48 protein-coding genes (1 of these 48 running past the window's edge) are annotated in these 57671 nt (G+C 72.2%); 28 read left to right on the plus strand and 20 right to left on the minus strand.

What is annotated here, in order from left to right:
- Positions 1-55 precede the first annotated feature (55 nt).
- From AC07AZ_RS12300 to AC07AZ_RS12310, 3 genes are all read right to left on the minus strand, one after another.
- The gene (locus AC07AZ_RS12300; protein WP_359274138.1) at positions 56-220 is read right to left on the minus strand and encodes a hypothetical protein; all 165 of its coding nucleotides are present in this window, start codon (positions 218-220) and stop codon (positions 56-58) included.
- A complete protein-coding gene (locus tag AC07AZ_RS12305) occupies positions 217-1341 on the minus strand; it encodes a radical SAM protein (RefSeq protein ID WP_478846600.1) in 1125 nt (374 codons plus the stop codon). The genes AC07AZ_RS12300 and AC07AZ_RS12305 overlap by 4 nt, the downstream gene beginning before the upstream one ends.
- A 238-nt stretch (positions 1342-1579) precedes the next feature.
- A complete protein-coding gene (locus tag AC07AZ_RS12310) occupies positions 1580-1909 on the minus strand; it encodes a hypothetical protein (RefSeq protein ID WP_478846602.1) in 330 nt (109 codons plus the stop codon).
- A gap of 407 nt (positions 1910-2316) precedes the next feature.
- Here AC07AZ_RS12310 and AC07AZ_RS12315 point away from each other — a divergent pair, with 407 nt between their 5' ends.
- Positions 2317-3570 carry a helix-turn-helix transcriptional regulator gene (locus tag AC07AZ_RS12315; RefSeq protein ID WP_478846604.1) on the plus strand — a complete coding sequence of 418 codons (1254 nt, stop codon included), beginning with the start codon at positions 2317-2319 and terminating at the stop codon, positions 3568-3570.
- 14 nt (positions 3571-3584) lie between these two features.
- A complete protein-coding gene (locus tag AC07AZ_RS12320) occupies positions 3585-3950 on the plus strand; it encodes a hypothetical protein (RefSeq protein WP_478846606.1) in 366 nt (121 codons plus the stop codon).
- 519 nt (positions 3951-4469) lie between these two features.
- Here the strand turns inward: AC07AZ_RS12320 and AC07AZ_RS12325 are convergent.
- The gene (locus tag AC07AZ_RS12325) at positions 4470-7184 is read right to left on the minus strand and encodes a helicase-associated domain-containing protein (RefSeq protein ID WP_478846608.1); all 2715 of its coding nucleotides are present in this window, start codon (positions 7182-7184) and stop codon (positions 4470-4472) included.
- Positions 7185-7363: 179 nt separating this feature from the next.
- On the opposite strand from AC07AZ_RS12325, the gene AC07AZ_RS12330 reads away from it, so the two are divergent.
- The gene (locus AC07AZ_RS12330) at positions 7364-8404 is read left to right on the plus strand and encodes a hypothetical protein (protein WP_478846610.1); all 1041 of its coding nucleotides are present in this window, start codon (positions 7364-7366) and stop codon (positions 8402-8404) included.
- 70 nt (positions 8405-8474) lie between these two features.
- Entirely contained in the window at positions 8475-9122 is a 648-nt protein-coding gene (locus tag AC07AZ_RS12335) for an HAD family hydrolase (RefSeq protein WP_478846612.1), read from the plus strand.
- On the opposite strand, the gene AC07AZ_RS12340 is transcribed toward AC07AZ_RS12335, so the two are convergent.
- Positions 9101-9349 (minus strand): hypothetical protein, encoded by a 249-nt coding sequence (locus tag AC07AZ_RS12340; RefSeq protein ID WP_478846614.1) that lies wholly within the window; start codon positions 9347-9349, stop codon positions 9101-9103. The genes AC07AZ_RS12335 and AC07AZ_RS12340 overlap by 22 nt on opposite strands.
- Before the next feature lie 163 nt (positions 9350-9512).
- On the opposite strand from AC07AZ_RS12340, the gene AC07AZ_RS12345 reads away from it, so the two are divergent.
- Positions 9513-9896 carry a cold-shock protein gene (locus tag AC07AZ_RS12345; protein WP_356032328.1) on the plus strand — a complete coding sequence of 128 codons (384 nt, stop codon included), beginning with the start codon at positions 9513-9515 and terminating at the stop codon, positions 9894-9896.
- Between the two features lie 23 nt (positions 9897-9919).
- On the opposite strand, the gene AC07AZ_RS12350 is transcribed toward AC07AZ_RS12345, so the two are convergent.
- The 4 genes from AC07AZ_RS12350 to AC07AZ_RS12365 form a co-directional block, all read right to left on the minus strand.
- On the minus strand, positions 9920-10795 hold the full coding sequence (locus tag AC07AZ_RS12350; protein ID WP_478846616.1) for a 1,4-dihydroxy-6-naphthoate synthase: 876 nt from the start codon (positions 10793-10795) through the stop codon (positions 9920-9922).
- Positions 10767-11495 carry a futalosine hydrolase gene (locus AC07AZ_RS12355; RefSeq protein WP_478846618.1) on the minus strand — a complete coding sequence of 243 codons (729 nt, stop codon included), beginning with the start codon at positions 11493-11495 and terminating at the stop codon, positions 10767-10769. The genes AC07AZ_RS12350 and AC07AZ_RS12355 overlap by 29 nt, the downstream gene beginning before the upstream one ends.
- Before the next feature lie 14 nt (positions 11496-11509).
- Positions 11510-12022 (minus strand): hypothetical protein, encoded by a 513-nt coding sequence (locus AC07AZ_RS12360; protein WP_478846620.1) that lies wholly within the window; start codon positions 12020-12022, stop codon positions 11510-11512.
- A 62-nt stretch (positions 12023-12084) separates the two neighbouring features.
- Positions 12085-13506 (minus strand): MFS transporter, encoded by a 1422-nt coding sequence (locus AC07AZ_RS12365; protein ID WP_478846622.1) that lies wholly within the window; start codon positions 13504-13506, stop codon positions 12085-12087.
- Positions 13507-13819: 313 nt separating this feature from the next.
- Between AC07AZ_RS12365 and AC07AZ_RS12370 the strand changes: the two genes are divergently transcribed.
- Together AC07AZ_RS12370 and AC07AZ_RS12375 are read left to right on the plus strand one after the other, a co-directional pair.
- Positions 13820-14743 carry a DUF3027 domain-containing protein gene (locus tag AC07AZ_RS12370; RefSeq protein ID WP_478846624.1) on the plus strand — a complete coding sequence of 308 codons (924 nt, stop codon included), beginning with the start codon at positions 13820-13822 and terminating at the stop codon, positions 14741-14743.
- 254 nt (positions 14744-14997) lie between these two features.
- Entirely contained in the window at positions 14998-18174 is a 3177-nt protein-coding gene (locus AC07AZ_RS12375; protein ID WP_478846626.1) for a sacsin N-terminal ATP-binding-like domain-containing protein, read from the plus strand.
- Positions 18175-18244: 70 nt separating this feature from the next.
- Here the strand turns inward: AC07AZ_RS12375 and AC07AZ_RS12380 are convergent, their stop codons facing one another.
- Both AC07AZ_RS12380 and AC07AZ_RS12385 read right to left on the minus strand, forming a co-directional pair.
- Positions 18245-18634: a hypothetical protein gene (locus tag AC07AZ_RS12380; protein WP_478846628.1), complete on the minus strand. Its 390-nt coding sequence runs from the start codon at positions 18632-18634 to the stop codon at positions 18245-18247.
- A 7-nt stretch (positions 18635-18641) separates the two neighbouring features.
- Entirely contained in the window at positions 18642-22190 is a 3549-nt protein-coding gene (locus AC07AZ_RS12385; RefSeq protein ID WP_478846630.1) for an ALF repeat-containing protein, read from the minus strand.
- Positions 22191-22738: 548 nt separating this feature from the next.
- Between AC07AZ_RS12385 and AC07AZ_RS12390 the strand changes: the two genes are divergently transcribed.
- From AC07AZ_RS12390 to AC07AZ_RS12400, 3 genes are all read left to right on the plus strand, one after another.
- The gene (locus tag AC07AZ_RS12390) at positions 22739-23245 is read left to right on the plus strand and encodes a hypothetical protein (protein ID WP_478846632.1); all 507 of its coding nucleotides are present in this window, start codon (positions 22739-22741) and stop codon (positions 23243-23245) included.
- 121 nt (positions 23246-23366) lie between these two features.
- On the plus strand, positions 23367-24932 hold the full coding sequence (locus AC07AZ_RS12395) for an FG-GAP-like repeat-containing protein (RefSeq protein ID WP_478846634.1): 1566 nt from the start codon (positions 23367-23369) through the stop codon (positions 24930-24932).
- A 208-nt stretch (positions 24933-25140) separates the two neighbouring features.
- Positions 25141-26001 (plus strand): hypothetical protein, encoded by an 861-nt coding sequence (locus AC07AZ_RS12400; protein ID WP_478846636.1) that lies wholly within the window; start codon positions 25141-25143, stop codon positions 25999-26001.
- A 10-nt stretch (positions 26002-26011) separates the two neighbouring features.
- On the opposite strand, the gene AC07AZ_RS12405 is transcribed toward AC07AZ_RS12400, so the two are convergent.
- Both AC07AZ_RS12405 and AC07AZ_RS12410 read right to left on the minus strand, forming a co-directional pair.
- The gene (locus tag AC07AZ_RS12405) at positions 26012-28417 is read right to left on the minus strand and encodes a cation-translocating P-type ATPase (protein ID WP_478846638.1); all 2406 of its coding nucleotides are present in this window, start codon (positions 28415-28417) and stop codon (positions 26012-26014) included.
- A 113-nt stretch (positions 28418-28530) separates the two neighbouring features.
- Positions 28531-28839, minus strand: a complete 309-nt coding sequence (locus AC07AZ_RS12410; RefSeq protein ID WP_478846640.1) for a DUF2530 domain-containing protein — start codon at positions 28837-28839, stop codon at positions 28531-28533.
- 149 nt (positions 28840-28988) lie between these two features.
- Here AC07AZ_RS12410 and AC07AZ_RS12415 point away from each other — a divergent pair, with 149 nt between their 5' ends.
- The gene (locus tag AC07AZ_RS12415) at positions 28989-30440 is read left to right on the plus strand and encodes an NCS2 family permease (RefSeq protein ID WP_478846642.1); all 1452 of its coding nucleotides are present in this window, start codon (positions 28989-28991) and stop codon (positions 30438-30440) included.
- A gap of 67 nt (positions 30441-30507) precedes the next feature.
- Here AC07AZ_RS12415 and AC07AZ_RS12420 read toward each other — a convergent pair whose 3' ends face one another.
- Positions 30508-30690: a ribbon-helix-helix protein, CopG family gene (locus tag AC07AZ_RS12420; RefSeq protein ID WP_478846644.1), complete on the minus strand. Its 183-nt coding sequence runs from the start codon at positions 30688-30690 to the stop codon at positions 30508-30510.
- Between the two features lie 152 nt (positions 30691-30842).
- On the opposite strand from AC07AZ_RS12420, the gene AC07AZ_RS12425 reads away from it, so the two are divergent.
- Positions 30843-31280: a MarR family winged helix-turn-helix transcriptional regulator gene (locus AC07AZ_RS12425; protein WP_371670676.1), complete on the plus strand. Its 438-nt coding sequence runs from the start codon at positions 30843-30845 to the stop codon at positions 31278-31280.
- 45 nt (positions 31281-31325) lie between these two features.
- Complete coding sequence (locus AC07AZ_RS12430; RefSeq protein ID WP_478846646.1) at positions 31326-32684, plus strand: MFS transporter; 1359 nt, start codon at positions 31326-31328, stop codon at positions 32682-32684.
- Between the two features lie 12 nt (positions 32685-32696).
- Here AC07AZ_RS12430 and AC07AZ_RS12435 read toward each other — a convergent pair whose 3' ends face one another.
- Positions 32697-33287, minus strand: a complete 591-nt coding sequence (locus tag AC07AZ_RS12435) for a Uma2 family endonuclease (RefSeq protein WP_478846648.1) — start codon at positions 33285-33287, stop codon at positions 32697-32699.
- Positions 33288-33399: 112 nt separating this feature from the next.
- Between AC07AZ_RS12435 and thpR the strand changes: the two genes are divergently transcribed.
- Positions 33400-33972 carry an RNA 2',3'-cyclic phosphodiesterase gene (gene thpR / locus AC07AZ_RS12440; protein WP_478846650.1) on the plus strand — a complete coding sequence of 191 codons (573 nt, stop codon included), beginning with the start codon at positions 33400-33402 and terminating at the stop codon, positions 33970-33972.
- Positions 33973-34336: 364 nt separating this feature from the next.
- Here the strand turns inward: thpR and AC07AZ_RS12445 are convergent, their stop codons facing one another.
- Positions 34337-35329: an aldo/keto reductase gene (locus tag AC07AZ_RS12445; protein ID WP_478846652.1), complete on the minus strand. Its 993-nt coding sequence runs from the start codon at positions 35327-35329 to the stop codon at positions 34337-34339.
- A gap of 44 nt (positions 35330-35373) precedes the next feature.
- On the minus strand, positions 35374-36060 hold the full coding sequence (locus AC07AZ_RS12450; protein WP_478846654.1) for an SGNH/GDSL hydrolase family protein: 687 nt from the start codon (positions 36058-36060) through the stop codon (positions 35374-35376).
- Positions 36061-36148: 88 nt separating this feature from the next.
- On the opposite strand from AC07AZ_RS12450, the gene AC07AZ_RS12455 reads away from it, so the two are divergent.
- Positions 36149-37120, plus strand: coding sequence for a WD40 repeat domain-containing protein (locus tag AC07AZ_RS12455; RefSeq protein ID WP_478846656.1), 972 nt, complete (start codon positions 36149-36151; stop codon positions 37118-37120).
- A gap of 209 nt (positions 37121-37329) precedes the next feature.
- Complete coding sequence (locus AC07AZ_RS12460) at positions 37330-38850, plus strand: cellulase family glycosylhydrolase (protein WP_478846658.1); 1521 nt, start codon at positions 37330-37332, stop codon at positions 38848-38850.
- 48 nt (positions 38851-38898) lie between these two features.
- Here AC07AZ_RS12460 and AC07AZ_RS12465 read toward each other — a convergent pair whose 3' ends face one another.
- From AC07AZ_RS12465 to serC, 3 genes are all read right to left on the minus strand, one after another.
- The gene (locus AC07AZ_RS12465) at positions 38899-39258 is read right to left on the minus strand and encodes a hypothetical protein (RefSeq protein WP_478846660.1); all 360 of its coding nucleotides are present in this window, start codon (positions 39256-39258) and stop codon (positions 38899-38901) included.
- The gene (locus AC07AZ_RS12470; protein WP_478846662.1) at positions 39255-39740 is read right to left on the minus strand and encodes a hypothetical protein; all 486 of its coding nucleotides are present in this window, start codon (positions 39738-39740) and stop codon (positions 39255-39257) included. The genes AC07AZ_RS12465 and AC07AZ_RS12470 overlap by 4 nt, the downstream gene beginning before the upstream one ends.
- Positions 39741-39910: 170 nt before the next feature.
- Positions 39911-41029, minus strand: a complete 1119-nt coding sequence (serC, locus tag AC07AZ_RS12475) for a phosphoserine transaminase (protein WP_478846664.1) — start codon at positions 41027-41029, stop codon at positions 39911-39913.
- A gap of 134 nt (positions 41030-41163) precedes the next feature.
- Between serC and AC07AZ_RS12480 the strand changes: the two genes are divergently transcribed.
- The 12 genes from AC07AZ_RS12480 to AC07AZ_RS12535 form a co-directional block, all read left to right on the plus strand.
- Positions 41164-44076, plus strand: coding sequence for an FAD-binding and (Fe-S)-binding domain-containing protein (locus AC07AZ_RS12480; protein WP_478846666.1), 2913 nt, complete (start codon positions 41164-41166; stop codon positions 44074-44076).
- A gap of 171 nt (positions 44077-44247) precedes the next feature.
- Positions 44248-44379 (plus strand): hypothetical protein, encoded by a 132-nt coding sequence (locus tag AC07AZ_RS12485; RefSeq protein WP_356032271.1) that lies wholly within the window; start codon positions 44248-44250, stop codon positions 44377-44379.
- A gap of 140 nt (positions 44380-44519) precedes the next feature.
- Entirely contained in the window at positions 44520-46625 is a 2106-nt protein-coding gene (locus tag AC07AZ_RS12490; protein ID WP_478846668.1) for an ABC transporter ATP-binding protein, read from the plus strand.
- 248 nt (positions 46626-46873) lie between these two features.
- A complete protein-coding gene (locus AC07AZ_RS12495) occupies positions 46874-47824 on the plus strand; it encodes an EamA family transporter (protein WP_478846670.1) in 951 nt (316 codons plus the stop codon).
- A 263-nt stretch (positions 47825-48087) separates the two neighbouring features.
- On the plus strand, positions 48088-48882 hold the full coding sequence (locus AC07AZ_RS12500; protein ID WP_478846672.1) for a TIGR03084 family metal-binding protein: 795 nt from the start codon (positions 48088-48090) through the stop codon (positions 48880-48882).
- Between the two features lie 50 nt (positions 48883-48932).
- Positions 48933-50564, plus strand: a complete 1632-nt coding sequence (locus AC07AZ_RS12505; protein WP_478846899.1) for an acyclic terpene utilization AtuA family protein — start codon at positions 48933-48935, stop codon at positions 50562-50564.
- The gene (locus AC07AZ_RS12510; protein WP_478846674.1) at positions 50561-52159 is read left to right on the plus strand and encodes an acyl-CoA carboxylase subunit beta; all 1599 of its coding nucleotides are present in this window, start codon (positions 50561-50563) and stop codon (positions 52157-52159) included. The genes AC07AZ_RS12505 and AC07AZ_RS12510 overlap by 4 nt, the downstream gene beginning before the upstream one ends.
- A gap of 10 nt (positions 52160-52169) precedes the next feature.
- Positions 52170-54014 (plus strand): acetyl/propionyl/methylcrotonyl-CoA carboxylase subunit alpha, encoded by a 1845-nt coding sequence (locus AC07AZ_RS12515; protein WP_478846676.1) that lies wholly within the window; start codon positions 52170-52172, stop codon positions 54012-54014.
- Positions 54015-54129: 115 nt separating this feature from the next.
- The gene (locus AC07AZ_RS12520) at positions 54130-55296 is read left to right on the plus strand and encodes an acyl-CoA dehydrogenase family protein (protein WP_478846678.1); all 1167 of its coding nucleotides are present in this window, start codon (positions 54130-54132) and stop codon (positions 55294-55296) included.
- A gap of 37 nt (positions 55297-55333) precedes the next feature.
- Positions 55334-56908 (plus strand): 4-coumarate--CoA ligase family protein, encoded by a 1575-nt coding sequence (locus AC07AZ_RS12525; RefSeq protein WP_478846680.1) that lies wholly within the window; start codon positions 55334-55336, stop codon positions 56906-56908.
- The gene (locus AC07AZ_RS12530) at positions 56905-57639 is read left to right on the plus strand and encodes an enoyl-CoA hydratase family protein (protein WP_478846682.1); all 735 of its coding nucleotides are present in this window, start codon (positions 56905-56907) and stop codon (positions 57637-57639) included. Before AC07AZ_RS12525 ends, AC07AZ_RS12530 begins: the two co-directional genes overlap by 4 nt.
- Positions 57627-57671, plus strand: partial view of a TetR/AcrR family transcriptional regulator gene (locus tag AC07AZ_RS12535; protein ID WP_478846684.1) — the 5' end (the start) only. Its footprint extends 564 nt past the window's final position; only the first 45 of its 609 coding nucleotides appear in the window; it begins with the start codon at positions 57627-57629; the stop codon falls past the right edge of the window. The genes AC07AZ_RS12530 and AC07AZ_RS12535 overlap by 13 nt, the downstream gene beginning before the upstream one ends.

The raw sequence follows: 57671 nt of genomic DNA on the forward strand, positions 1-57671 counted from the left end.
CAGGCCCCGACGCGAACGCGCCAGGGCCTGGACGGAACCGACTGGATCGTGTCGGTCAGTGGGGATTGTCGTCGCCTGCGTCGCAGGAGCACTCCGCGCTCTCCACGACGTCGTCCAGGTCCGGGACGGCGGTCACTGAGAGGGCGGCGACGGGCGGCGCCGCACGGCGCGCCGAGGCCGGCGGGCCGGGCAGAAGGGTCACCAGTACGGGCGGGGTCATGATCCGTTCTCCTTGTCTCCGTGTTGGCAGTAGCTGTGCAGCGGCGCCTTCGCCTCCTGGTAGTGCTTGGCCAGGGGGCGGCAGACCCGGCAGGTGCCGGACAGGGCGCAGCCCTCGCACCCTCCGGTGCGAAGCATGAGGCGGTCGGCGATGGCGCCGAGCCGGGTGAGGCCGTCGATGCCTTCGGCCATGAGGTCGATCTGGTCGTCCCGGCCGACCTTGCAGATCGACACCTTGGCGTGCGGGTCGGCGTGGAAGAAGGTGTGTCCCGCGTTGCAGCCGGCGAACGGCTTGCGCTGCCGCAGGTGGGCAGCGGACTGGGCTAGCAGCGGCTCACCGCCGCCGTAGATCGTGGGCGTCATGTTCGTGTAGGCGTGGTTCTCGACGTTCCATTTGTCGGCGAGGGCGGCCATCTCGTCGGCTTCAGAGGCGTTGTCCTCGGTCACCACGACGTTGATACGCAGCTGCAGGTCCGCCTCGCGTGCGGCGTCCATGCCGCGCCGGAACGCCTTCCACGCGCCACGGCGCCGGGTGAGCGTGTCAAAGGATTCCTCGCTCGCTCCGTACATGCTGACGACCAACCGGTAGGGCGGGCAGTCGCGGAAGAGCTTGAGGAGGTCCGGTCGCCAGAGCAGCGAGCCGTTGGTGGAGATGGTGAGCATCATCCCGGCTTGCCAGGCGTACCGGTAGGCGCCCTGAAAGTGGGGGTCCATGGTGGGCTCACCACCAGTGATCTGGAGCCAGAGGACACCGGCCTCGCGCATGATGTCCAGCAGTCGCACCTTGTCCTCCCAGCCGAGCCCGGAGAAGGGACGCTCGCCGAGGTAGCAGTGCTTGCAACCGAAGTTGCAGCCGAGGTTGATCTCCCAGGAGGCGCGGCAGTAGCCGTACGGGGACGGATGGCGCACCAGCACCGTGCCCTGCGCGGGTCGGCCGTTCAGGTCGATGCCCCAGACATCGGCTGCGGTCTGCACCGCCCAGGCCGGCAGCGCCTCACCATCGGCGACCGCTTGCCGGATGCCCTCGTAGTGGTCGTCGGGGATGCGGGCGCCTGCCCTCGCTCCGGGCTTGAGGAGCAGGTGCCCATCGAGGAACGGGGATGCGATCAGAGCGTGGGCCATCAGTGGCCTTCCTTCCGGATCATGGAACCTGACGGCTCACGTGCGCCTTGACGGCCGGCGCGACAATAGATCTCGCCGAGCCCGTTGCAGGTGCCGCATGACGTGCCGGACGAGTCGGCACCACTGCCGCCGCAGTCCTCGCAGCTCTGGTTGCGAGGAGGGCGAAGGCGCCGGGTCTGCATTCCGCCAAGGGAGTCGGGGCGGGCGACGAGATTCGCCCCGTTGCGCGGGCTTGCGCTCAGCTGGTGCACGAGACCGCCTCCAGGGTGTCTTCCCAGGTGTGCTGGCCGGTGTGGTCGGCGAACAGACAGCAGCCCTCACGGGCGAGACCCGGGGCGACCACCGGGCAGTCCAGCAGTACGACCAGCTCCACTTCGGCCCTCCCGAGCCAGCGGAGCCACAGGGCGGTCCCGTACTCGCCGACGTCGTCGAGGAGGCCGTAGTGCTCACCGTCGTCGTGCGCGGACAACTGGCACTGCACGGCCCTGTCGACGCACTCCGCGGCCGACCTGCCCCGTGCTTCCTGCACCAGGTCCAGGAGCACCTGGTGCCAGTGCGTGCACCGCATCACGACTCCACCTCAGGGGAGGCTTCGGAGCGCGGGGACTGGTCCGTGCAGCGCGGGCACGTGCATGGCGGAAAGCCAACGGGGTTGTCGAGAATCACCGGATTCTCGACCTGCCATACCTCCGTCACCTGGCCCCAAGTCCGGCCGGAGTCACGCGAGACCCTGAGCGTCATGAGGACTCGATGCTCAGCACCCGGGCCCTGCATCCGCGTATTCCTCTCTGGCTCGCGCGCCGCAGCCTCGCCTCTCGTGGTCATGACCGAACTCCTCTGTGAATCCCGCTGCTCGTCCGGGCAACATCCAGGAAAGCGCCAGGAGTCGGAGGTCTCCACGGCATCGATGCGGCAGTCTTGACGCAGGTCCGTGCACGGGCACCGAAGGGGCCGAAGCCGCGGGAAAGGGGCGCCATGGAACTGGCGGAACGGCGCAGGGCTCTGGGCTACAGTCAGGAGAAGTTGGCCCAGTTACTCGGCGTGGACCGCACAACGGTCGGACGCTGGGAAAGCGGCAAAGTCGCTCCTCAGCCGCCCCAGCGACGGGGCTTGGCCGCCGCCCTCGAAGTCAGCCTCCGAGAGCTGGACATCCTCCTGAAGCCGCCAAGAGCCGCAGGCCAGGAGGCTGCCGGGTACCAGTTCAGCGACGCCCCGAGCGCGGGAGACCCCGACGAAATGATCCGCCGTGAGTTCCTCCGCATACTGACTGTCAGCGGGGCTTTGACCGTCCTGCCGGTCGAGGAGGCCGAGGCCCTGTCCGAGGGCGTCCGTCGCGGAGTGCCTGCCGACTTCGCGCGTATGAACAGACACCTCTGGCAGGTCTACCAACTGGCTCGCTCCAAGGGCTCTGTCTATCCCGTCGTCCGGGACCAGTTGGCGACCCTGAACGAGGCGCTGGCGAGCAACCGTGGAAGTGCACGGGCCCTGCTGAGCGCGGCGGCCGACCTCTTTCAGCTGGCCGGGGAGGTGGCGTTCGACGGCAATCGGTACTCCGACGCAGTTGCTTCGTACTCGCTCGCTGCGTCGGTCAGTAAGGACGCCGAGGCGTACGACTTGTGGGCATGCGCGCTCGTCCGTCACGCCTACGTGGACATGTCCGAGCAGCGGTACCGGCAGGCTGCGCAGATGCTTGGCGCGGCCGAGCGACTGGCCGACCGAGGGGACACCAACCTCTCGACTCGGCAATGGGTCGCTTCCGTCCAGGCCGAGGCATGTGCCGGCCTTGGAGACCTGGACGCGTGCGAGCGCGCGATGGACCGGGCAGAGGCCGTTCGCGACCTCACCGCGGACAGCACCAACGGTGGATGGCTCCGATTCGACGGAGCGCGTCTGGCAGAGGAACGGGGGTCGCGTTACGTACAACTGGGCCGTCTCGACCTGGCGGAGAACGCTTTGAGGGATGCCCTGGAGCAGACAGCTTTGGCGTCCGGGCAGTCGTACCGGCGACGGGGAGCGGTGCTCACCGACTTGGCCGCCATCGGTGCGAAGCGGCGGGACGTCGAACAGGTTGTGGCGTATGGCAGGGAAGCCATCGGACTGGCCCGATCCTCCGGGTCCGGGTACGTCGTCCGTAGACTCGGGGCCCTGTGCGACGAGTTCGGTCCCTTGAGCCGCGACCACCGCGTGGCGGAGCTGAGAGCGGAGATCGTCGCTCTGAGCATGCCGTGACGAGAGGGGTAAGCATGTCGCAGACCGAGGGTGCACGAGTGTTCCGGGAAGCCTGGATCGCGGGAGTCCGCCAGCACTTCCCGGGTGAACCGAAGGCCGGCTATGTCACGCCGTGGGACGACACCCCGCAGTGGGAGCGCGAGGCCGCGGGTTCCGTCTACGAGCAGGTCCGTCACTTCATCGAGATCAGCGGCGGCACTACGGCACGGCTGTCCCGCGAGCAGAAGAGCCGCTTCGTCGCGACGTGCTGGACGGCCCAGATGTTCAAGCACTTCGAGGACCCGAAGCCGGGTTATGTGGCCGACTGGCCCGACCTCCCGTCGTGGCAGCAGGAGACAGACGCGGACATCTTCGAAGCAATCGAGAAGAATGCGAGCTGAGGGCAGCGCTCACCTGAGAATGCCGCGCCGCCGGCTGGCCCAGGACGCGCTCAAGCCCTGGCATCACCGCTCCTGGATCTTCATCACCGACCCCGACCCCGACCCCGACTCCCGGCCCAAGGCCCAGCGTGTGCTGGACCTGTACGCCCGCACCCGGCAGGGCGTCCCGCTCGCCGAGGACGAGTACGTCAGCAGCGCGGACGAGAAGACCTCCATCCGGGCCCGCTGCCACCCCACCCCCGCCCCCGGCCAGGCCCGCGCCATGCGCGTGAACCACACCTACGGCCGCGGCGGGGCCCCGGCCTACCTGGCCGCCTACGACGTCCACCGCGCGAAGGTATCCGGCCGCACCGAACCGCCCACCGGCATCGACCCGTTCATGAACCTGGTCACCCAGATCATGACCCAGGAACCGTACGCCAGCGCCAAGCGCGTGTTCTGGATCGTCGACAACGGCTCCTCCCACCGTGGCCAAGCCGCCGCCGACCGCCTCACCAGGTGTGCCCTACCGGCCGACGATCACAGCTGGTCGTCGGCCAGCTCGGCGACCCCCGTCACCCGGTGCAGGGGGTACGTCCGCACCTCGTCCGCGGTGTGGTCGTACGCCGTGACGAAGCCGCCCTCGACCCGGACCGGCGCGATGACCCGCTGACTGGCGGCGCCCTCCGCGTTGACGTAGCCGATCCACAGGGCCTCGCCGGTGAGGACGGCGGCCTGCATGGTGGCGAGCGTCTCGGCGGAACTGGTGCGGGGGAGCTGCTCCCCGCCCGTCACCGGGGCGGCGGTGGGTCTGCGCGGGGCCGTCGCGGCCAGGTCGCCCGCCCGGACGGCCCGGATCGCCGCCGACAGCAGCGTCGCGTCGGGCACCGGCGGACCCTCCGGCACCGGCTCGGGCGCCGTGCGCGGCGGCGTCCGGTGCGCGTGCGCGCGGGCGATCAGCACATCGCCCTCGGCCGACTCCGCCGCCGGCGCGAACCCCATCGCGCGCAGCCCCTCCAGCAGCGTGCCCGGGTCGGCCTGCGCCGCCAGCACGGTGGGCGCGAGCCGGCGCAGCCCCAGGCCCGCGGCCCGCTTGTCCGCGAGGATCTCGCTGAGTTGCGCGTCGTCGTCGCAGCGCACGTACGCCGAGGCCACGCCGACCCGCAGGTGCCCGTGCCGCCGGGCGACGTCGTCGATCAGATAGGCGAGCGGCTGCGGGACCGGCGTACGGGAGTGCGCGGCGAGGAAGGTCTGCAGGTCGGACGCCGACCGGCCCGCGTCCAGGGCCCGGCGCACCGAGGCGGGCGTGAAGCGGTAGACCGTGGCCCCGCCCTTCGACTCGACGTCGGCGAGGACGTCCAGCACGTCGGCCAGCGGGCGCCGCAGCGGACCCGGCGCCACCGCCGTCAGGTCGGCCTGGAGCAGCACGTGGTCCAGCGGCTCGGGCAGCAGCGGGGCCAGCAGCCGGGCGGCGGCCGCGGAGGCCACGGCCTGCTCGACCGCGGACAGGGGCTCGGGGAGAACCACCGCGACACCGGACCCGGACGATCCCGCACCGGGCAGGTGGAGCGCGGTCGACGGTCCCTCACCGGGCGGCTGGGGCGCCGGCGACCTGGTCCCCGGCGCGTGGTGCACGGGCAGCTTGTCGCCCGGTCCCGCCGGCTCCGCGGCCCGTCCGCTGCGCTCCCGCGCCGCCGGCTCCGCGGCCCGTCCGCTCCGCTTCCGCGCCGCCGGCTCCGCGGCCCGTCCGCTCTGCTCCCGGGCCGCCTGCTTCGGCGCGGGCGCCCCGAGCAGCGCCCGCCCGTGCGCCGACATGGCGCCCCGGCCGGTGACACCCAGCAGCTCCGCCTCCGACAGCGTCCACCGCGCGAGCCGGCCCCGCAGGTCGTCGTCCTGCTGCGGACCGCGCGACGGGCGCTCCCAGCGCAGCCTGGCGAGGACCGACCCCGCGGACGGCGAGAACCCCTCCGGCAGCCCGGCCAGCAGCGTCAGCACCCGGTGCCGTACCTCCGGAGCCGCCGAGCGGTCCAGACCCGGTCCGAGCGCCGACAGCGTGCGCTCCTTCGCGTCCCGCCCGCCGACCACCCCCGGCGTCCGGGTCGCCGTCAGCCACGCCTCCGCCAACCGCGCCCAGCGCTGCGCGGCGGGCTGTTCCAGCCACTCGTCGTACCCCGGGGTCGCCGCGTACCGCTCGTCCGCCTCCCCGTCGGAGGCCAACAGGCCCGCCGCGTAGGCGAGTTCGACCCAGAACGCGGCCACGGGCTCGGACACGTCGAGGGCGACCGCCGTGCGCTTGAGGTCCCGGACACTCAGCCCCCCGGCCCGCAGCACCGCCGGACCACCCTCGTCCCAGTCCTTCAGCAGCTCCTCCACCGTCGCCAGCGCCGTGTACGCCTGCCCGGCCGCCGCCGCGTCCACCATCTGCGGACGGTACGTGCCGGCCGCCTCCACGGCGGGCGGCACCGGCTCGGCCGCCCGGTGCGCACGCCCGCCGCGCAGATGCAGCGCCACCTCCCGCGGCAGGACGACCGTCCCCGGTGCCGTCGGCAGCAGCAACCCGCGGTCCAGCAACCGCCGCAGACGCGCCGCCGGCTCCGCGGTGACCTGACCGTACGGCGGACCCCACACCAGCCGGGACAACACCTCCCGGGACTCCTCCGGCAGCTCCGCCAGCAACGCCGCCATCCGGACCCGGTCCCCGAACAGCGCGGTCAGCGCGTTCACCGCCGACACCGAGTCGTGCGTCGACGCCAGCCCCGCCGACGCGACGATCTCCTGGATACGGCCCGGGGACATGCCCGCCGTGGCCTCCGCGACCGTGGGACCCAGTCCCGTCGGCGACGGATGCTGCGGTGAGGGGGCCAGCAGCTCCCGCGCCGTACGCACCAGACGCAGCCGCTCGTCGTCCCCCCACACCAGCGCCTGCTCACGCAGCGTCCCCAGGGCCCCCGGCAGCGCGGCTGCCACCACCGGATCGCCCTCGTCCCCGGCCATCAGCGCCAGCAGCTCCGCGTACGGCGCCGGGTCGGCGGCGACGGCCAGCGCCTCCGCCGTCTGGAGCGCGAACCGGTCCAGCCGCTCCAGGGCCCGGACGACCGACGCACGCGTGCCGGCCCGCGTCGCGAGCTGCGTGAGATCGGTGGGCACCGGCGTGATGAGGTCGGGCCGGGCACGCAGAAGGACCGCCAGGGCCGCGTCGTCCCGTGCGCGGAGGGCCTCCGCGAGGGAGCGGGGCGGGGATGCCGGGTTGCTCATCCGCCCCACGGTAGCGGGTCACCCCCGGCGGCCGACCCGGGCGTGCGGCCCGCCGCCGACCCACCCGCCGCCCGGGCGCGAACGCCCCCGCCACCGGACGGCTTACCGGCTGGAAGAGGCTGACCTGCGCTACCGTCGTCCCACGGGGTATCCAACGCACCGGCCCCGGAGGGGACTTCGTGGGTATCGAGAGCGACCAGGTCGTCTACGAGTATCTGAGCCGCGTCGGCGACGTGGCCCAGCAGCGGCAGCTGCCGTCCGGCACCCGCATGCGGCTCGTCTCGGAACTGCGCAACGAGATCGACCGGCGGCGCGCCAAGGTGCCCGTCGACAGTCCCGCCGCCGTCCGCCGCATCCTGGACCGCATCGGCAGCCCCGACGACGTCGTCGCCGCCGCGGGCGGCGGCACCGGTGACGCACCCCGCACGCCGACCCCCGCCGTACCGGAACAGCGCGACCGCGAACCGGAGGACACCGAGCGGCCCAAGGGCCTGCGCCGCATGGTCCCCCGGCCCCGCCCCGCCCAGCCGCCGCGGCCCACCGCCTCCGACGCGCCCTCCCCGCCGCATCTGGCCAGCGCCCACGAACTCGGGGACGTCACCCGGCAGCCCGACTGGTGGCGGGTGGACAGCAGCCCCTTCGGACTCGGGGACGCCGTGCCCGGGTTCGTCGGCGGAGTGGAGATCCCCGAGCTGCTCAAACCGCCGCCGCCGAAGGAGACGGACCCCGCGGCCACCAAGGAGACCGCGCCGGTCGTCGAGGGAGCCGGCGCACCCCTCCCGGCCGCCGCCCCGCCCGCCCGGCGCCGCCGCCTGCTGCCCCGGCGCCTGCGCCGGACCCCCACCGCGCCCGCGCCCGCTCCCGCCGCGACCCCCAGGGCCCGCGGCTGGAGCAACCCGCTGCTCCTGCTCGCCGCCGGGCTCCTGCTCGCGGGCGCCGTCCTCGGCAACCTGCCGGTCCTCGTGGTCGGCTGGCTGATCGCCTACGCCTCACGCCGGCTCACCCAGGCCGAGACGAAGTGGGCGGTCGTGTTCCTGCCCGCACTGTCCGTCGCGGCCGGCTTCGTCTGGATCTGGGGCAGGACACAGGGCCGCTGGGGCGAGCCCGTCGCCCAGGGCCACCTGAACGACGCGATCGGCCAGACCTGGCCCTGGGTGATCCGCGGCGCGGCCGTCGCCTCCGCCCTGTTCCTGGTGTGGCGCTCGCAACGCCGCCGCTGAACCGGGCCGGTCACCCCCGGCCGGCTCCGCCCGACCCGGGGACACGTGTAGGCCGCACCGACTCGGCACAATGGCCCGCATGACCTCTCCCACGCTGACCGTCGGCTTCGATCTCGACATGACCCTCATCGACTCCCGGCCCGGCATCCGTGCCTGCTACCAGGCACTCGCCGAGCGTACGGGGACGTACATCGACGCAGACCTCGCGGTCACGCGACTCGGTCCGCCCCTCGCGGACGAACTGGTCAACTGGTTCCCGGCGCGGCAGGTCCCGGCCATGGCCGACCTCTACCGCTCGATGTACCCGGCGATCGCCATCACGCCCACGACCGCCATGCCGGGCGCCCGCGAGGCCCTCGCGGCCGTCCGGGCGGCCGGCGGGCGGACGGTCGTCGTCACCGCCAAGCACCAGCCGAACGCCGAGCTCCACCTGGAGCACCTCGGCATCGAGCCGGACGCGGTCGTCGGCGACCTGTGGGCCGAGCAGAAGGCGGGGGCGCTGCGCGCGCACGGGGCGGGCGTGTACGTCGGCGACCACGTCGGAGACGTACGCGGCGCCCGCACGGCCGGCGCCCTCGCCGTCACCGTCGCCACCGGCCCGTGCAGCCCCGAGGAGTTGCGTACGGCGGGCGCGGACGTCGTCCTCGGCGGCCTCGGCGAGTTCCCGGACTGGCTCGCCGCCCACGCGAACCCGCCCTACCGCCCGGCCCCCGCCTGACGGCGCCCCGCCGCCACGGACCTCAGCACACCGGCGGCGGCCAGCAGGAAGCCCACACCCATCAGCATGCTCAGTCCGAACATGTATGTGGGGAAAGGCGCCGTGTCGAGCAACAGCGGGGCCACGGTGACGAGTGTGGCCACCGCGCCGACGAAGAACACGACAACTCCGGCACGGATCAGTCGGTCACCGGGTCCGGCGGAATTCGCTTGGGTTTTGTCACGCACCCCACCAGGGTAGTTCCCTGCCCGAAGGAACAACCGGAGGACGTCTTGTCTCCGGCCTGAAGACCATTAGCCTTGGTACCGGCGGGTCCGGGAGACCCGCCGCAGTGCTATCCAGAGCCGTTCACGAAGCAGTTTTCCGACGAGTACGAGGACGAGGACAGACGTGCCCACCGGCAAAGTCAAGTGGTTCAACAGTGAGAAGGGCTTCGGCTTTCTCTCCCGCGACGACGGCGGTGACGTCTTCGTCCATTCCTCGGTCCTCCCCGCCGGAGTCGAGATGCTCAAGCCGGGCCAGCGGGTGGAGTTCGGAGTGGTCGCCGGGCAGCGCGGTGACCAGGCCCTCTCGGTCACCATTCTCGATCCGACCCCGTCCGTCGCGGCCGCGACCCGCAGAAAGCCCGACGAACTCGCCTCCATCGTCCAGGATTTGACGACCCTCCTGGAGAACATCACGCCGATGCTGGAGAGGGGCCGTTACCCCGACAAGGCGTCCGGAGCGAAGATCGCGGGTCTGCTGCGCGCGGTCGCCGACCAACTGGACGTGTAGGACCCGCCCCCGCCGCGAGGCGCTCAGGGGAAAGCGAGCGCGTCCGGGCCGAGGGGCGGCACCAGTCCCTCGGCGGCCGCGCGCGTGAGCAGTCCGCGTACCGCCGCGTAGCCGTCGTCGCCGAGGTCGGCGGTGAATTCGTTGACGTACAGCCCGATGTGCTGGTCGGCGACTTCCGGGTCCATTTCCTGGGCGTGTTCCATGACGTAGGGCCGGGAGACCGCGGGGTCGTCCCAGGCGGCCCGCACCGAGGTACGGATCGACTCGGCGAGCGCTGTCAGCGTCCCGGCACCCAGGGCCCGGCGGGCGATGATCGCGCCCAGCGGGATCGGCAGCCCGGTCGTGTCCTCCCAGTGCTCGCCCATGTCGGCGAGCTTGTGCAGCCCGTAGTTCCGGTAGGTGAATCGGGCCTCGTGGATGACGAGTCCGGCGTCGACCCGGCCGTCCCGTACGGCGGGCATGATCTCGTCGAACGGCATGACCACGATCTCGCCGACCCCGCCCGGCACCTGGTCCGACGCCCACAGCCGGAACAGCAGATAGGCCGTCGACCTCTCGCTCGGGACGGCGACGGTCCGGCCCGTGAGGTCGGTGCCCGCCTCCCGGGTCAGCACCAGCGGCCCGCAGCCCCGGCCCAGCGCGCCGCCGCAGGGCAGCAGCGCGTACTCGTCGAGGACGTACGGCAGCACGGCGTACGACACCTTCAGCACGTCGAGTTCGCCGCGCTCGGCCATGCCGTTGGTGAGGTCGATGTCCGCGAAGGTCACGTCGAACGCGGGGGCGTCGGCGACGCGGCCGTGGGCGAGGGCGTCGAAGACGAACGTGTCGTTCGGGCAGGGGGAGTACGCGATCCGCAGGGTCTGCGGCCGCTCAGCGGTCTCGGTCGGGTGTGTCGTCATGTGGGTTCCAACTCTCCAGTGCGGGCGCGAGCTTCCCGAAGGCGTCCGTCAGGGCCGTGAGGGCGTCGCCGATGCGCCAGGCGGCGCGGTCGCGCGGGCCGACCGGATTGGAGACGGCCCGGATCTCCAGCACGGGCACCCCGTGCGCGGCGGCGGCCTCGGCGACCCCGAAGCCCTCCATGGCCTCGGCCAGCGCCCGCGGGTGCCGGGTCCGCAGCGCGCGGGCGCGGGCGGCCGTACCGGTGACGGTGGACACCGTGAGGACCGTGCCGGCGCGCGCTCCGGTGGCCGCCGCGACCCCTCGTACGAGTGTTTCCGGTGGACGGTGGGTGACGGTCCCGAAGCCGAGTTCGGTCACCGGCAGGAAGCCGTCGGCCGTCTCGGCGCCCAGGTCGGCGGCGGTGATCTCGTCGGCGACCACGAGGGAGCCGAGGGGCGCGCCGGGGGCGAAGCCGCCGCTGATGCCGGTGGAGACGGCCAGGTCGTAGGGGGCGCCGTCCAGGGCCGCGACGGTGAGGGCGGCGGCGACGGAGGCGGCGGCGAGGGCGGGGCCCACGCCGGCGGCGATCAGGTCGGGGCCGCCGTCGGGGAGCCGGTGCAGGGTCACGCCCGGCACCCGCACCTCACGCGCCGGCCCGGAGAACGCGCGAGCCACCGCGTCCCGTTCGACGGGGACCGCGGTGGCCAGGAGGATGCGCATGGCGGGACCGGGGATCAGGCGTCCGCGTTCACGAGCTTGAAGTTCCACACGCCCTTGAACTGGGTGCCGGCCTTGTTCTGCTCGACGACGCTGATGTACAGCTGCTTCGGCGCGGTCTGGCCCTGCTGGTCGGCGAACAGGTCGACGCCCGCGAAGGAGTAGTACGTCTTCTTGTACGGGTTGGTGACCTGCTGACCGTTGATCCACAGGGCCCAGCCGGTGTCGGCGACCTTCGGGTCCACGCCGATGCGCAGGGTCTCGCTCTGCGGCACGTCGATCGAGTCCGACGACTTCCGCAGGGCGCACTTCGTGGCCTTCGCCTTGCCGAGGTTGCCGCCGTCGTCGTAGCAGGCGGCCTCGGCGCTCACCGAGCTCTTGCCGACCGTCACGGTGGCGCGCGGCGTCGGCTTGTCGCAGGCCGACAGGACGAGCAGTCCGGCGGCAACGGCGCCGGCGGCGGCGACGACGCGGCGGCGTCGCACAGCCCGGTGTACATCAGCGGCTTCGCCGCGGGGCAGCGTGGTCATGGGCGAAGGCTATCGGGCAGGTGGGACCCTCCCCCTACGCGGGGTGCGGCGTGCCCGGTTCGTTACGCCACTCGCGGGTTCCCGGCGCCGCCGCGGCGGGCCGAGGCCAGCAGCCCGCGGGTGGTGCCCAGCCAGCCGGCGGCGACGATCACGGCGGCCACCGACATGCCGAGCGTGCCGTTCAGCGGCAGCACGATGCCGATCGCGCCGCCGAACACCCAGGCCACCTGCAACAGGGTCTCCGAACGGGCGAACGCCGACGTGCGGACCAGCTCGGGCACGTCCCGCTGGATCAGCGCGTCCAGGGACAGCTTGGCGAGGGCCTGCGCGAACCCGGCGACCGCCGCCAGACACGCCACCAGGAACGCGCCGAAGAAGATCGCGGCCGTGATCGCCGCGCCCAGCACGATCGCCACCACGGCGACGATGATGATCTCCGGGGCCCGGCGCAGCCACGCCCCGACCGCCGTGCCGAGCGCGTTGCCCGCGCCCGCCGCGACACCCACTATGCCCAGCGACACCGCCGCGCTCTCACCGGTCAGCGGATGCTCCCGCAGCAGGAACGCCAGGTAGAAGATCAGGAAGCCGGTGAGGCAGCGCAGGGTGGCGTTGGCGCCGAGGGCGTGGGTGACGGCCGTACCGACCGTGCGCAGCCCGGGGCGTTTGACCGGACGCAGGTGCGGCCCGTGCAGGTGCTCCTCGTCGGCGGCGAGCAGCGCGATGTCCTCGCCCTTGGAGGAGTCGACCTTCGGCGGCAGCGAGAAGGACAGGAACATCCCCGCGACGAAGATCACGAAGGCGCCGTAGAGCGGCCAGCGGGAGCCGACGGCCTGGAGGCCGGCCGCGACGGGCGCCGCGACACCGGTCGCCAGAAGCCCGCCGAGCGTGACCCGCGAGTTGGCCTTCACCAGGGAGAAGCCCGGTGGCAGCAGCCTGGGCACCACGGCGCTTCTGACCACGCCGTACGCCTTCGAGGCGACCAGTACGCCCAGGGCCGCCGGGTACAGCTCCAGGCTGCCGGCGGCGACCGCCCCGGAGATGATCAGCGCGAGCAGGGCCCGGGCGAGCATCGCACCCGCCATCGCCGCCCGGCGGCCGTGCGGGAGCCGGTCGAGGAGCGGGCCGATGACCGGCGCGAGGACCGTGAAGGGCGCCATGGTGATCGCCAGGTAGAGAGCGACGCGCCCGCGGGCCTCGTCGGTCGGCACCGAGAAGAAGACGGTCGAGGCGAGCGCCACGGTGATCATGACGTCGCCGGCGCCGTTCACCGCGTGGAGTTCGATGAGTTTGCCGAGGCCCGATTCCCCGGCGCCGTGCGCGTGGGTCGCCCTGCGGATCCCGCGGGCCGGACCGGTCACCGGGAAGTGCAGGGCACGGCCGACGGAGCGGACGGACCCTCTCCACCGGCCCGAACCGCCGTCTCGACTGCTGCCCTTGACCCCACCGACTCCGGTGGCTCCTGGGGGTGTCCTCGCGGCTGCCACGACGTCATAGTGCCCCGAGAAAGGCATTGATAGTGCGGTTACCGCGCGTATGGCCGCGCACTTCTCGACCGGCCGGTCCCCGCGGGCGGACCGGAAAACATCGGCGCGAAGCGCCGAAGAACAACCTCCGGTGTAGGCCGAGCGCCGGTGAACGGGTAGCGTGCGTATCTCAGCCATCCCGCAGAATGGGTGGTACAGGTGCGCCCGAGTGCGAGCGGGCGCGGACGTCGACGCGGTCCTCCGGTCCGCTCCGTCCGCCCCGCCGCCAAAGGCAGACGCACCCGAGAGACGGCGTAGGAGAGAAGCGATACCTGTGAGCGCAGCGACAACGCGAAGCCGCACCACCGACCGCCTGTGCGCCGAGGCGGTCGACCTCGCCCGTGCCGCGGCCGAGGAGGCCGCCGCACCCGGAGTCGTCGGCGAGCACACCGGGCTCCAGGCCGACGGGGACCGGGTTGTCACGCACTTCTTCGAGTGCAAGGAGTTCGGTTACCGCGGCTGGCGCTGGGCCGTGACGGTGGCCCGCGCCTCGCGCGCCAAACTCGTCACGCTCGACGAGGTGGTCCTGCTGCCCGGACCGGACGCCCTGCTGGCACCCGAGTGGGTGCCGTGGAGCGAGCGGCTGCGCCCCGGAGACATGGGCCCCGGCGACCTCCTGCCGACGGAGGCCGACGACCTGCGGCTGGAGCCCGGCTACACCGGCGAGGACGAGCCACCGCCGAACTCCGTCGTGTCGGAGGAGATGGCCGAGCTCGTCGAGGCCGAGGACGCGGAGGTCACCGAGGGCTCTGCGGCGCGCCTCGGCGCCCCCGCGCGCGGGTCGATCGCCGCGGTCGCCGAGGAACTCGGCATGCGGCGGGCGCGGGTCCTGTCCCGGTACGGGCTGCGCGCCGCCGCGGACCGCTGGGAGGAGGCGTACGGCCCCGAGACCCCGATGGCCCAGGCCGCCCCGGCGTCCTGTGTCAGCTGTGCCTTCCTCACGCCGATGGGCGGATCACTGGGGCAGGCCTTCGGTGTCTGCGCCAACGAGTTCGCGCCGGCCGACGGGCGGGTCGTCTCGCTCGCGTACGGGTGCGGGGGGCACTCCGAGGCGGCGGTCATGCCGCAGCCGCCGCAGCCGCCACCGCCGCGGCTCGACGAGACGCGGCTCGATCCCTTCCCGTTGCGTCCGGCCGCGGACTCGGGGTCCGTACCGGATGTCTCCGACGGGGACGCGGCGGAGTTGGGGCACTCCTAGGGCCTCCTGGGATCTCCCTGGGGTGCGCCTGGGGTGTGCCTGCCCTGGCGGGCGGGTGCGGGGTGCCTGGCCGGCGGCTGCGGGTCCGTGGGGCGCGCCCTTCCGGGGCTGCGCCCCTGGCCCCCCTGCCGGCCTGAACGGCCTCGTCCTCACACGCCGGAGGGGCTGACTTGGTGCCGGGCTCCCCGAGCTCACGTGACGGTGCCTTCCGTGCGCGCGGTACCTTCGTCGTCACGCCGACGAGGAGAGTGAACGTGAGCAAGTTCGTGCGGCCCGCCGCCGAGGGTGCCGATCCGTTCGGGACGGCCCGTCTGCGCCGCGGTGTGCTGGACGCCTGGGCCACCAGTCCGGCCCGGTTCCGTGAGGACGCCAACGCCGAGGAGGACCTCGTCCTCGGCGGCTACCGGGACCGGCTCGTCGTGGAGCTCGCCCAGAACGCCGCCGACGCGGCCGCCCGGGCGGGTGTGCCCGGCCGGCTCCGGCTCACCCTCCGCGACGGCGTCCTGGTCGCCGCCAACACCGGTGCCCCCGTGGACGCGGCCGGTGTCGAGTCGCTGTCCACGCTCCGCGCCTCCGCCAAGCGGGACACCGGCCGGACGGACGAGACCGACGGCGCGGACGGGGCGGTGGGTGCGGACGGGGCGGTCGGTGCCGTGGGCCGTTACGGTGTCGGGTTCGCCGCCGTCCTCGCCGTCACGGACGAGCCCGCGCTCGTCGGCCGGCACGGCGGGGTCCGCTGGTCGCTCGCCGAGGCGCGGGTGCTGGCCGAGGAGACGGCCCTGCACAGCCCCGGACTCGGGGGTGAGATCCGCCGGCGCGAGGGCCACGTCCCGCTGCTGCGGCTGCCCTTCGCCGCCGAGGGCACGGCCCCGGAGCCGTACGACACGGCCGTCATCCTGCCGCTGCGCGACTCCGCGGCCGCCGGCCTCGCCGAACGCCTCCTGAACGCCGTCGACGACGCGCTGCTCCTCGCCCTTCCCGGCCTGGAGGAGGTCGTGATCGAGACGGGGACGGGCGAGGTCCGCACCCTGCGCCGCCGGACGGAGGGCGCGGAGACCGTCGTGGAGGACTCCCGGGACGGCACCACCCGCTGGCGTACCGCGTCCGCGCACGGGCCGCTCACCCCGGACCTGCTCGCCGACCGCCCGGTGGAGGAGCGGCTGCGCCCCCACTGGTCGGTGACCTGGGCCGTGCCCGTCGACGCCGACGGCGCCCCGGTCCGCCCCCGCACCAGCCCGTACGTCCACGCCCCCACGCCCAGCGACGAGGCGCTCGGCGTGCCCGCCCTGCTCATCGCCTCCTTCCCGCTGGACACCACCCGCCGGCACGCGGCGCCCGGTCCGCTGACGGACTTCCTCGTGCGGCGGGCGGCGGACACCTACGCCGGACTCCTCGCCGACTGGCGGCCGGTGAGCGAGGCGGTCATCGGCCTGGTGCCCGGTCCGCTGGGCCAGGGCGAGCTGGACGGGGCGCTGCGGCAGGCCGTCCTGGACCTGCTGCCCCGCACCTCGTTCCTGCCGCCCGCCCTCGCGCCCGCCGGGGACGACGCCGACGAGCTGCCCCAGTCGCTGCGGCCGCGGGACGCCGAGGTGGTGGAGGGCGCGAGCGGCGACACCGTGCGGGTGCTCGCCGAGGTGCTGCCCACGCTGCTGCCCGCCGGTCTCGAACGACGGGTCGAGCTGCGGACGTTGGGCGTCGCCCGGGTGCCGCTGACGGACGCGGTGGACCGGCTGGCCGGTCTGGAGAAGGAACCCGGCTGGTGGCGGCGGCTGTACGACAGCCTCGCCGGCGTCGACCCGGACCGGCTGTCCGGGCTTCCCGTGCCGCTCGCCGACGGGCGTACGACCATCGGCCCGCGCCAGGTCCTGCTGCCCACCCCCGACGACCGCGCCGACCCGGAGGTGCTGGCCCGGCTCGGCCTCAAGGTCGCCCACGCGGACGCCGTCCATCCGCTCCTGGAGAAGCTGGGCGCGCTGCCCGCGACACCCCGCGCCGTGCTCACCACGCCCCAGGTGCGGGCGGCCGTGGCCGCCTCCCTGGACGACGAGGGCCCGATGGACTGGGAGGAGGACGCGCCCGACAGCGAGGAACTGGCCGACACCGTCCTCGCGCTCGTCCGGGACGCGGGCCTGGAGCCCGGCGACGAGCCCTGGCTCGGCGCCCTCGCCCTGCCCGACGAGGAGGGCGAGCTGTCCCCGGCCGGCGAACTCGTGCTGCCCGGCAGCCCGTTCGCCCGGGTCATGCGGGAGGACGAACTCGCCCTCGTGGACGCCGAGCTGGCCCGGAAGTGGGGCGAACAGCCGCTGGCCGCCTGCGGGGTGCTCGCGAACTTCACCCTCGTCCGCGCCACGGACGTCGTCCTCGACCCGGACGAACTGGAGCCCCGCGACGGGGACTTCGCCGAACCCGACGACGCCGGCCTGCTGGACGCCGTCGACGTGTGGAGCGAGGACGTCCTCGACCGCTTCCCGGACACCCCGGTCCCGCCGGTCGCCACCGAACTGCTCGCCGTGCGCGACCTGGACCTCGTCGACGAGGACAAGTGGCCCGAGGCCCTCGCCCTGCTGTCCCGGCCCCCGCTGCGCGACGCGATCGTCCAGCCCGTGCGGATCCTTCTGGCCGACGGCACCCACGAGGTCGTACGGCCGTACACCGCCTGGTGGCTGCGCGGGCACCCGGTGCTCGACGGCCGCCGCCCGGCCGGCCTGCTGGCGGCCGGCGGCGACCCGCTGCTGCGCGGCCTGTACGAGGAGGCCGAGGCGACCGGCTTCGACGACGAGCAGGTGCTGCGGGCGCTGGGCGTCCGGACCTCGGTTGCCGCCCTCCTCGACGAACCGGGCGGCGCCGCCGAACTCCTGGACCGGCTCGCCGACCCCGACCGTGAGGTCACCGCCGCCCAACTGCACTCCCTGTACGGCGCGCTGGCCGAACTGGACCCCGAACAGGTCACCCTGCCCGACGAGTTGCGGGCCGTGGTCGACGGCCGGATCGAGGTGGTGGAGGCGTCCGAGGCGATGGTCGTCGACTCACCCGACCTGCTGCCCTTCACCGACGGCGTCCCCCTGCTGCCGGTACGCCCGGCCCGCGCCGCCGAACTGGCCGAACTCTTCCAGGTACGGCGGCTCAGCGAGTCCGTGACGGGCCGGGTGGACTCCGAGGGCACCGAACACGGCGTACCGGAGCCGGTGGCGCTCCTGCTGGGGCCGCGCACCCCCGCGACCTACGTCGAGCACGAGGAACTCGTCGTGGACGGCGTCGAACTGGACTGGCGCCTGACCCAGGACGGCGTCCTGCACGCCGCGACCCTGGAGGGCGTCGCCGCCGGCCTCGCCTGGGCGGCGGGCCAGTGGCCCCGCCGCTTCGAGGTGACAGCCCTCCTGGAAGACCCCTCCCGCACAGCCGAACTCTCCCGGGACCGCTGGTTCGACTGAGCGCGACACGAACGCGGGGCCGCCTCGCCGGAGGACTCTCCGGTGAGGCGGCCCTGGCGTATGTACCGGCCTATCCCTCGATGCGGGCGTACAGGGCTTCGTACCGCGTGTACATGAGGCCCAGCGCCCGCGGGTTGTTCCGTACGCCCAGGAATTCCAGGACGAGCGAGAACAGGTGCTCCACGGCCTGCCGGTGCTGGTCCGGGGTCAGGTGGCCCGGATCCTTCCAGCCCTGGAGTTTCATGTCGGGGAACAGGTCCAGGAGGACGAGCTGATGCCAGTAGAGGCTGATGCACTCGCCCCTGCGAACGACCAGCCACTCCGTGAACCCGCGCAGCAGGCCGCCGGACCGGCCGACGTCAATCCCTGTGAGGAACATGACGGTCGGGTAGTAGGTGCCGTTCAGGCCGAATCCCTCCTGCCCGTCACGGAACGCCTCGATGAACTCCTTGTCGCGCACTCGTCTCCTAGAACCCGAAGTCGATCTTGTCCGGCCGTGTCCACCTCGACTTGTACTCGGCGACGGTCTCGCCGCCCCGCCCGGTCCAGGCGTCGTAGACCCGGTCGTTGTAGACCACCACCACGTGGTTGTACCAACCCGCATCCTCGCCCCGGTATCTGGGCAGCATCAGCTCCTCCATCGGCTTTATGGTGACGAGCTTGCCACCTCCGAGACTCTTCCTGATCTTCTCGGCGCATGCCTCACAGCCGTAGGAGTCGGGGATCTCGGACACGTCCCGGGGCAGCCCCGGAACCTTGTGTTCCCCGCACGGCACCCCCGCCGACGCGGCGGCGACAGCGGTGGTGAACCCGACCCTCGCCGTCGACCGCAGAGGTGCCTTGTCGACGATCTTGCAGCCGCGCTTGAGCAGCTTCAGCTCGTCGTACACCCGCTCCAGGGCCTTCAGCTTGCCGTTGAGAAGGGCGTCCACGGCGAGGCCGTTGCAGTTGTCGAAGTCCTTCTTCTGCAGACACTTCTCGTACTCGCCGATGCCCAGGAAATCCTTCTCGGCGCTCCAAAGATCCTCCATGGCGTCGCCGAACTCCTTGCCGTACTGCACAACATCGCAGTAGGCCTCAAGGTGTTGGCACCAGCGGGCGAACTCCTGCGGGTCGCACGGGACGATCGCCTGCTGGCAGCGGTACAGCTCGGCTGCGCTCGGCCCGTTCTCGGCCTCCTCCTTGGCTTTGACGGCGGCCTTGCGTCGCACCTCCTCCTCTTCGCGGTACTTCTGGACCGCGGCGCTGAAGGCTTCGGTGGCGGCTTTCAGCGCGGCGTCGGCGTCCTTGCCGGCCGCGACCGCCGACTTGTGGGCCTCGTCGGCGTAGTACGACGCGTTGGCCGCGGAGGCCTGTGCCATCTCCGAGGAGAGCGTGGCGTCGGCCGCCGACTTCGCCGCACGGGAGGCGGAGACGTCGGCGCGGTTCGCAGCGTCCCGGGCCGTCTTGGCGGAGGCGGCGGCCTTCGCCGCGGACGCCTCGGCCTCTTTGGCGTACTCGGCGGCCTGGTCGGCGGACTTTTGTGCCTTGGTAGCGGAGTCGTTGGCCTCCTTGGCCCAGTTGGCGGCCTTTCCAGCCTCCTTGCGCGCAGTGGCGGCGACCTTCTGGGCGGTCGCCGCGTTCTGCTGGGCAGTGGCGGCGACCTTCGACGCGTCGGCGATCAGTTTCTGGACCTGGGATACATGGGTGGCGGCCAGGTAGTCCTTTCGCTGAGCCTTGTACTGCCCGGAGGCGATGAAAGAGTGCAGGGTCTGTGGTGAGCCCTCCAGTGCGATCCGCGCGGCCGCTTTCACCTCCGGGGTACCGCTGTCGATGAGCTGCGCCGCCTTGACCCGCTCGTCCTGGGTGCGCGCGGTGTACTGGTCCTTGACCAGGAACTCGCTGAATTTCTTCGGCTCGCCGGTGTTCAGGGCGGTGCGGCCGGCCTCGGTGAGGATAGGCCCGGCATCGGCGATGACCTGGGCGACAGCGACGCGCATGCCCTGGGCGGCGGCCTGGTACTGCCCGTTGTCGATGAACGCTGTGATGGCGACGGCGTCGCCGTCGAGGGCGGTCTCGGCCGCGTCGCGCACGGCTTTGTCCGCGCTCTCCTCGGCGAGGCGCTCGACGTAGGAGCGGTCGTCCTGCTCCCGTGCCGTCTTCCACCCGTTGCGCAGGTAGTCGACGACGACCTCGTCGGAGCCGCCCAGGCTGGCTTCGGCCGCGGCGCGGCCCCATGCCGTGCCGTTCTTCATCACGAGCACGGCCAGATCGCGGCCTTGGTCGGCGACCGCGGCGAGGTCGGCGCCGGGCCTTGCGGCCTCGGCCACCAGCCGGGCCCGCTCGGTGTCCCGGTCCTTTGCCGCCTTCTCCAGGCCCGCCTGCGCGGCGGTGCGGGCGTCGCTATCGGCCTTGTCGTCCTTGGCCAGTTCAATACCGGCGTTGGTGCGGCTGAGAAGTTCCTCTGTCTCGACCTCGCGGGCGAGGGCGAAGACCTCCTGAGCCTTGGTCACGGCTGCGGTGGCGGCCTTCGCGGCCGTGGTGGCGGCGTTCGCGTGTTCCGTGGACCTGGCCGCAGCCTTCGCGCTTTCACCTGCGTGCTCGGCCGCGTCCCTGGCGGCCTTGGCCGCGTTGGTGGCGTGGGTGGCCGCCGACCTCGCGGAGTCTCGGGCCTCACGCGCCGCCGTGGCCGCCTTGCGCGCCAGGCCCTCGGCAGCCCTCGCGGCGCGGTTCGCCTCGGCTGCGTGCCGCCTGGCCGCCGCCGCGGCGGCACGTGCCTCCGCGGCGGCGGAACTCGACTGGTCGGCGTAGTTGCCCGCCTCGGCGGCGGCGTCGGCGGCGGCGTTGGCGTTGGCGCCCGCGCTCGCCGCGGAGCTGGCGGCGTCACCCGCTGCGTCGGCTGCCGTGGCCGCTTCGTCGGCGGCGTCGGCGGCCAGGTCGGCTCCCGTGGCCGCCTTTTCGGCGTCCTCGGCCGCGGTCCGCGCTGCGTCGGCGTTCTTGGCGTCCACCGCGGCGTCGGCGGCGGCGCCGCGCGCGCGGGAAGCAGCCTGGGATGCGCCGGCCGCGGCGGCCGCGGCCTGCGAGGCCGCGTTGGCGGCCACCCGCGCCGAGTTGTTCGCGGCGTTCGCAGCGTTGATCGCCTTCTGCGCTGACGCGGCGGCCTGCGAGGCCGCGGTGGCGGCCCGCTTGGCGGCCCGGGCGGCCCGATCCGTGTCGTCCTTCGCGGCCTTCGCCTCGGCCGCGGCCTCCAGCGCCGCCTCCTTGGCAAGCTGTGAGGCCTTCACGGCCTTCGCGGACTCGGTCTTGGCCGCCGCGGTCTCCTTGGCGGCCTGCTTGCCCGCCTCCTGCGCCTGCTGGGCGAGTTCCGCGACGGTGGCGTGTTCCTCGTCCTTGGCGCGGGCGACGAACTGGCCGACCTCCAGGAACTCCCGGATGTCCGCGGCGCTGCCGCTCAGCGCGATGCGCCCAGCTGCCCGAACGTTGGTGCCGCCCACGCTGACGATCTGGACGAGCTGTACCCGCTCGTCCTGCTCACGCTGGGCGTACTGGCCTTCGCTGAGGAACTGGCTGACGTCGTCGGCCGTGCCCTTCAGCGCGGCCCGTCCGGCGTCCTGCACGTTGGGGCCGCCCACGTTGACGACCTGGGCGACGCGGACACGGTTGTCTTGCTGCATCGGGGCTTCCCAGCCCCAGCTGAGGAAGGTCTCCAGGTCCTCGCGGCTGCCCGCGAGTGCCGTGCGGGCCGCGGTCAGCAGTTCCGGTCCTCCCACGCTCGCGACCTGCGCGGCGCTGACTCTCTCGTCCTGGAAGCCAAGGTCGTCCACCGAGGCGAGGAAGGCCTGAGCGTCGGCGTCGCTGCCGGTCAGTGCGGCTTCCGCGGCCGCCTTGACTCCGGCGCCGCCCTCCTTCCAGTAGTCGACGATCAGACCACGGTCGGCAGCCGCTACGTCCGCCGCGGCGGCGGTCCGCAGACTGCTCGGTACGGACGCTGTAGCCGCTGCTGGCAAGGAACTCAACAGCCCGACGGCAAGGGCCATGGGCAGCAGACTCAGGGCTGTTCTGCGTATCACGCGTGTCGCTTTCCCGGCGGTGTCGAGCTGGTCAGTTCTTCGATTCACTGGGCACCCGTCTCGGTCATCGGCGACGACCCCCGAAAAGCGAGTCGCCGAATAGTCGACGGGTAAGCATAGTCACCCTTCTCCGCGTTGTGGATCAGATATTCGGCCGGAGTGCAGAGTGGACGTTTCGGTATGTTCCACCGGTCTCGGGCCAGCGCTGCGGCGAAGTGAAGGATTGGTGTTGACGTTCGATGTTCCTATGCTTACGCTATGCACTGACTTTGTCTTTGCGTGGCCCGGTCCGACCAGCCGGGAGCCGCACCAGACGTAATTCTTCAGGGGGTTGAACGGGGGACCCGGGTGCACTCCCGGCGGTGCTGACCTCATCGCCGACGGCGCGCAACGGGCTGTCAAGGCATGGCTGGCGACCGCGCAGCGGCCGCACGACCTTTGTGTCATTTCACTTTTCAATCGCATCCTGGCGGGGATTTCTCGATGCGAGAAGCCGCGCCTGAAGGGACTCTTCGGTGCCTTTCCGTGCCCGAAATCTCATTGTTTCCGGTATCGCGATCGCGTGCGCTACGCTGACGGGAATTTCCGTTGCTTCCGCAGACGATCCACCGAAATCTCCGTCCGATTCGAGCCCGCCCAGCGCCGTCGAGGACTACAACTATCCCGGAGCCGACCGAATACTCGCGGAAAAGGGAATCAAGCTGAAGAAGGGCGACGGACGCATCCTGCTGGCCGAGTGCGACCAGGCCGCCCAGCAGATCCGGGTGCTGACCGTCGAGGACGCTTCCGTGGGCCGCCAGGGCGCCTACTGCTTCCGGGCCCTCGGCAAGACCGGCAGCCTCACGCTGGAGCTCTCCAGGGTCTTCGCCGTGGAGGCCGCGGACCACCCGGTCCGCGCCGATCTCACCTCCAACGGTGAGACCACGTCGGTCAACGTCCCGAAGGACGGGTGGGAGTCGGTCGGCGAAGGGACCGTAGGCGGTGCCCGGTCCGTCCTCGTGGAACTCCAGGTGACCGGTTGATCCGCCGGCCGTCCCCCGCCCGTGCGTCGCCCGACACGGGCTCCGACATGCACTTCCGCAGCTTCGTCCGCCGTGCCGCGGACGCGTCCGCGGACAGACATTCCGATGCGAGGAAAAAGTGATGAACACCCGTCCGCGCGGAGCGCGCATGGTGTGGGTCGCCGGAGTCGTGGCGACCGGTCTCACCACCGGTCTGCTGGCCGCGGCCCCGGCGCAGTCCGTCGTCGGCGACCAAGTCGCTGAGGGCAGTGACCAGTACGCGGTGAAGCTCCACGTCGATGGCGGCACGGCGAACGAACGGAGCTGCTCCGGCACATTGGTGGACCCGCAGTGGGTTCTCACCGCCGCCAGTTGCTTCGCCGCCGACCCCGAGCAGAGCACCACGCTCACCAGGGGCGTACCACCCTTTCCCACGGTGGTGACCGCCGACGGCAACAAGCCCAAGGTAACCGCGGAGTCGAAGCAACGCGTCCGCGAACTCGTTCCGTACCCGGGCCGTGACTTGGTCATGGCCCGGCTCGACGCCCCGCCCACAGCCACCGATCCGCTGGACGGCCCGTTCGGCGACAATCCGACCGCCGAGGTCAGCGGTGCTGCACCGGCCCAGGGCGACCAGCTCCGGGCGAGCGGCTATGGCCGGACCAAGCTCGAGTGGACTCCGGAGCGCGCCCATACCAGCGCCTTCGGCGTGGACCTCGTCAATCCGACGACCCTTGCTCTCTCTCCCGCCGCCTCCGGAGCCGCCCTGTGCAAGGGGGACGCAGGCGGTCCGGTGCTCAACGCCTCCGGCGTCATCGGAGTGGTCAGCGCGTCCTGGGACGGCGGGTGCTTCAACTCGCAGGAGACCCGCACCGGTGCCGTCGCCACCCGCGTCGACGACATCGCGGACTGGGTTCAACAGGTTCTGCTCAGCTCCCGTCAGAAGCAGATCACCGACGTCATGACGGCGGCCGACTTCAACGGGGATGGCCGTACGGACATCTTCTCCGTGATGAAGTCCGGCTATGCCCAGGTGTTCTACGCCCGACTGGACGGGACACTTCAGTTCGGCGGCTCTGTGCCCGCTGTCGGGCGCAGTACCCAGAAGCGGATCGTCGCGGGAGATTTCGACGCGACGAGGGGGGTCGAGCTGATCTCGGTCGAAGACGACGGCGGCCTCACCCTGCACAGCCAACGCTCCTGGGCGCCGGGCGTCTACAAGGGGTCCGAGCTGTGGACGGACGCCACCTGGAAGGATGGTCTGCCCGTCGCCAAGCTTCGGACCGGCACGGCCGCGCGTGACACCCTGCTGTTCCAGTGGCCCGACGGCTCCCTTAACACCTACAAGCGGGACGCCGACGGCAACCTGGTCAACCAGAAGAAGGCGATGTGGCCGGACAAGACCTGGAAGAAGAAGCACATCGCCGCGGCCGACTTCACCGGTGACGGACGGGACGACATCGCGGCCGTGGCCGCTGACGGTGCGCTGCACCTCTATGCCGGGAAGTCCGACGGCACTTTCGACAAGGCCCGTTCCATGTGGCCTGACAAGACCTGGACCAGCAACCGGCCAGTGTTGGCAGGGGACTTCAACGGTGACGGCAAGGCTGACCTCGCCGCCGTGACGACCTCCGGTGACCTCCGCTGGTACGCGGGCGACGGCACGGGCGGACTGGCAGCGGGCAAGACCATGTGGCCGAGCGTGTAGTCGTACGTCGATCTCTGCGTCACACCTGGTTCACCGCCGGGCCGGGGAGTTGCGTCCCGGCCCGGCGGTGCTTTCGTAATGCGGACGCCAATGTTGCGTATGCGCGGACAAAAATCCGGTCCCCTCCGTACAACCTGTCCCATCCGTCACAGATCTCACCCCGTGAGCCAACAGGCTCCACATCACTTCTCCCCCTGGGGAACGCAACATGCGTATACGCACCACCGTGGCCGCCGTCTCCGGCGCCCTGGTCCTCTCCGCCTTCGCCGTGCCGGCCGCGCAGGCCGCCGACGCCCCGTCCGGCAAGGCCGCGTTCAGCGCCGCCGCCGACGCGACCCCCTCGGGTGCCGCCGGGACCCTCGACGTCACGTTCTCCCACATGAAGATCAACAGTGGCAAGGCCGTCGTCGTGGGCGCCACCAGTACCGTCACCGTCGGCGCGAGCTACACGCTGACCCACGCCGCGGGCCTCGACACGGACTCCCTGCTCAGCGGGCCGTTCCTCTACCGCGGCGCCAAGATCGAGACGCCCACCGACCTTCTCGGCGGTGACGACCCCGGCACCTGCACCCCGGCCTCCTCCACGGTCCTCCACTGCACGGCGAAGATCCAGTTCCGTCCGAAGTCCTCGAACGAGAGGCTGGACCTGGTCAACGGCCGGGCCGGTACCTGGAAGCTGGGCGGCCTCGCCGTCGGCACCGATGGAAACGACTACACCTGGCAGGGCGACCTCGGCACCACCAAGCTCCTGCGCACCGCCAAGCTCACCGTCGACGCCGCCCCCGAGCCCGTGAAGAAGGGCAGGACCCTCACGGTCACCGGCAAGCTGAGCCGCGCCAACTGGGACACCAACAAGTACGCGGGCTACTCGACCCAGCCGGTCGTGCTCCAGTTCCGCAAGGCGGGCACCACCACGTACACCAACGTCAAGGGCGTCACGTCGTCCTCGACCGGTGCCCTGAAGACCACGACCACCGCGACGGGCGACGGCTACTACCGGTTCGTCTTCGCCGGCAGCGCGACCACCGCGCCGGTCAACGCCACCGGCGACTACGTCGACGTGCAGTAACCGGTAGACCCTAGGCCGGGAAGCGGCGGTCGACCCATTTCCACAGCAGTTCCAGGGCGACCGCCGCCACCGCCGAGATGCCGACCGCGATCCACGGCATCGTCACGCCGACCAGCTTCAGCGCGAAGAAGTGCTGGAGCGACGGCACCATCAGCACCACCACGAACGCCCCGCCCATCGACGCCACCAGGAGCAGCCGCCACCAGGTGTAGGGGCGGGCGATGATCGCCAGGACCCACATGGAGACCAGGAAGAGCGTCAGGGTGGCCGCGCTGGTCTCGGCGTCCAGCGCGCCGCTGCCGCTGTAGTGGTGGCGGGCGATCAGGTACGTCACGAAGGTCGCCACCGCGGCCACCACCCCGCCGGGCAGCGAGTGCCGCATGACGCGCCGTACGAAGTGGGGCCGGGCCCGCTCCCGGTTGGGGGCGAGGGCGAGGAAGAACGCCGGGATGCCGATGGTGAGGGTGGACAGCAGCGTCAGGTGGCGGGGCAGGAACGGGTACTCCACCCGCCAGCACACCACCAGGACGGCCAGCAGCACCGAGTAGACCGTCTTCACCAGGAACAGGGTCGCCACCCGGGTGATGTTGCCGATGACCCGCCTGCCCTCCGCGACCACCGAGGGCAGGCTCGCGAAGCTGTTGTCGAGCAGCACGATCTGCGCGACGGCCCGGGTCGCCTCGGACCCGGAGCCCATCGCGACCCCGATGTCGGCGTCCTTGAGGGCGAGGACGTCGTTGACGCCGTCGCCCGTCATGGCGACCGTGTGGCCCTGTGACTGCAGGGCGCCCACCATGTCCCGCTTCTGCTGCGGGGTGACCCGCCCGAACACCGTGCCCTCGTCCAGGGCCCGTGCCATCGCCTCCTTGTCTTCGGGCAGCCGGCGCGCGTCCACGACCTCGCCGGTGAGCCCCAGCTTTCCGGCCACCGCGCCGACGGAGACCGCGTTGTCCCCGGAGATGACCTTGGCGTGCACGTCCTGCTCGGCGAAGTAGCGCAGCGTGTCCGCCGCGTCCGGCCGCAGGCGCTGCTCCAGTACGACGAGGGCGGCCGGCTGAGCCGACCGGGCCACCTCGGGATGGTCGAGGCCGTGGGCGGCGCGGGCCAGGAGCAGCACCCGCAGTCCCTGTTCGTTGAGCTGGTCGGTCTCGGCGAGGGCGGTCGCGCCGGCCGGGTCGTGGGTGTCGAGGAGGACGTCGGGGGCTCCGAGCAGCCACGTACCGGAGGCGCCGTCGCTCTCGGTGAAGGAGGCGCCGCTGTACTTGCGGGCCGAGGAGAAGGGCAGCGACTCGGTGCGGCGCCAGTCCCCGGGGGCGGGACAGGCGTTGATGACGGCCTGGAGGGAGGCGTTGGGCCGGGGGTCGGACTCCCCGAGCGCGCCGAGCACCGTGCGGACGTACCCCTCGTCGGCGCCCTGGAGCGTCCGCAGCTCGGTCACGTCCATGCCGCCCTCGGTGAGGGTGCCCGTCTTGTCCAGGCAGACGGTGTCGACGCGGGCCAGCCCCTCGATGGCGGGCAGTTCCCGCACGAGGCACTGTTTGCGGCCGAGCCGGACGACACCGATGGCGAAGGCGACCGAGGTGAGCAGGACCAGCCCCTCGGGCACCATGGGCACGATGCCGCCGACGGTACGGGCGACCGAGTCCTTGAAGCCGTGCTGCTTGACCACGAACTGGCTGACGACCAGGCCGAGGGCGGTCGGGATCATCATCCACGTCACGTACTTGAGGATCGTGGAGATGCCGCTGCGCAGTTCGGAGTGGACGAGGGTGAAGCGGGACGCCTCCTCGGCGAGCTGGGCGGCGTACGCCTCGCGCCCGACCCGCGTCGCCTCGAACGCGCCCCCGCCCGCGACCACGAAACTCCCCGACATCACCTGGTCACCGGCGTGTTTGGCGACCGGGTCGGCCTCGCCCGTGAGCAGTGACTCGTCGATCTCCAGCCCGTCGGCCTCGACGCACACCCCGTCCACGACGGCCTTGTCGCCGGGGCCGATCTCGATCACGTCGTTCAGCACGATGCCGGACGTCCCGACCCGGGTGGCGGCGCCGTCCCGCCGTACGGTCGGGCGGACCTCGCCGATCACGGCGAGCGAGTCGAGGGTCTTCTTCGCCCGCCACTCCTGGATGATGCCGATCCCGGTGTTGGCGAGGATCACGTAGCCGAAGAGGCTGTCCTGGACCGGCGCGACGAACAGCATGACCAGCCAGAGCACACCGATGATCGCGTTGAACCGGGTGAAGACGTTCGCCCGGACGATCTCGCCGAGGGAGCGGCTGCTGCGCACCGGCACGTCGTTGACCTGCCCCCGCGCGACGCGCTCCGCGACCTCGGCGGTGCTCAGCCCGGTCGCCGCTGCCCGGCCGGGGAGGGGGTGCACCGGGTCGAGTCCGGCACTCGCGTGGAAGTGCGTCATGGACTCGACGGTACGTGTGGTCCTACGGCTTCACCCACCGAGTGAGCGGAAGATCCGACCTGGGGATGAGGGCGGGAGCGCGGGGCTGGTGCCGTCGTCGCAGGAGGGGCTGGTCAGCGCGCGGTGGGCCCGGGGTCCTCCGGCTCCGCCGTGGCCCTGGCCGCCGCGTCCCGCCTGATCGCCGCGTCCCTCTTGCGGACGTACCAGATGCCGATCAGGCCGAGTCCGCCGCCGGCCAGGCAGGTCCAGATCCACCAGGTGTGGCCGTGGTCGTGGAACCAGCCGTAGAACGGGAGCTGGACCAGGAAGAGCACGAACCAGATGATCGTGCCGCCGGTCACGGTGGCGACCACCGGGCCCTCCAGGGGCTCCGGTGCCTCGTGCCGGGGTGGTTCCGAGAAACCCGAGAAGAACGCGGCCATGGGCACAGCTTACGAGGTGATCACATCTACGCGCGGAGATGGCGCTCACTGACTCATATGTTCATACTGAAACAGTTTGCATCTGACCACTTCTGTTCGTAGGAAACTCCAACGGTGCCTGGGGGAAACCGCTGGTGATGAGGATTCGCATGCCCACCTCGGCCCCCGCCAAGGTTCCCGCGCCCCAGCAGCCGGGACAGGCGCCCGCCCACGGCGCCCTCGACCGCTACTTCCGGATCTCCGAACGCGGCAGCACGCTGCCCCGGGAGATCCGCGGCGGTCTCGCCACCTTCTTCGCGATGGCCTACATCATCGTGCTGAACCCGATCATCCTCGGCAGCGCCAAGGACATGTACGGGCACCAGCTCGACAACGGCCAGCTGGTCACCGCCACCGCGCTGACCGCGGCCTTCACCACGCTCCTCATGGGCGTCGTCGGCAACGTGCCGATCGCGCTCGCCGCCGGACTCGGCGTGAACTCCGTCGTCGCCCTCCAGCTGGCGCCCCGGATGTCCTGGCCGGACGCCATGGGCATGGTCGTCCTGGCCGGCCTCGTCGTGATGGTGCTCGTCGCCACCGGTCTGCGCGAGCGCGTCATGAACGCCGTGCCCTTCGGGCTGCGCAAGGCCATCTCCATCGGCATCGGCCTGTTCATCATGCTGATCGGCCTGGTCGACTCCGGTTTCGTCTCCCGCATCCCGGACGCCGCCCACACCACCGTCCCGCTCCAGCTGGGCGCCGACGGCCACCTCAACGGCTGGCCGGTCCTGGTCTTCGTCCTGGGCACCCTGCTCACGCTGGCCCTGATCACCCGCAGGGTCTCCGGCGCGATCCTCATCTCGATCGTCACGATGACCGTGCTCGCGCTGATCATCAACGCCGTCGCCACGATCCCGTCCTGGGGCCTGACCACCCCCAAGTGGCCCGGCAACCCCGTCGCCAGCCCCGACTTCGGCCTCGTCGGCAAGGTCAGCCTGTTCGGCGGCTTCGGCAAGGTCGGCGTGCTGACCGGCGTCCTGTTCGTCTTCACGGTCCTGCTGTCGTGCTTCTTCGACGCGATGGGCACGATCATGGGCGTCAGCGACGAGGCGAAGCTCACGGACGCACAGGGTCAGATGCCCGGCATCAACAAGGTGCTCTTCGTGGACGGCCTCGCGGTCGCCGCGGGCGGGGCCAGCTCCTCCTCGGCCACCACCGCCTTCGTGGAGTCCACGGCGGGCGTCGGCGAGGGCGCCCGTACCGGCTTCGCGAACGTGGTCACCGGCGGACTGTTCGCCGTCGCCCTGTTCCTGACCCCGGTCGCCACCATGGTCCCGTCCCAGGCGGCCACCCCGGCCCTGCTGGCGGTCGGCTACCTGATCCTGGCCGGCTCGGTCAAGGAGATCGACTGGGCCGACCACACCATCGCCATCCCGGCCTTCGTCACGATGGTGATGATGCCGTTCACCTACTCGATCACCAACGGCATCGGCATGGGCTTCATCACCTTCGTCGTCCTGCGCCTCGCGGCCGGCCGGGCCAGGGAGATCCCGGCCGCGATGTACGTCGTCTCGGCGGTGTTCGCCTTCTACTACCTGATGCCGGCGCTCGGCCTGACCTGACCGGCTCCGACCGCCGCGAGGCGGCGGCCCGGGACGACACGGGCGGCGGGGTGACGGACCCCGCCGCTCACGTCACCCCGTAGAACTTCTCCGTCTCCTCGACGGCGGTCTGGAACCGCTCGTCGAAGTCGTCGCGGACGAGCGTCCCGACCACGTAGTCCTGGACGCTCATCCCCCTTTTCGCCGCATGATCCCGGAGCCGTTCGAGCAGCTCCTCGTCCATCCGCAGGCTGAGCACGCTGGTCCCCATGGACACGAGGGTCGCTGGCACCCTCCGCCCGGCGTTCACTTTCCGCCGCCAACTCACTCGTTCGGGTGATGATCCGGTTCCAGTGGCGGGCCTCACGGGAATCCCGATGCGCCCCAGCTTGTTTAGCGAGAGTAATGAGTTACGCTAAGGAGATGCCGGACCTCACCCATGGCGACGACGCTGCCGCCGTGAACTCCCTCCGCTCCGCCGTGATGCGGCTGTCCCGTCGGCTCAAGCACCAACGGGTCGACGAGTCGCTGAGCCCCACCGAGATGTCGGTGCTGGGCACCCTGTCCCTCTGCGGCCAGGCCACCCCGGGTGAACTCGCCCGCAAGGAGCACGTACAGCCGCCCTCGATGACCCGCATCGTGGCGCTGCTCGAAGCCAAGGGACTGGTCCGTCTGGAACCCCACCCCGAGGACCGGCGCCAGAAGGTCGTCACGAAGACCGAGCAGGCCGAGGCCATGCTCGCGGAGAGCCGCGCCAAGCGGAACGCCTTCCTGGCCACCCTGGTCGACGGCCTCGACGAGGACGAGTGGGCGAAGATCCGCGCCGCCGCGCCCGTCCTGGAGAAACTCGCACACCTGTAGACAGCGTCCGCACGCGTCAGCGGCATCCACGAGGAGGCGACCCTTTTGAGTTCGGGACCCGGAGCAGACTCCGCCCCCGCACCGGCCACCCACGACTCCCCACCCCCTCCCGGCCCCGCCGCCCGCGGGACGTCGATGTTCAGCTCCCTCAGGATCAGGAACTACCGCCTGTTCTTCATGGGGCAGGTCGTCTCCAACATCGGCACCTGGATGCAGCGCATCGCCCAGGACTGGCTGGTCCTCAGCCTCACCGGCTCCTCCACGGCCGTCGGCGTCACCACGGCCCTGCAGTTCCTGCCGATGCTCCTCTTCGGCCTCTACGGCGGCGTCCTGGTCGACCGGATGCGCAAGCGCCCCGCACTGCTCGGCACGCAGGCGGCGATGGCCCTCACCGCGATCGCGCTGGCCGTCCTCACCCTCTCCGGACACGTCGAGGTCTGGCACGTCTACCTCGCCGCCTTCGCCGTCGGCCTCGCCACGGTCGTCGACAACCCGGCCCGCCAGTCCTTCGTCTCCGAACTCGTCGGCCCCGGCCAGCTGCAGAACGCCGTCAGCCTGAACTCCGCGAACTTCCAGTCCGCCCGCCTGGTCGGCCCCGCCGTCGCCGGCCTGATGATCACCGGCGTGGGCACCGGCTACGCGTTCCTCGCCAACGGCCTGTCCTTCGTCGCGCCCGTCGCCGGACTGCTGCTGATGCGCGGCCGCGAACTGCACGTCGTCGAGCGCGCCCCGCGTGCCAAGGGACAACTGCGCGAGGGCCTGCACTACGTCGCCGGGCGCCCCGACCTGATCTGGACCATCGTCCTGGTCGGGTTCGTCGGCACCTTCGGCTTCAACTTCCCCGTCTACCTCTCGGCCTTCGCGAACGACGTCTTCCAGGCCGGCGCAGGCTCCTACAGCCTCTTCAACACGCTGATGGCGATCGGCTCCCTCGTCGGGGCCCTGCTGGCGGCCCGGCGCGCCACCACCCGGATGCGGGTGCTGATCGCGGCGGCGGTGGCCTTCGGCACCATGGAGCTGGTGGCCGCGACTGCCCCCTCGCTGTGGCTGTTCGCCCTGCTCATGGCGCCGATCGGGATGTTCGGCATGACCGTCAACGTCACCGCGAACACCAGCATCCAGATGACCACCGACCCGGCCATGCGCGGCCGCGTCATGGCCCTGTACATGATGGTCTTCCTCGGCGGCTCACCCGTGGGCGCGCCGATCGCCGGCTGGATCACGGACGCGTACGGCGTCCGGGCGGGCCTGGCGGTGGGCGGCGCGATCGCCGCTGCCGCCGCGATCACGATCGGCCTGGTCCTGGCCCGGGTGGGCAACCTGCGGCTGTCGGTGGGCTGGCACCACGGGCACCCACGCGTCACGTTCGTACCGCGCGAGCGGAGGGAACTGGCGGCGGCGTAGGCCTCCGGGGTGTCAGTCGCGACGGAACTTCGCAGTCGGCAGGGTGAGGCCGAGGGGGGTGGTGGTCATGTCCACCTCGCCGCCGTAGGCGATCGAGAGGTCGCTCACGTAGTCGCCCTCCTTGGGCTGCGTGAACAGGCGGCACTTTCCGACGTAGGGGTCGGCGACAAGGTAGACGGGGACCTGGGCGAGCGCGTAGGCGGTCTTTTTGGGGCCGTAGTCATTGGCGGCCGTGTCTTTGGAGATGACCTCGGCGATGAACTCGACGTCCTGGTAACGCCAGCGGCCCCGGGAGTCCTGCTCGGCGTCGTCTCGCATCTTCGCCACGTCCGGGCAGTAACCGTTGAGCTGCCCGGGAAAGTCGATGCGGACATCCGACAGTACGTTCACGTCCTCGTCGAAGTGCCCCAAGAGCGCCTTGATGATCAGCAGAATGGTTTTCCAGTGGGTGTCCCGCTGCGGCGACATGAAGACGGCCCCCTCGACGATCTCGACCTTGAATCCCTCGGGGACGGGCATCTTCTCGAGCCGGTCGAACATCTCGTCGAGCTGGCGCGTGTTGTCGCTGTCGGCCATCGCGATCCTGTCTTCAAGGACGGTCATCGTGGCGCTCCTCCCCGGCCGCCCTGTGGACGAGTGCAGCCGCGCGCTTCAACGATACGCACGGTGACCGGGACACGCCCGGACGCGAGGACCCGGCGGGCAGACTGACCCCATGAGACTCTTCGCCGCCGTACTGCCTCCCGAGGACGTGGCCGACGAACTCGCCGAGCGGGTGGCCGAGTTGAGGAAGCTGCCCGGGGCAGCGGAACTGCGCTGGACCGGCCGCCCCGGCTGGCACTACACCCTCGCCTTCTACGGCGAGGTCGACGAGGACCTCGTCCCCGACCTGTCGGCGCGCCTGGAGCGGGCCGCCCACCGGAGTGCCCCCTTCCCCCTGGCCGTGCGCGGCGGCGGCCAGTTCGGCCACGGCAGGGTGCTGTGGGCGGGCGCCGGGGGAGACCTTCCGGCCCTGCGGCTGCTGGCCGACCGCGCCGAGGCCGCGGCGCGCCGGGCGGGCGTGCCGATGGGGGAGCACCGGCGCTACCAGGCCCACCTGACGGTGGCCCGCAGCCGGGAGGCGATCGACGTCCGCCCCTGCGTCGAGGCCCTCGGCGCGTTCGAGAGCCGGACCTGGACGGTGGCGGACCTCGCGCTGGTCCGCAGCGACCTGCCGGTGTCGGGCGTACCGGGCGAACAGCCCCGCTACGAGGTGGTCGCCCGCCGGCCGCTCGGGGCGGCCGGTTAGTCTCGCTTGCGTGGACCCGAAAACCCGAAACCGGATCATGGCCGGTGCGCTGGTGCTGTTGTTCGTCCTGGTGGCCGTGGCGGCGGCGGTCGGAAGGTAACCGCCGCCGCCCCCGCCTGCCCGGCCCCCGTGGGCGCCACGGTTGCCACCGGGCGATGGTCCTGGCGGCGGGGCGGCCGGCCGGAAGGTGTCCGCCGCCCCGCGTGGCCGGCCCCGCGGAGGCGCCACGGGTTGCCACCGGGCGACGGCGCTGGTGGTGGGGCGGTCGGCCGGAAGGTGTCCGCCGCTGCCGCTCCGCCCGTCCGGCCCCGGTGCACGCCACGCGTGCTCCCCGCCCATCTGGCCCCGGTGGACGTCACGCGTGCTACCAGGCGAAGGCCTCCGGGGAGGGCCCCGGGCCCGGGAAGATCTCGTCCAGTCCGCTCAGCAGTTCCTCGCTCAGCTCCAGTTCGACCGCGCGCAACGCGGAGTCGAGCTGTTCCGCGGTGCGCGGGCCGACGATCGGGCCGGTCACGCCGGGCCGGGTGAGCAGCCAGGCCAGCGCGGCCTCGCCGGGCTCCTGGCCGTGCTTCTCCAGCAGGTCCTCGTACGCCTGGATCCGGGCCCGCGCGGCGGGGTCGGCCAGGGTGTCGGCGGCCCGGCCGGAGGCGCGGCGACCGCCCTCGGTCTCCTTCTTGATGACCCCGCCGAGCAGCCCGCCCTGGAGAGGCGACCAGGGGATGACCCCGAGGCCGTACTCCTGCGCGGCCGGGATGACCTCCATCTCGGCGCGGCGCTCGGCGAGGTTGTAGAGACACTGCTCGCTGACCAGACCGATGGTGCCGCCGCGCCGGGCGGCGATCTCGTTGGCCTGGGCGATCTTGTAGCCGGGGAAGTTCGAGGAGCCGACGTAGAGGATCTTGCCCTGCTGGACGAGGGTGTCGATCGCCTGCCAGATCTCCTCGAAGGGGGTGCTCCGGTCGACGTGGTGGAACTGGTAGACGTCGATGTGGTCGGTCTGCAGCCGCTTCAGGCTCGCGTCGACCGCCCGCCGGATGTTGAGGGCGGAGAGCTTGTCGTGGTTGGGCCAGGCGTCGCCGTCGGCGGCCATGTTGCCGTAGACCTTGGTGGCGAGCACGACCTTGTCGCGCCGCTCGCCGCCCTTGGCGAACCAGTTCCCGATGATCTCCTCGGTGCGGCCCTTGTTCTCGCCCCAGCCGTAGACGTTGGCCGTGTCGAAGAAGTTCAGCCCCGCGTCCAGCGCGGCGTCCATGATGGCGTGGCTGTCGGCTTCGCCGGTCAGCGGTCCGAAGTTCATCGTGCCGAGGACGAGTCGGCTGACCTTGAGTCCCGTGCGTCCGAGCTGCGTGTACTTCATGGTCCTCAAGCCAACGACTTGAAGTGCGCTCTACGCAAGCGGGTTCACCGGCCCGTTCGGCCCTCGTACGGCCCGCCCAGGTCCCACGCCTGGTACATCGTGTCCGCGAAGGCCGCCGCGATCCGGTGTTCGCCGCTCGCGTTGGGGTGGGTGCCGTCGTAGGTGTGGGTGAGCAGGTCGTACGGCTGCGGCGGCGAGGCCAGCAGCAGCGGGGAGCGGCGCTCGTCCAGGTCGGCGACCGCTTTCGCCAGCAGTTCGTTGAAGCGGGCGACCTGCGCGGCGAAGGGGGGCTCCGACTCGGCGCGGACGTTCGGGATCACCGGCAGCACCACCATCCTGATGCCCGGGTTCGCGGCCCGGGCCCCGGTGACGAAGGCGTGCACGTTCTCCGCGGTCTGCTCCGCGTCGGTGTAGAAGCCCAGGTCGATCAGGCCCAGGGACACCAGCAGGATGTCCGCCCGGTGCGTGCGGACCGCCTCGCCGATCAGCGGGGCCATGTGCACCCAGCCCTCGCCCCAGCCCGCGAGGTGGCCGCGCGGGAAGTCCGGGTCGGCGTACGCGTGCGAGGTGGGGGCGTCGGTCGCCTTGTCGTGCAACGTCTCGCGCGGGCCGACGAGTGCGAACGGGCCGCCGTACGTGTCGCGCAGGTGCCGCCACAGCCGGTGACGCCATGTGTGTTCGCCTGCGCTGCCGATCGTCTGGGAGTCGCCGACGGGCATGAACCTGAGCATCCGCTCATGATGGACGATCAACGCGGGAGGCGGGGTGTGAGGCCGGACACGCCCGCTGAACCACCGCGGGGGATGGCAGGCTTGGGCCATGCGTCGCTCCCTTGCGTTCCTTGCCGCCGGTCTCCTCACCGGCGTGCTCGCCGTGCCCGCAGCCGCCGCCGGCGGCGACGAGGGGTTCACCATCAGGGACCCGAAGATCACCGAGTCCAGCGGCCTCGCCGCCTCGCACCTGCACCCCGGGATCTACTGGACGCACAACGACAGCGACGACGGCCCCTACCTCTACGCCGTCGACAGCGCCACCGGGCGGACCGTCGCCACGATCACGCTGAGCGGCATCGGCACGCCACGCGACGTCGAGGCCGTCTCCATCGGGCCGGACAACCAGATCTACGTCGGTGACATCGGCGACAACCTCGGCGGCAGCTGGCCCTACGTGTGGGTGTACCGGCTGCCGGAGCCGAGGAAGCTACGCGACCAGACGGTCAGGGCCACGCAGTACGTCGTGAAGTACTCCGACGGCGCCCGCGACGCCGAGTCCCTCGTGGTCGACCCGAAGTCGGGGCGCGTCTACATCATCGACAAGAAGGAGAACGGCGGCCACCTCTACCGGGGCCCGGCCACCCTCTCCTCCTCCGGCGCGAACATCTTCAGGCCCGTCGCCGCCGTCGACCTGTGGGCCACCGACGCCGCCCTGTCCCCGGACGGCCGGCGGCTCGCCGTCCGCGGCTACTTCGGCGGCATCTGGTACGACTGGAGCGCCGGGAAGATCAAGCGCGAGGGCCGGCTCGACGTGCCCCTGCAGCGGCAGGGCGAGTCGGTCACCTACTCCGCCGACGGCACGAAGCTGATGTACGGCACCGAGGGCACCGACAGTGCGGTGGCGGCCGAGGACGCGCCGGGCGGCGGAAGCTCCAAGTCCCCCTCGGGTGGCGGGGGTTCGAGCGCCTCCGGTGGGCCGGGCGGGGGCGGTACCAGCGGGAACGTCAAGGCCGGCGTGGTCGCCCTGGCCGTCGCGGCCGCCGTGATTCTCGGCTTCCGCCGGCTGCGGCGGAGGTGAGCCGGCGGGATCGGCGGGGGCGGGCCGGCCGGATCGGCGGGGGCTGGCGGCCGGTCCGGGGAACCGTGTCCGCGGGTCGGCGGAACCGGGCCTGCCGGATGGCTTGACGAGGTCATGTCCTGTCAGTTTCCTGGGGGATGCGTGGTGTGATGGGAGCGCTCCCATCGCGTTCCGGGCCCGCGCCTCCCCTCCCGAGAGGAAGCAGCGACATGTTCCGCAGCCTGCGAAGAGCGCTGTGCGCCGCCGTCGCGGTGCTCCTGTTGCCGACGGCCGGCGCCCTGACGGCCCACGCCGAGACCACCGCCGGCACCGCCGCACCCGGCGCCGGGTACTGGCACACCAGCGGCCGCCAGATCCTGGACGCGGCCGGACAGCCGGTCCGGATCGCCGGGATCAACTGGTTCGGCTTCGAGACCGCCAACCACGTCGTCCACGGCCTCTGGTCGCGCGACTACAAGAGCATGATCGACCAGATGAGGTCGCTGGGCTACAACACCCTCCGGCTGCCCTACAGCGACGACATCCTCAAGAGCGGGACCGTCCCCGACAGCATCGACTTCTCCGGCGGCAAGAACGCCGACCTCCAGGGCCTGACCTCGCTCCAGGTTTTGGACAAGCTCGTCGCCTACGCCGGCCAGGACGGCCTGAAGGTCATTCTCGACCGGCACCGTCCCGACTCCGGCGGCCAGTCCGCGCTCTGGTACACCGCGGCCGTCCCCGAGTCGACCTGGATCGCCAACCTCAAGGCGCTCGCGACCCGTTACCGGGGCCAGGACACCGTCGTCGGCATCGACCTGCACAACGAGCCGCACGACCCCGCCTGCTGGGGCTGCGGCGACCAGGCGACGGACTGGCGGCTCGCCGCCCAGCGGGCCGGGAACGCGGTGCTGTCCGCCAACTCCGACCTGCTGGTCTTCGTCGAGGGCGTGCAGACCGTCAACGGCGTCTCCGGCTGGTGGGGCGGCAACCTGATGGGCGTCGCCCAGTACCCGGTGCGACTGGACGTGCCGAACCGGGTCGTCTACTCCGCCCACGACTACGCCACCAGCGTCGCCCAGCAGAGCTGGTTCAGCGACCCCTCGTACCCGGCCAACCTGCCCGGCGTGTGGGACAAGTACTGGGGCTACGTCTTCAAGCAGAACATCGCGCCCGTGTGGGTCGGCGAGTTCGGTACGACCCTCCAGTCGGCCGTCGACCAGAAGTGGCTGTCGGCGCTGGTGACCTACCTGCGCCCGACGTCGACGTACGGCGCCGACAGCTTCCACTGGACGTTCTGGTCGTGGAACCCCAACTCCGGTGACACCGGCGGCATCCTGAAGGACGACTGGTCGTCCGTGGACACGGTGAAGGACGGCTACCTGGCGGGCATCAAGGCGCCCGGCTTCCCCGGGACGGGCGGCAGCGGCGGCGGGGGAGGCGGCGGCGGTACGGCCGCGTGCAGCGCCGCCTACACCGTCAGCAGCGACTGGGGCGGCGGCTTCAACGCCGAGGTGAAGGTGACCAACACCGGGACGACGGCGATCGGTTCCTGGAAGGTGACCTGGACCTGGAGCGGCGCCCAGAAGGTCACCAGCATGTGGAACGCCTCCTACACCCAGAGCGGAGCGAGCGTCACCGCGACGAACGCCGCCCACAACGGCGCGCTGGCGGCGGGCGGTTCGGCGAGCTTCGGCTTCGGGGGCGCGCCCGGGGGCGGCGGGGTGCCGGCCGTGACCTGTTCGGCGACATGAGGCAGAGGCGCCCGGTCCCGGCCGGGCGCCTCTCAGGGCCGTACCGGCTCAGTGGTGGTCCGTGGCACGAGGATGCCCCGTTCCCGCGAAGGTGATCCAACAGGTCTCGCGGGCGGTGTCCAGGAGATGCCGGACGCGTCCGCCGCCGGTCACCTCGATCTGCCACTGCTCGCAGGTCTGCCCGCGGTGGGTGCCGTGGGCCAGACCGCCCTTCAGCCGGTGGTGGCGGGGTGTTTCGGTGGCCGGTCGAGGATCCGTGCGCATGATGACCCAGGCGCGGTAGGTGTTCTCGCGTGCCTGCTGGGCGAGACTTCCCCAGCCCTTGGCCGAGGCCGTGTCCGTGAAGCGAACCTCCCAGTGACCTTCCGGTGCCGGCGGTGCGGCGCGGTCGCCGCGCCCCGCGCTCACGCAACGTCCTGCGGGTCCGGCACGGGCACAGGGCCGTAGTCCTCGTCGTGGTCCCGGGTCAGCGCGGCCAGCAGTTCGGGGTCGGAGTGGATTTCGGCCGTGTGCTGCCACGCGATCAGCATCTGGGCGACGGACGCGCTGTTGCCGACCGAGTCGGCGGCCCGCATGGTGTCGACCAGTTCCACGGCGAAGGTGTGCACGTCGGTCTCGGGAAGGAAACGGACCCAGGGAAACGCGTCCGGCAGTATGTCCAGGAGGAGCTCCATACTGCCGGGTTCCCTGCGCGCCAACGCGGTCAGCATCCGGGTGGCGGCCGACACCACGGTCTGGTCCTGCTCGGCCCGTGCCGCTGTGGTGAGGACGAGGTCCTCACCGTCTCTCCGGTGCAGCAGCAGCCGCGACGATTCCTTGAGCCGGGCGAGCGTCTGCTTGTTCTTGTTCACCAGCTCGGAGAAGTTCACTGCCGCGTTGTCGGTCGCCATGACTTTGAAACTACTTCGAAACTCCGGGGTTCGCCATCACCCGAAGGAGGGGCATCGCGCAGTACGTCGGGTCTTACGACGCCGTCGGAGGTTTTCCGGTAAGTGACGATGCCCAGCGCGAAGGGGCGCCCGGTGCTTGCCGGACGCCCCTCATCGTCGTACCGAAGTGGTCAGAGCTTCTCGATGACGTAGTCGACGCACTTCGTCAGGGCCTCGACGTCCGCCGGGTCGACCGCCGGGAACATCGCGACGCGGAGCTGGTTGCGGCCCAGCTTGCGGTAGGGCTCGGTGTCGACGACGCCGTTGGCGCGCAGCACCTTGGCGACGGCGGCCGCGTCGATCTCGTCGGCGAAGTCGATGGTGCCGATGACCTGCGAGCGCTTCGCCGGGTCGGTGACGAACGGGGTCGCGTACTTGGACTCGTCGGCCCAGCCGTAGAGGCGGGTCGAGGAGTCCTTCGTGCGGGCCGTCGACCAGGCGAGGCCGCCCTGGCCGTTGAACCACTCCAGCTGCTCGTTGAGGAGGAACAGGGTGGCCAGCGCCGGGGTGTTGTACGTCTGGTTCTTGCGGGAGTTGTCGATCGCCGTGGGCAGGCTGAAGAACTCCGGGACGTGGCGGCCGGACGCGTGGAGGCGCTCGGCGCGCTCGATCGCGGCCGGGGAGAAGACGCCGATCCACAGGCCGCCGTCGGAGGCGAAGGACTTCTGCGGGGCGAAGTAGTAGACGTCGCTCTCGGCGATGTCGACCGGGAGGCCGCCGGCGCCGGAGGTGGCGTCCACGAGGACCAGGGAGCCCTCGTCGGCGCCCGGCACCCGCTTGACCGGGGCGGCGACACCGGTGGAGGTCTCGTTGTGGGTGAGGGCGTAGACGTCGACGCCCGCCTCGGCCGAGGGCTCGGGGTGCGTGCCCGGGTCGGACGCGATCACGGTGGGCTCGGCCAGCCACGGGGCGAGCTTGGCGGCCTTCGCGAACTTGGAGCTGAACTCGCCGAAGCTGAGGTGCTGCGACCTGTTCTCGATCAGGCCGTGGGTCGCCACGTCCCAGAAGGCGGTGGAGCCGCCGTTGCCGAGAACGACCTCGTAGCCCTCGGGGAGCTGGAACAGCTCGGCGATGCCCTCGCGCACCTTGCCGACCAGGTTCTTGACCGGCGCCTGGCGGTGAGAGGTGCCGAGGAGGGAGGTTCCGGTGGCGGCCAGGGCGTCCAGCGCCTGTGTCCGCACCTTGGAGGGGCCCGCGCCGAATCGACCGTCGGCGGGCTTGATGTCAGCGGGAATCCGGATCTCAGCCACGGGGGGAGCGTAGCGGCTGGGGGAAACCTGGTCGAAACGTAGTCCGTCGGGTGAGACGGCCGTCCACCCGCGCGTCGCCGGAGGCCGCGGCCCCGTACCTGCCCCGGGCGCCGCGTTCCTGGTTTCCTGGACGTATGACGGATCTCGAGGCCGAGCTGCGCGGGGCCGTCCGGGGTGACGTCCGGTTCGACGTCACCGCCCGCGCCCTGGTGACGATGGACGCGTCCAACTACCGGCGGGTCCCGCTCGGGGTCGTCGCCCCCCGGGACGCCGACGACGTGGCCGCCGTACTGGAGGTGTGCCGGTCGCACGGCGTGCCGGTGGTACCGCGCGGCGGGGGCACCTCGATCGCGGGGCAGGCCACCGGCACGGGCGTGGTGCTGGACTTCACCCGGCACCTGAACCGCCTGGTGTCGCTCGACCCCGGGGCGCGGACGGCGGTCGTGCAGCCGGGGCTGGTCCTCGACCGGCTCCAGGAGGCCGCCGCCCCGCACGGGCTGCGCTTCGGCCCGGACCCCTCCACCCACAGCCGCTGCACTCTCGGCGGGATGATCGGCAACAACGCGTGCGGCGCGCACTCGGTGGCCTGGGGGACCACGGCGGACAGTGTGCGGGAGCTGTCGGTGATCACCGCGCGCGGGCGGCGGCTGCGCCTGGGAGCCGGGTGGGCCGGGGCCCCCGACGGGCTGCGGGAGCTGGTGGAGGGCGAGCGGGCACGGCTGCGGACCGGCTACCCCGAGCTGCCCCGCCGTATCTCCGGCTACGCGCTGGACGCCCTGCTGCCCGAGAAGGGCGCCGATGTCGCCCGGTCCTTCTGCGGTTCGGAGGGCACGCTGGGCGTGCTGACGGAAGCGGCCGTACGGCTTGTCGAGGCGCCCCCCGCGCGGGCCCTCGCGGTGCTGGGGTACGCCGACGAGAGCGCGGCCGCCGAGGCCGCGGCGGGGCTGCTGCCCCTCGGGCCGCTCACCGTGGAGGGCATGGCGGCGGACCTGGTGCCGGCCACCGCCGACCTGCCCCGGGGCGGGGCCTGGCTGTTCGTGGAGACGGGCGGCGCCACTCGGGCCGAGGCACGCGCGCGGGCGGAGGCGGTCGTCCGGGCGGCCGACGTCGTGGACGCGCGGGTGGTGACCGACCCGGCCGGGCAGCGGGTGCTGTGGCGGATCCGGGAGGACGCGAGCGGTACGGCGACGCGGATGCCCGACGGCTCCGAGGCGTGGCCCGGCTGGGAGGACTGCGCGGTCCCGCCGGCCCGACTGGGCGCCTACCTGCGGGACTTCAGGGGCCTGCTGGCCGCCCACGGGCTGCGCGGGACGCCGTACGGGCACTTCGGGGACGGCTGCGTCCACGTCCGTGTCGACTTCGACCTGCTGACCCCCGCGGGCGTCGGCCGCTTCCGCCGGTTCTCCGAGGAGCTCGCCGGCCTGGTGGTGGCGCACGGCGGCTCGCTGTCGGGGGAGCACGGGGACGGGCAGGCGCGGGCGGAGCTGCTGCCGCGCATGTACGGCCCCGAGCTGGTGGCGGTGTTCGAACGGGCCAAGGCGATCTGGGACCCCGACGACCTGCTCAACCCGGGCATGCTCGTGCGCCCGGCCCCGCTCGACACCAACCTCCGCTTCTCGGTCCTGCCCTCCACGCCGGTGGACGTCGCCTTCGGCTATCCGGCGGACGGCGGCGACTTCCCGGCGGCGGTCCGCCGCTGCGTGGGCGTCGCCAAGTGCCGTACCGCGTCCGGGTCCGGCACCTCCGTGATGTGCCCGTCGTTCCGGGCCACCGGCGAGGAGGAACACTCCACGCGCGGGCGGGCCCGGCTGCTGCACGAGATGCTCGCGGGCGAGCTGGTGACCGACGGCTGGCGCTCCACCGAGGTCCGCGACGCGCTGGACCTGTGCCTGTCCTGCAAGGGCTGCCGGTCCGACTGCCCGGTCGGCGTCGACATGGCCACGTACAAGGCGGAGTTCCTGCACCACCACTACGCCGGCCGGCGCCGGCCCGCCGCCCACTACGCGCTGGGGTGGCTGCCGGTGTGGCTGCGGGCGGTGGCGCGCACCCGCACGGCGGCCGTGGTCAACGCGCTCGCCTCCGTACGGCCCCTCGTGCGCGTCGCGCGACGGCTGGGCGGGATCGCGCCGGAGCGGGAGGTGCCGCGGCTGGCGACGGAGACGTTCAGCCGGTGGTGGAGGCGGCGGCAGCCGGCGCCCAGCGATGTCCGTGACACCGGGGGCGCCGGTGACATCCGTGCCGCAGGTGACCTGGTGATCCTCTGGCCGGACACCTTCACCGAGCACCTCTCGCCCGCCGTCGGCCGGGCGGCGGTGCGCGTCCTGGAGGCGGCCGGGCTGCGCGTGGCGCTCCCGCCGACCCTGCGCCTGCGCGCGGCCCCGGTGGGCGACGGCCGGACGGTCGCCCTCGACCCCGTGTCGCTCCTGCGGGGGCGGGGCCGGGTCTGCTGCGGGCTGACGTACGTCTCCACGGGCCAACTCGACCGCGCCCGCACCGTCATGCGCCGCACCCTGGACCTGATGGAACCGGTCCTCGACACCACCGCCCCGGTCGTCGTCCTGGAGCCCAGCTGCGCCGCCGCCCTCCGCACGGACCTCCCGGAACTGCTGCACGACGACCCGCGCGCGGCCCGCCTGGCCGCCCGGGTCCTCACCTTCGCCGAGACCCTGCGACGACACGCCCCCGACTGGACCCCGCCCCGCCTCGACCGCCCGGTGGCCGGCCAGACCCACTGCCACCAGCACGCGGTCCTCGGCGACGCCGCCGACCGTCGGCTGCGCGCCGCCTCGGGACTGACCGGCGAACTCAGCGGCGGCTGCTGCGGCCTGGCCGGCAACTTCGGCTTCGAGAAAGGCCACTTCGAGGTGTCGCGGACCTGCGCCGAGGAGCAACTCCTGCCCGCGGTACGCGGCGCTGCGGACGGCACGGTGATCCTGGCGGACGGTTTCTCCTGCCGGACCCAGCTGGAGCAGCTGGCGGGTGTGCGCGGGCTCCACCTGGCCGAGGTGCTGGCGGAGGGGCTTAGGCCCGGGGACCCCGGCCGTTGAGCAGGCGCTATCAGGCAGTTCTCAGGTTCGAAAAGCAACTCCCAGGGTTTCCAAAGGTATTCACAGCGCTACTTTGCCGTTTCTTGCGGACGCCCCGACGGGAGCCGTGTAGGTTTCTCGGTGTCGGGAATTCCTCGGACCTACTGGTTAGCGCAATCGCAAGGAGTCGAAATGAGTTTCAAGAAGCTTGCCCCGCTGCCCCCGAAGCCCAAGTCGAAGCAGCTGCCGCCCCCGCCGAAGCCGAAGCCCAAGAAGCACCACGCCAAGCCGGTGCCCAAGCCGATCCCCGGCCACGACAGCTGACACGGCGTTGAGCGGGAGGGCCGATGGTGCACCGTCGGCCCTTTTTGCTTTCACGTTCTCATGCTCTCGCACTTTCCGGGACCTCGAATTCTCCGGACCGTTCGTGAGTTGAATTCACTTTCACGTGGAGGGGTTGCGGAATGGATGACGACGGCGAGGGCGACGACGACCTCGCATACGAAACCCCCACCATCCCGGCCCGTACCGCTTTCCGCCGCTTCTGGCCTCTCACCAAGGGCCTGCGCGGCAGACTCGTCGCCGTCTGGGTGTGCACGGTGCTCGCCGCGCTCGCCGAGACCGAGGCCATCCTGCTCTTCGCCGAACTCACCGACCACGCCCTGCGACAGGGCTCGCTGGCCGCGTTCTGGCGGCCGGCCGCGGAGTGGCTGGGCGTCGCGACGGCCGGCGCGCTCGTCGCGTACACCGGCAACTCGCTGGCCGCCTGGCTCACCGAACGCTTCGTGATGCGGCTGCGCGAGCAGGTCTTCGACCATGTGCAGCAGCTGCCGCCGCACTTCTTCCAGCGCCACCGCCAGGGCGATCTGCTGTCCCGGCTCACGGGGGACATCGAGGCCATCGAGACGATGGTGGTGTCCGGCCTGGTGGGCGCCGCCTCCGCCGTCTTCAGCGCCCTCTTCTACGCGGCCGCCGCGTTCTGGCTGCGCTGGGACCTGGCCGCCGCCACCTTCGTCCTGGCCCCGCTGTTCTGGCTGGCCGCGCGCCGCTTCGCGGGCTCCATCAAGTCCGTCGCACGCGAGGGGCGGGTCGCCGACGGCGCGATCACCTCCGTCGTGGAGGAGTCGCTCGGCAACATCGTCCTCACCCAGGCGTACGACCGCCGGGACGCCGAGCGCCGGCGGCTGCACGAGGAGGCGAGCGCCTGGTTCCGGGCCTCCGTCCGCGCGACACGGCTCAACGAGGCGTACGAACAGGTCGTGCAGGTCATCGAGACGGTGTGCGTGCTCACCGTGATCGGCGTCGGCGCGTGGGAGATCTCCACCGGCCGCATGACCCTCGGCCAGCTCCTCGCCTTCGCCGCGTTCCTCGGCTACCTCTACCCGCCCGTACGGGGTCTGGCCCAGCTCGGTCTCACCGTCACCGCGGCCACCGCGGGCGCCGAGCGGCTGATCGAGATCCTCGACGCACGGCCCGCGGTCGGCGACCCCCGCCGCGCCTCCGACACCGGCCGGCCGGACGGCGTGGTCGAGGTACGGGACGTCTCCTTCCGCTACCCGGGCGCGGACACCGCCGCCCTGGAGAGCCTGTCCTTCACCGTCCGCCCCGGCGAGCTGGTGATCGTCACCGGCCCGAGCGGCGCGGGCAAGTCCACGGTCTCCAAACTCCTGCTCCGCTTCTACGACCCCGACGCCGGCTCGGTCAGCCTGGACGGCGTGCCCCTGCGGGACTTCCCGCTGGCCCGGCTGCGGGAGTACGTCACGCTGCTGCCCCAGGAGACGCTGGTCCTGCACGACACGGTCCGCGCGAACATCGCCTGCGGCCGGGCCGGCGCGAGCGACCGGGCGATCGAGGACGCGGCGCGGGCCGCCGACGCGCACGAGTTCATCATGCGGCTGCCCGACCGCTACGACACCCGGATCGACCCCAACTCGGCCCGCCTGTCCGGCGGTCAGCTCCAGCGCCTCGCGATCGCCCGGGCCATCCTGCGGGACGCGCCCGTCCTCGTCCTCGACGAACCGACGACCGGCCTGGACGCGATGGCCGCCCGCCGGGTGGTGAAACCACTGCGCCGACTGATGGCCGGCCGTACGACGATCATGATCACCCATGACCTGAACCTCGCCCCCGACGCCGACCGCATCCTGGTCGTCGACCGGGGCCGCGTCGTCGAGACCGGCCGCCACGACGAACTCCTCGCGCACTGCGGCGCGTACGCCCGGCTGCACCGCTCCCAGAACAACGCGGCCATGGACACGGGAGAGCTGCGACTGCCGCTGTTCGTGGAGGGCGGGCAGTGGTCTGCGCCTGTCCCTGGGCCTGTGGCTGTTCCTGGGCCTGCGGCTGTTCCTGGGCCTGCGGCTGTTCCTGCGTCTGCGCAGGGCTGGTACCAGCCGTCCGTGCCGGCACAGGGCTGGGAGTACCAGCCTGTTCCGGTGGAGGGCTGGGTGCAGCAGCCTGTTCCGGTGGAGGGCTGGGTGCAGCAGCCCACCGGCCACCCCGCCGCGTTCCCCGACGGCCGCCCCCTGTTCCGCGACGAGGCGCCGACGGGGCCCTGGGACGGGGCCTGACGGAGCGCGGGGCGGGGAGACGCGAGGGTGAGGCGAGGGTGAGGCGAGGGCGGTGCAAGGGCGAGGGAAGGGCGAGGCGAGGGGCACGCGAGGGCGACCGGAACGGTGACCGGGGCCGGACCCCCACCACCACACTCCTCCCGTAGGACAGTGGCAAAAGGGGTTCACACACCTGACGAAGTCCATTACCGTGGACTGAGTCGTACAGTGAGATGAACGAACCCCTGCCGAGTCCCCCGGAAGGTCCCGTGAGCACCCCCAGCGCCAGCCCGACGGCCGTCCCCGTGGCGGACCCCGCACCGACCCCGTCCGGTGCCCCGCCGCGCCGGGGTGCCCTCGGCCCGGTGGGACTGGTGCTCGCCGGCGGGGTCTCCGTGCAGTTCGGCGGCGCGCTCGCCGTGACCCTGATGCCGCGGACCGGTGCGCTGGGTGTGGTCACCCTGCGTCTGCTGGCGGCCGCGATCGTGCTGATGGTGGTCTGCCGGCCCCGCCTGCGCGGCCACTCCCGCGCGGACTGGGGAACCGTCGTCGTCTTCGGCGCCACCATGGCCGCGATGAACGGCCTGTTCTACCAGTCCATCGCCCGCATCCCGCTCGGCGCCGCCGTCACCCTGGAGGTGCTCGGCCCGCTGGCCCTCTCGGTCCTGGCCTCCCGGCGCGCGGTCAACGCGGTGTGGGCCGGACTGGCGCTCGCCGGTGTCTTCCTCCTCGGCGGCGGAGGCTTCAGCGACCTCGACCCCATAGGTGTCGCTTTCGCCCTGGGGGCCGGCGCCATGTGGGCGACCTATATCGTCTTCAGCGCGCGCACGGGCCGCCGCTTCCCGCAGGCCGACGGACTCGCGCTGGCCATGGCTGTGGCGGCCCTGCTCTTCCTGCCGCTGGGCCTGGTGGAGTCGGGCTCCAGGCTGTTCGACCCGACGACGCTCGCGCTGGGTTCGGCGGTGGCGCTGCTCTCCTCCGTCCTGCCCTACACGCTGGAACTCCTCGCCCTGCGCCGCCTTCCCGCCTCCACCTTCGCGATCCTCATGAGCCTGGAACCGGCGATCGCCGCGACGGCCGGTTTCCTCATCCTGGACCAGTCCCTCTCCACCCTCCAGTCCCTGGCGATCGCCCTGGTCATCACCGCGAGCATGGGCGCGGTCCGCACCCAGGTGGGCCGCGGGCGGGTCAAAAGGGCGAAGGACCTGACGGACCACTGACATACCGGACCGCCCGCGCACCGGACCGCCCGCGCACCGGACCGCCCGCGCACCGGACCGCCCGCGCACCGGGCCGCCCGCGCGAAGGCCGCCGACTCGGAGGATCGCGCGTGCGGGTTCGTTGACGCGGAGGCTCGCTGGCGCGGAGGATCGTCCCGGCCAGGGGCTCACCGAAATTCATGCAAGCACGCTTGATTGTTTCATTCCCCGCTGCCATGCTCCCCCCATCGTCCCGCACACCGCCGTGCCCCAGGGAGCGCACCGTGTCCGATCCGACGCCCGTGTTCGACGATCTGTGTGAGGAGAGCGAGGGACTGGACCGGCTCGTGGCCGGGCTCGGCTCCGAGCAGTGGTCCCTCGCCACCCCCGCGCCCGGCTGGAGCATCGCCCACCAGATCGCCCATCTCGCCTGGACCGACCGCTCCGCGCTGCTGGCCGTCACGGACGAGGACGGGTTCCGCGCGATGGTCGAGAAGGCGCTCGCCGCGCCGGACTCGTTCGTCGACGAGGGGGCCGAGGAGGGCGCCCGGCTGTCACCCGCCGAGCTGCTGGTGCGCTGGCGGGCCGGTCGCACCGCGCTGGACGCCGCCCTGCGCGCGGCCCCGCCCGGCGCCCGTTTCCCCTGGTACGGGCCGTCCATGTCGGCCGCCTCCATGGCCACGGGCCGTCTTATGGAGACCTGGGCCCACGGCCAGGACGTGGCGGACACACTGCACATGGTCCGCACCCATGGAGACCGCCTTCGGCATGTGGTCCGCATCGGGGTGCGGGCCCGGGACTTCGCCTTCCTCGTGCACGGTCTGACCGCGCCCGCCGAGGAGTTCCGCGTCGAGCTCACCGGGCCCTCGGGGGACGTGTGGGCGTACGGTCCCGAGGACGCCGCCCAGCGCGTCACCGGCTCCGCCCTCGACTTCTGTCTCCTGGCCACCCAGCGGGCCCACCGCGCCGACGTCGCCCTGCGTGCCGTCGGCCCCGACGCCGACCGCTGGCTGGACATCGCGCAGGCCTTCGCGGGCCCGCCCGGCCCCGGCCGCCCGCCGAAGGAGGCCGGCCGGTGACCCTCCGCATAGGCAACGCCTCCGGGTTCTACGGCGACCGCTTCGACGCGATGCGCGAGATGCTCACCGGCGGCGAACTGGACGTCCTGACCGGCGACTACCTCGCCGAGCTGACCATGCTCATCCTGGGCCGCGACCGCCTGAAGGACCCCGGCGCCGGATACGCCCGCACCTTCCTGCGGCAGCTGGAGGAGTGCCTGGGCCTGGCGCACGACCGGGGCGTACGGATCGTCACCAACGCCGGCGGCCTCAACCCCGCCGGACTCGCCGGCGCCGTACGGGAGCTGGCCGCCCGGCTCGGCATCCCCGTGCGGGTCGCGCACGTCGAGGGCGACGACCTGACCGGCGCCCACCCGGGCAGTCTCGCCGCGCACGCCTATCTCGGCGGCCACGGCATCGCGGCCTGTCTCAGGGCGGGCGCCGAGGTGGTGATCACCGGGCGGGTCACGGACGCCGCCCTGGTCAGCGGCCCGGCCGCCGCCCACTTCGGCTGGGGCCCGGAGGCGTACGACCGGCTCGCGGGTGCCGTCGTCGCCGGGCACGTGCTGGAGTGCGGGGCGCAGGCCACCGGCGGCAACTACGCGTTCTTCGCCGGCCAGGAACCGGGGCGGCTCCACCGCCCCGGCTTCCCGCTCGCCGAGCTCCACGAGGACGGCACCGCCGTCATCACCAAGCACCCCGGCACCGGCGGCCTGGTCGACGTCGGCACGGTGACGGCGCAGCTGCTGTACGAGACCGGCGGCGCCCGGTACGCGGGCCCCGACGTCACCGCCCGCCTCGACACCGTGCGCCTCACCCAGGACGGCCCCGACCGGGTGCGGATCGAGGGCGTACGGGGAGAGCCCCCGCCGCCGGAGCTCAAGGTCGGCCGCAACCGGCTCGGCGGCTTCCGCAACGAGGTCACCTTCGTGCTGACCGGCCTCGACATCGAGGCGAAGGCCGCGCTCGTCCGGGCCCAGATGACGGACGCGCTCGCCAAGTCGCCGCCGGCGCGGGCGCGGTGGGACCTCGTGCGCACCGACCGGCCCGACGCCCCGACCGAGGAGACGGCGAGCGCCCTGCTGCGGCTCGTCGTGCGGGACCAGGACCCGGAGGCGGTGGGCCGGACGTTCAGCGGGGCCGCCGTCGAACTCGCGCTGGCCAGCTACCCCGGCTTCCATGTGCTGGCACCACCTGGAAAGGGCGCACCCTATGGGGTCTTCGAGGATGTGTACGTCCCCCATGGGGCCGTAGACCATGTGGCCGTCCTCCACGATGGACGCCGGGCCCCTGTGCCCCCGGCCCAGGACACCCTCGTACTGGAAGAAGCGCCGCAGCCGCCCCTGCCCGAGCCGCCCGCGCCTGCGGCGGCGACCCGCAGGGCGCCGCTGGGCCGCGTCGCCGGGGCCCGCAGCGGCGACAAGGGCGGCAACGCCAACGTCGGCGTGTGGGCCCGCACCGACGACGCCTGGCGGTGGCTCGCCCACACCCTGACCGTCGGCCTGTTCCGCGAACTCCTGCCGGAGACAGCCGGGTTGCCGGTCACCCGGCACGTCCTGCCGGACCTCCGCGCCCTGAACTTCGTCGTCGAGGGCATCCTCGGCGAGGGCGTCGCCGCCCAGCACCGTTTCGACCCGCAGGCCAAGGCCCTCGGCGAATGGCTGCGCTCCCGCCACCTGGACATTCCGGAGGCTCTCCTGTGACGGTCATCGCGTCCGCCCTCGACACCGGCGGCCCCGACCACCGCGCGAACCGCGACACCATGCTCGCCCGGCTCGCCGACCTCGACACCGAACACGCCAAGGCCCTCGCGGGCGGCGGCGACACGTACGCCGAGCGGCACCGCGAGCGCGGCAAGCTCCTCGTCCGCGAGCGCGTCGAACTGCTCCTGGACCCCGACACGCCGTTCCTGGAGCTTTCCCCGCTGGCGGCCTGGGGCAGCGACTACGCGGTGGGTGCCTCGCTCGTCACCGGCATCGGGGTCGTCGAGGGCGTGGAGTGCCTGATCACCGCCAACGACCCGACCGTGCGCGGCGGCGCCAGCAACCCGTGGAGCCTGAAGAAGGCGCTGCGGGCCAACGACATCGCGCTCGCCAACCGGCTGCCCTGCATCAGCCTCGTCGAGTCCGGCGGGGCGGACCTGCCCTCGCAGAAGGAGATCTTCATTCCGGGCGGCGCCGTCTTCCGCGACCTGACCCGGCTGTCCGCCGCCGGCATCCCGACCGTCGCCGTCGTCTTCGGGAACTCGACCGCGGGCGGCGCCTACGTCCCCGGCATGTCCGACCACGTGATCATGGTCAAGGAGCGGGCGAAGGTGTTCCTCGGCGGGCCGCCGCTGGTGAAGATGGCCACCGGGGAGGAGAGTGACGACGAGTCGCTCGGCGGCGCCGAGATGCACGCGCGCGTGTCCGGCCTCGCGGACCACTTCGCCGTCGACGAACCGGACGCCCTGCGTCAGGCCCGGCGGGTGGTCGCCCGCCTCAACCACCGCAAGGCGTACCCCGACCCGGGCCCGGCGGCACCCCCGAAGTACGACGCGGAGGAACTGCTCGGCATCGTCCCCGGGGACCTGAGGACGCCCTTCGACCCGCGCGAGGTGATCGCCCGGATCGTCGACGCCTCCGACTTCGACGAGTTCAAGCCGCTGTACGGCAGCAGCCTCGCCACCGGCTGGGCGACCCTCCACGGCTACCCGGTCGGCATCCTCGCCAACGCGCAGGGCGTGCTGTTCAGCCAGGAGTCGCAGAAGGCGGCCCAGTTCATCCAGCTCGCCAACCAGCGGGACATCCCCCTGCTGTTCCTGCACAACACCACCGGCTACATGGTCGGCAGGGAGTACGAGCAGGGCGGCATCATCAAACACGGCGCGATGATGATCAACGCGGTGAGCAACAGCCGGGTGCCGCACCTGTCCGTCCTCATGGGCGCGTCCTACGGCGCCGGGCACTACGGCATGTGCGGCCGCGCCTACGACCCCCGCTTCCTGTTCGCCTGGCCGAGCGCCAAGTCCGCCGTCATGGGCCCGCAGCAGCTCGCCGGCGTCCTGTCGATCGTCGCCCGGCAGTCGGCGTCCGCGAAGGGCCGGCCCTACGACGAGGACGCGGACGCCGCCCTGCGCGCCATGGTGGAGCAGCAGATCGAGTCCGAGTCCCTGCCGATGTTCCTGTCCGGGCGGCTGTACGACGACGGCGTCATCGACCCGCGCGACACCCGTACCGTCCTCGGCCTGTGCCTGTCCGCCATCCACACGGCGCCCTACGAGGGTGCGCGCGGTGGCTTCGGCGTCTTCCGGATGTGAGGGGCCCACGTTGATCACCACTGTCCTCGTCGCCAACCGGGGCGAGATCGCCTGCCGGATCTTCCGCACCTGCCGCGAGCTGGGCATCCGTACCGTCGCCGTGCACTCCGACGCCGACGAGAACGCGCTGCACACGCGCACGGCGGACGCGGCGGTACGGCTGCCGGGAGCGTCGCCCGCCGAGACGTATCTGCGCGCCGACCTGATCGTGAAGGCGGCCGTCGCCGCCGGCGCGGACGCGGTCCACCCCGGCTACGGCTTCCTGTCCGAGAACGCCGGCTTCGCGCGCGCCGTCACGGACGCCGGCCTGGTGTGGATCGGGCCGCCGCCCGAAGCCATCGAGGCGATGGCGTCCAAGACACGCGCCAAGGAACTGATGGGCCTGGCCCCCCTCACCGACGTCACCGAGGCCGACCTGCCGGTCCTGGTGAAGGCGGCCGCGGGCGGCGGCGGACGCGGCATGCGGGTCGTCCGCGAACTCGCCGACCTGGACGCCGGACTGGCCGCCGCGCGCGCCGAGGCGACGAGCGCCTTCGGCGACGGCGAGGTCTTCGTCGAGCCCTACCTGGAGGACGGCCGTCACGTCGAGGTGCAGATCCTCGCCGACACGCACGGCACGGTCTGGGCCCTCGGCACCCGCGACTGCTCCCTCCAGCGACGCCACCAGAAGGTGATCGAGGAGGCCCCGGCGCCCGGCCTGACACCCGAACTCACCGAGGAACTCCACGCGATGGCCGTACGCGCCGCGAGCGCCGTCGACTACGAGGGCGCCGGCACCGTCGAGTTCCTCGTCTCCGCCGACGGCAGAGCCCACTTCCTGGAGATGAACACCCGCCTCCAGGTCGAACACCCCGTCACGGAAGCCGTGTTCGGCATCGACCTGGTCGCCGCACAGATCCGGGTCGCCGAGGGCCACGCCCTGGAGAGCGAACCACCGCGCGCGCGGGGCCACGCCGTCGAGGCCCGCCTCTACGCCGAGGACCCGGCGAACGAGTGGACCCCGCAGACCGGCACCCTGCACCGGCTCGCCGTCCCGGACGTCCGCCTGGACACCGGCTACACCGGCGGCGACACCATCGGCGTCCACTACGACGCCATGCTCGCCAAGGCCGTCGCCCACGCACCCACACGCGCGGAGGCCGTCCGCCGGCTCGCGACCGCCCTCGAACGGGCCGCCGTGCACGGCCCGCCCACCAACCGCGACCTCCTCGTCCGCTCCCTGCGGCACGAGGAGTTCACCACCGCCCGCATGGACACCGGCTTCTACGACCGCCACCTCGCGGAGCTGACCACTCCCGTCCCCGACCCGTACGCCCCGACGGCCGCCGCGCTCGCCGACGCCCACGGCCGCTCCCGGTTCGGCGGCTGGCGCAACCTGCCGTCCGCCCCGCAGACCAGGCGCTACGCCATGGCCGGCGAGGAACACGAGGTCCGCTACCGCCACACCCGCACCGGCCCGAGCGTCGACGGGGCCCGGGTCGTGCACGCCGACGCCCGCCTCGTCGTCCTCGAAGTGGACGGCGTACAGCGCAGGTTCGAGGTCGCGCGGTACGGCGACGACCAGGTGTACGTCAACGCCACCGCCCTCACCGCCCTGCCCCGCTTCCCCGACCCGGCCGCCCAGCTCGCCCCCGGGTCCCTGCTGGCCCCCATGCCCGGCACGGTCGTCAGGATCGCCGAAGGACTGACCGCGGGAGCCGCCGTACAGGCCGGGGACCCCCTGATCTGGCTGGAGGCGATGAAGATGGAACACCGGATCACCGCCCCGGCCACCGGCACCCTGAGCGCCCTGCACGCCGTACCCGGCCAACAGGTCGAGGTCGGCATGCTGCTGGCCGTCGTACAGGCCACCTAGTGCCGCGACCGGCGAACGTTGCCTGCCGCGGCACCGGGGACGCGGGAACTCGCGCGACCGGCCACACCGATACCCGCATGTCCCGGACTTCCCGACCCTCCCCCCGAGGAGCCCCATGACCACCCTCGTAGAACCCGAAGAGCACAAGGCCCTGCGCTCCGCCGTGTCCGCCCTCGGCAACCGCTACGGCCGCGCGTACATGGCCAAGGTCATCGCCGACGGCCGCCACCCCGACGAACTCTGGTCGGAGGCGGCCAAGCTGGGCTACCTCGGCGTCAACCTCCCCGAGGAGTACGGCGGTGGCGGCGGCGGCATCGCCGAACTGTCCATCGTCCTGGAGGAACTCGGCGCGGCCGGCTGCCCCCTGCTGATGCTCGTCGTCTCACCCGCCATCTGCGGCACCGTCATCGCCCGCTTCGGCACCGAGGAGCAGAAGCGCGCCTGGCTGCCGGGCCTCGCCGACGGCACCCGCACCATGGCCTTCGGCATCACCGAACCCGACGCGGGCTCCAACAGCCACCGCATCACCACCACCGCCCGCCGCGACCCGGACAGCGGGGAGTGGCTGCTCACCGGCCGCAAGGTGTACATCTCCGGCGTCGACATCGCCGACGCCACCCTGATAGTCGGCCGCACCGAGGACGCCCGCACCGGCCGCCTCAAGCCCTGCCTGTTCATCGTCCCGCGCGACGCCGACGGGTTCGTCAGGCGCCCCATCGACATGGAACTGCACGGCGCCGAGAAGCAGTTCGAGCTGACCCTCGACGACGTACGGCTGCCCGCCGGCGCGCTCGTCGGCGACGAGGACGCCGGCCTCCTGCAGCTCTTCGCCGGCCTCAACCCCGAACGCGTCATGACCGCCGCGTTCGCGATCGGCATGGGACGCTACGCGCTGACCCGCGCCGTCCGCTACGCCCGCGAACGCACCGTCTGGAACGCCCCCATCGGCTCCCACCAGGCCATCGCCCACCCGCTCGCCCAGGCCCACATCGACCTCGAACTCGCCCGCCTGATGACGCGGAAGGCCGCCCACCTCTACGACGCCGGCGACGACGCGGGCGCCGGCGAGGCCGCCAACATGGCCAAGTACGCCGCCGGAGAAGCCTGCGTGAAGGCCGTCGACCAGTCCGTGCACACCCTCGGCGGAAACGGACTCACCCGCGAGTACGGACTCGCCTCCCTGATAACGGCCTCCCGAGTGGCTCGTATCGCACCGGTGAGCCGGGAGATGATTCTCAACTACGTCTCCCACCAGACCCTGGGCCTGCCCAAGTCGTACTGATCAGCACACCGCCGTGCCAGTCGCGCCAGGAGGAACCGTGTTCCGCAGCGAGTACGCAGACGTCACCCCCGTCGACCTGCCCATCCACGAAGCGGTACTCGGCCGGGCCGCCGAGTTCGGTGACGCGCCGGCGCTGATCGACGGCACCGACGGAACCACCCTCACCTACGACCAACTCGACCGCTTCCACCGGCGGATCGCGGCGGCACTCGCCGAGGCGGGCGTCCGCAAGGGGGACGTCCTCGCCCTGCACAGCCCCAACACGGTCGCCTTCCCCACCGCGTTCTACGCCGCCACCCGCGCCGGCGCCTCGGTCACCACCGTGCATCCGCTCGCCACGGCGGAGGAGTTCGCCAAACAGCTCCGCGACTCCGCGGCCCGCTGGATCGTCACCGTCTCCCCGCTCCTGGAGACCGCGCGCCGGGCCGCCGAACTCGCCGGCGGCGTCCAGGAGATCTTCGTCTGCGACAGCGCCCCCGGACACCGCTCGCTCATCGACATGCTGGCCTCGACGGCCCCCGAACCACAGGTCGCCGTCGACCCCGCCGGGGACGTCGCCGTCCTCCCGTACTCCTCGGGCACCACCGGCACCGCCAAGGGCGTCATGCTCACCCACCGGCAGATCGCCACCAACCTCGCCCAGCTCGAACAGGCCATGTCCGCCGGCCCCGGCGACCGCATCCTCGCCGTCCTGCCCTTCTTCCACATCTACGGCCTCACCGCCCTGATGAACGCGCCCCTGCGCCTGGGCGCCACGGTCGTCGTCCTGCCGCGCTTCGAACTGGAGACGTTCCTCGCCGCCATCCAGAACCACCGCATCACCGGCCTGTACGTCGCCCCGCCGATCGTCCTCGCCCTGGCCAAGCACCCGGCCGTCGCCCAGTACGACCTGTCCTCACTGAAGTACGTCGTCAGCGCCGCCGCCCCCCTGGACGCCGGACTCGCCGCCGCCTGTTCCCGGCGGCTCGGCCTGCCACCCGTCGGCCAGGCGTACGGCATGACGGAACTGTCGCCCGGCACCCACGTCGTCCCCCTCGACGCCATGCACCACGCGCCCCCCGGCACGGTCGGCAAACTCATCGCCGGCACCGAGATGCGCATCGTCTCCCTCGACGACCCCGGCAAGGACCTCGGCACCGGCGAACCCGGCGAGATCCTCATCCGCGGCCCCCAGGTCATGAAGGGCTACCTCGGCCGGCCCGACGCCACCGCCGCGATGATCGACCCCGACGGCTGGCTGCACACCGGCGACGTCGGCCACGTCGACGCCGGAGGCTGGCTGTTCGTCGTGGACCGCGTCAAGGAACTCATCAAGTACAAGGGCTTCCAGGTCGCCCCCGCCGAACTCGAGGCCCTCCTGCTCACCCACCCCGGCATAGCCGACGCCGCCGTCGTCGGCACCTACAACGACCAGGGCAACGAGGTCCCGCACGCCTACGTCGTCCGCCAGCCCGCCGCCGCCCTCTCCGAGGGAGAGGTCATGATGTACGTCGCCGAACGCGTCGCCCCCTACAAACGCGTCCGGCAGGTCACCTTCGTCGCCGGCGTGCCACGCGCCGCCTCCGGCAAGATCCTGCGCCGGCAGCTCAGGGAACCCGGGGAGAGCTCATGACGTCGATCGGACGCACCCACGCGCGAGCCGTCGAGACCCTCAGCCTCGACTCGCCGGCCAACCGCAACGCCCTCTCGGCCGCCCTCGTCGCCGAACTCGCCGACGCGCTGGCCGACGCCGCCGAGGACAGCGCCGTACGCGCGATCGTCCTCACCCACACCGGCAACACCTTCTGCGCCGGTGCCGACCTGCGCGATCCGCCGCCCGCGGACGCCCTGACCGGCCTCCTCCGGCAGATCGTCGAGCTGCCCAAACCGGTCGTCGCCCGGGTCACCGGACACGTCCGCGCGGGCGGCCTCGGCCTGCTGGGCGCCTGCGACATCGCCGCCGCCTCCACGGCGGCAAGCTTCGCCTTCACCGAGGTCCGCATCGGAGTCGCCCCCGCCGTGATCTCCCTGCCCCTCCTGCCCCGCACCGACCCGCGCGCACTCGCCCGCTACTACCTCACCGGCGAACGCTTCGACGCCGCCGAGGCGGCCCGCGTCGGCCTGCTCACCCTCGCCGGCGACGACGTCGACGCCGTACTGGAACCCGTCCTGGACGGCCTGCGCCGGTCCGCGCCCCAGGCCCTGGCCGAGACGAAGGCACTGCTCACCGCTAAGGTGCTGGAAGGCTTCGCCCGGGACGCGGACGCGCTGGCCGGCCTGTCCGCCCGGCTGTTCGCCTCCGCCGACGCCCGCGCGGGCATGACGGCCTTCCTCGAACGACGGGACCCCCCATGGGTGGTGTGAGCACAGCCGAACGCGACCGCGCCCCCAAGCAG

The organism is Streptomyces sp. NPDC043878, assembly GCF_056435735.1.

What these genes read in the sequence shown, in the direction of transcription:
- AC07AZ_RS12300 (WP_359274138.1), bottom strand. Translation starts at nt 220, where the DNA reads ATGACCCCGCCCGTACTGGTGACCCTTCTGCCCGGCCCGCCGGCCTCG.
- AC07AZ_RS12305 (WP_478846600.1), bottom strand. Translation starts at nt 1,341, where the DNA reads ATGGCCCACGCTCTGATCGCATCCCCGTTCCTCGATGGGCACCTGCTC.
- AC07AZ_RS12310 (WP_478846602.1), bottom strand. Translation starts at nt 1,909, where the DNA reads ATGCGGTGCACGCACTGGCACCAGGTGCTCCTGGACCTGGTGCAGGAA.
- AC07AZ_RS12315 (WP_478846604.1), top strand. Translation starts at nt 2,317, where the DNA reads ATGGAACTGGCGGAACGGCGCAGGGCTCTGGGCTACAGTCAGGAGAAG.
- AC07AZ_RS12320 (WP_478846606.1), top strand. Translation starts at nt 3,585, where the DNA reads ATGTCGCAGACCGAGGGTGCACGAGTGTTCCGGGAAGCCTGGATCGCG.
- AC07AZ_RS12325 (WP_478846608.1), bottom strand. Translation starts at nt 7,184, where the DNA reads ATGAGCAACCCGGCATCCCCGCCCCGCTCCCTCGCGGAGGCCCTCCGC.
- AC07AZ_RS12335 (WP_478846612.1), top strand. Translation starts at nt 8,475, where the DNA reads ATGGCCCGCATGACCTCTCCCACGCTGACCGTCGGCTTCGATCTCGAC.
- AC07AZ_RS12350 (WP_478846616.1), bottom strand. Translation starts at nt 10,795, where the DNA reads ATGACGACACACCCGACCGAGACCGCTGAGCGGCCGCAGACCCTGCGG.
- AC07AZ_RS12355 (WP_478846618.1), bottom strand. Translation starts at nt 11,495, where the DNA reads ATGCGCATCCTCCTGGCCACCGCGGTCCCCGTCGAACGGGACGCGGTG.
- AC07AZ_RS12360 (WP_478846620.1), bottom strand. Translation starts at nt 12,022, where the DNA reads ATGACCACGCTGCCCCGCGGCGAAGCCGCTGATGTACACCGGGCTGTG.
- AC07AZ_RS12385 (WP_478846630.1), bottom strand. Translation starts at nt 22,190, where the DNA reads ATGGCCCTTGCCGTCGGGCTGTTGAGTTCCTTGCCAGCAGCGGCTACA.
- AC07AZ_RS12395 (WP_478846634.1), top strand. Translation starts at nt 23,367, where the DNA reads ATGAACACCCGTCCGCGCGGAGCGCGCATGGTGTGGGTCGCCGGAGTC.
- AC07AZ_RS12400 (WP_478846636.1), top strand. Translation starts at nt 25,141, where the DNA reads ATGCGTATACGCACCACCGTGGCCGCCGTCTCCGGCGCCCTGGTCCTC.
- AC07AZ_RS12405 (WP_478846638.1), bottom strand. Translation starts at nt 28,417, where the DNA reads ATGACGCACTTCCACGCGAGTGCCGGACTCGACCCGGTGCACCCCCTC.
- AC07AZ_RS12410 (WP_478846640.1), bottom strand. Translation starts at nt 28,839, where the DNA reads ATGGCCGCGTTCTTCTCGGGTTTCTCGGAACCACCCCGGCACGAGGCA.
- AC07AZ_RS12415 (WP_478846642.1), top strand. Translation starts at nt 28,989, where the DNA reads ATGCCCACCTCGGCCCCCGCCAAGGTTCCCGCGCCCCAGCAGCCGGGA.
- AC07AZ_RS12420 (WP_478846644.1), bottom strand. Translation starts at nt 30,690, where the DNA reads ATGGGGACCAGCGTGCTCAGCCTGCGGATGGACGAGGAGCTGCTCGAA.
- AC07AZ_RS12425 (WP_371670676.1), top strand. Translation starts at nt 30,843, where the DNA reads ATGCCGGACCTCACCCATGGCGACGACGCTGCCGCCGTGAACTCCCTC.
- AC07AZ_RS12435 (WP_478846648.1), bottom strand. Translation starts at nt 33,287, where the DNA reads ATGACCGTCCTTGAAGACAGGATCGCGATGGCCGACAGCGACAACACG.
- thpR (WP_478846650.1), top strand. Translation starts at nt 33,400, where the DNA reads ATGAGACTCTTCGCCGCCGTACTGCCTCCCGAGGACGTGGCCGACGAA.
- AC07AZ_RS12445 (WP_478846652.1), bottom strand. Translation starts at nt 35,329, where the DNA reads ATGAAGTACACGCAGCTCGGACGCACGGGACTCAAGGTCAGCCGACTC.
- AC07AZ_RS12450 (WP_478846654.1), bottom strand. Translation starts at nt 36,060, where the DNA reads ATGCTCAGGTTCATGCCCGTCGGCGACTCCCAGACGATCGGCAGCGCA.
- AC07AZ_RS12455 (WP_478846656.1), top strand. Translation starts at nt 36,149, where the DNA reads ATGCGTCGCTCCCTTGCGTTCCTTGCCGCCGGTCTCCTCACCGGCGTG.
- AC07AZ_RS12460 (WP_478846658.1), top strand. Translation starts at nt 37,330, where the DNA reads ATGTTCCGCAGCCTGCGAAGAGCGCTGTGCGCCGCCGTCGCGGTGCTC.
- AC07AZ_RS12470 (WP_478846662.1), bottom strand. Translation starts at nt 39,740, where the DNA reads ATGGCGACCGACAACGCGGCAGTGAACTTCTCCGAGCTGGTGAACAAG.
- AC07AZ_RS12480 (WP_478846666.1), top strand. Translation starts at nt 41,164, where the DNA reads ATGACGGATCTCGAGGCCGAGCTGCGCGGGGCCGTCCGGGGTGACGTC.
- AC07AZ_RS12485 (WP_356032271.1), top strand. Translation starts at nt 44,248, where the DNA reads ATGAGTTTCAAGAAGCTTGCCCCGCTGCCCCCGAAGCCCAAGTCGAAG.
- AC07AZ_RS12490 (WP_478846668.1), top strand. Translation starts at nt 44,520, where the DNA reads ATGGATGACGACGGCGAGGGCGACGACGACCTCGCATACGAAACCCCC.
- AC07AZ_RS12505 (WP_478846899.1), top strand. Translation starts at nt 48,933, where the DNA reads ATGCGCGAGATGCTCACCGGCGGCGAACTGGACGTCCTGACCGGCGAC.
- AC07AZ_RS12520 (WP_478846678.1), top strand. Translation starts at nt 54,130, where the DNA reads ATGACCACCCTCGTAGAACCCGAAGAGCACAAGGCCCTGCGCTCCGCC.
- AC07AZ_RS12530 (WP_478846682.1), top strand. Translation starts at nt 56,905, where the DNA reads ATGACGTCGATCGGACGCACCCACGCGCGAGCCGTCGAGACCCTCAGC.